Source organism: Prevotella sp. C561 (assembly GCF_000224595.1).
In the GTDB taxonomy this organism is placed as follows: domain Bacteria; phylum Bacteroidota; class Bacteroidia; order Bacteroidales; family Bacteroidaceae; genus Prevotella; species Prevotella jejuni.
The window spans coordinates 1-57,671 of the sequence record NZ_JH114140.1 but is presented as its reverse complement, the minus strand read 5'-3'; the positions used below and the strand labels follow the sequence as shown (position 1 = coordinate 57,671).

Sequence of the window (57,671 nt, the reverse complement as noted above, 5' to 3'; positions counted from 1 at the left end):
TCCTCACCACCGCCAATATATTGCTGCTTACCCTCAGAGAGTGCAATCTCACGTGCAATCCACTTGAAACCAGTGTAGCAATCACGCATCTCTACGTGCTGTTTCTCTGCAATCTTACGAATAACCTCTGTTGTAACAATGGTCTTTACGATAAAGTCTGTTGGCTTCATCTTGCCCACAGCCTGACGATTAGTGATAATATACCACAAGAAGATCAAGCAAGTCTGGTTACCATTAATCAGTACCCATTCGCCATCACTATTCTTACAAGCCATACCTACACGGTCAGCATCTGGGTCAGAAGCCATCAAGATATCGGCATCGAGAGCCTTCGCATCACGCAAACCGAGTGTCAAAGCTTCTGCTATCTCTGGGTTTGGACGGTCGACAGTAGGGAAGTTACCATCTTTCACCATCTGTTCCTTCACACAATGAACATTGTCAAAGCCCCATGAAGCCAACGCACGTGGAATAATTACGCGACCAGCACCATGTAGCGGAGTATAGACAATCTTAAGGTCATGCTGATTCTTAATGACCTGCGGGTCAATACTGATAGTCTTTACCTTATCAAGATAAATCTTATCAATCTCTTCGCCGATAATCTCTATCAGTGCTTTATTACCTTCAAACTTAACATCCTCGACCTTAACTTTGTTCACTTCATCAATGATTCCCTTGTCATGGGGCGCAAGTACCTGTGCACCATCCTCCCAGTAAGCCTTGTAACCATTGTATTCACGTGGGTTATGACTTGCTGTAATGTTCACACCAGCCTGTGCCTTCAAATGACGAATAGCAAAAGAGCACTCTGGAGTAGGGCGAAGATCGTCGAAGAGGTAGACCTTTATGCCATTAGCAGAGAAGATATTAGCAACAGTCTCAGCAAAGAGACGAGAGTTATTACGGCAGTCATGACAAACAACGACGCTAATCTGCTTCATATCCTTGAAATTAATCTTCAAGTAATTAGCAAAGCCTTGAGTTGCCATACCCACAGTATAGATATTCATACGATTAGAGCCAGCGCCCATAATACCACGAAGACCACCTGTACCGAACTCTAAGTCCTTATAGAATGACTCTATGAGGTCAGCCTTATCTTCGTTGTTAATCATAGCCTCAACGGCTGAACGAGTCTTGTCATCGAAAGCAGGAGCCAACCACTGCCGTGCTTTCTCTTCGCATTGAGCGATGAGTGTTTGGTTATTGTTCATAATTTAAGTATTTTCTCATTTATGACTTATATCTGCAAATGTACTCAATAATTCTGAGAAAGCCTCTTTTAGATAGAGTTTTTTTGTATTTTTGCACCTATAAGATTTGGAGTTTGCTAAGAACATCATGTTTATTAGCATTTCTCATATACTTACAATTAAATCTATTCTTAAACTTATTTGAAATGGAATTGAATTTTCAAGGTATTCTACTGGCCGTGTGCACGTTTCTTATCATCGGACTTTGTCATCCATTAGTCATAAAGACAGAGTATTATTTTGGTACAAAACCATGGTGGATCTGGCTCTTAGCGGGTCTTACTTGCTGTGTTTCTGCTCTTTTTATACAAAGTCTTTTCTGGTCAGCATTGCTCGGTGTGCTTGGAGCTTCCTTCCTTTGGGGCATTGGCGAACTCTTTTCTCAAGAGAAGCGTGTGGTCAAAGGTTGGTTTCCGATGAATCCTAAGCGTAAGGAACACTACGAGAAACTTAACAAGGACGACTCTATCTGTCCTGCTTGCAAGCATAAGAAATAAGCGTTCCTATTTATTTCTTTTCGTCGTGCAAAGGCTAATAACTGATGGGTGTTGGGTGTTGAATGTTGGGTGTTAATGGTTAGAGTAACTATTTTCCATTGTTTATAACCCATAAACCTACAGCATACTTTATCTCGTTAGACACCTACTTTCATTCGAGCAGAGGGGTAGAGAAGAGAGCTTTTCTTTACCCTTATGTCAACTTTTTTCACTCCTCTTGACTGTAGTACACGCCCTTTAAGGTGAAAGAAGAGGCCTAACAATCTTCAAGAACATGCCCTTCTTGGATATAGAAGACGCCCTTCTTGGGGCAAGAAAGGCGTCTTCTTCAATGCTAAACATAATACATTGATATCTTGATGGTTACAAACTTGATTACAGACTATATTACACTCCTATTTTGAAGGTACTTTGCACTATATTATGTAATTATTTTTTATGTTTTTATTGATTCTTTCGTTGTAGGGTGTTATAGCGATTTCGATAACATGGAAAGGTGGCCCCTCCCCCATCCTCTCGCCCATAGAATGTGGTGTAATTACCATGTTACACCAGAGAAGATACTAATAGAAGGGAGAGCCTACTCCATCATAGAGATTTTATAATCTATCCTTTGAATAAGACATTATACTCACCAAAGCCATAATATCAATTAAACAAACCCACACTAAAACCTACATTATATAGATTAGGATGCCCAGCGGAGTTAGCAGAAGTAAAGTCGCCGAACGCTTTCACAAACCACATAGCACGTGATTTCTTAATAGTTAGGGGGAACTGATACATCACCTGCAAGCGTCCATGAAATAGGTTGGCATCATAATAAGGTAGGTCTTTCAGCAAGACACGCTGTGCCAAGATAGAAGAGTCATCTGCTAATTGCAGATCGGCACGTGTAGAAACACTATATCCAAGTGTCAGATCTGCCGTAAGATGCTGTTTGAACAATGAGATACCATTCTCCAACTGAAAATTAATACGGCTATAATCAGATGATGACAACGGTAGAAGATGACGATTGCTTGCCTTGTGCGTATCTATTGAAAAGCCAGTATAACCTTTGAGGGAGGCCGTTGCCTGCTGAAGAAGACGTGAGGGAGCATCGTTGAGGAAGTTGGCACGATAGCGGAAAGCGCAATCGAACGTACGCACCTGATAGCGTTTACGAAACTCCAACTGTTTCTCGTATGTGTAAGACGTTGTCCCTATCTGTGGGTCATTCTTGATAATCAACTGTTGACGATACTCATCTGCATAGCCTTGTTGCCAATCCATACGGACGTCAACTTGGTGTAACACGCTCCCAGTAAGCAATCTGTTTTGCGACTGTACATTATATAAATAGGTGAAGTATCTGCCCGGTTCGTATTTATACGTACCGTATGCATACTCCTCTCCACGACTAATACCAAAGCTATTCAGCGTATGGAAGCTATCAGACCGGTATCCGTAATCCATAGCTGCACCCACTTGGTGGTTCACCCACTCCCTATTAAAGCTCGAATAACCGCCTATTGTCCCCGTTGCATACTCCATTCCAGAGAAGAGATAATAGGTAAGTGTGGCATCACTCTGCACTGTTACTAATGGTCCCATCTTCTCTTTACGACGGTCGTAATAGCCCGATAAGCCCAGCGTATGCCCACCCATCGTGTAAGAAACAGACGGAGTCAAACGGTAATCAAGCAACTGCGAACGTGAACGAGGGTCACGAAAGCGGGAGAGATCGCCCAACTGATAGTTTAGTTGAAGGCCGAAACGCCATCCAGAGAAGTCTGTCGTACCTACAGAAGCTACCATATCAAAGTCTTGATGGTCGTAACTTCCTGCAATGTCACTACCCGACTGGTAGGGATTAGAGTTGTAAGGACGATACTGGTCGGCAAAGGCACGGTCCTTGGTACGGCCGAGGTTGAAGTCTACCTTACCATAACTATATAGATATCGACCCAATCGTTGATAGCGTTCGGTAAAGAACTGCATGTTATTCATTGCTCCCCCCTCCTGCACACGATGGTAGTCGCCACCACGATGGTTGAACCCTATGGAGGCAAATCCACGATTAGGCGAATCGTCAAGAGAGAGTCCAGCGGCATTACTTGTGTTATGCCAGAGTTGTGTAAGGTTCTTATAGCGATATTCAGGCTCGCCCACAAGAGAGTCAGAAGGCGTCTGTGCCATCGTTGGGAGCGTAAACATCAATAAGAAAAGCCTTCCCCAGCCTCTCCGAAGAGAGGATTGTACAAAGGCTGAAAAGGTGGAGAAGGAATATGAAGTATTCATAAGCGATGATAATTAATATGTATGTGTGTGCAACAACAATAGTTTGTAAAACCGATAAAAGTCTCTGAAAGAATTGAATACGCAAAGGGCTTACGACATTTCAACCCCTTCAGACACGATTCAAACTACCTTAGAAAGTCCTTGGTGCTATCGTTGTTGACACTTGAAAATCGTTAGAACTATTGTTTGTATCCATGAGTATGCTTTGTCCAGCAGCTGTTGTAGAAGTCACCTTACGGTAGACGACCTCACCCGACAGACCTGCTGTGGCATTAATACTTATATAACCCGCATCAATATCACCATAAAGACGCTTCTCGCCAACGTCCGTCCCTGTTGCCTTATGACGAAGGAAATCAACGCCATCAATGATATATCGCTTAGGTAGAAGACCATACTGACTGCGTTTTCACCTTGTTTTATATACTATTTCATGGTCGTAACCTCTCCAAACATTCATTATTTTCATGAGAGTAGATGGTAAACACGGCATAAGGCGTTGGGCAGTAATCAGCAGAACTTATAGTAAAAAGCAAACGTCCATAGTAGCGTTTATCATTCTACTATGGACGTATATTATAACCATAAACCATGAATACACTTCTCGTCTATGGCATGAAAGGCACTAAAACGATTACTTTACGGTCACACGACGCTCACGAATCAACTTAATCTGACGCAATAAATCGTTGTAATGAAGGAGGTTGATGCCTTCACTCTGTGCTGCTTGCGCCTTACAGAACTGCTCAACAGTATCCAATTGCTGCATAATGTAGAGCATTATGTCAGAGTTGCTTGCACGGTCAGCAGCACTTGCCTTATCTTTCGGGACAGGGTTCAAGAGTGTATTCAACTGGTCTACATAGTTGCGCTCAAGCAATCGGCGTGTACGTACCTGCATATCATTAAGACCATTTAGTGGCTTCCAAACGACATGGAACAGGTCATTCAGATAGTCTTTGAACTGATAAGCACCTGCCTCACGCTGGTCCTTATAGATCTTATCCATGATAGTTCCGTTCATCATCACCTTTAGTATGCGGTCTTGATAAGTACTGATTTCGTCGACAAGGTCGGTACCTGCGATGTCTGTCATTGCTGAAGGATAGAGCCAAAGCGGTGCTTCAAACACCTGCCGGCCGATATAATCGACAGCATCACGGCCCTTCTTGGCTGGTGCAACCTCGTAAGGTTTCTTCCCAGGCATATTGTTGATATAGCGACCACCTATGTTCTTCAGTACGTGATTGGTGTAACGTCCATACTGTCCAACAACACTTCGCCACATTTCCATGCGGTCCTCATACTGGTCGTTAGGCTGACGTGTCCACTCAGGGAGCTTTGCTATGATACGTTTTAAGTTCTTAATACCATAGTCACTCGCCTTAACATTGTCATCACCAAGGTCCTCTGTCTGTGCACGTGGGTCTTCATTCTTACCCTCACCACCAAACCAAAGGCGTGGATTCTTCGCAAGGATGGCAGTAGTCTCAGTCATTAACTTCTCCTTCTCGTCCATCTCATCTTTGAACTCTGGCCGATACTGATAGCCCCAACGGATTGCCCACTTATCGTAATCATTCACACGTGGGAACAAGCCACGCTCTGAGACGCCATCTTCTGGTTGTGCAACGTAATTGAAACGAGCGTAGTCCATGATGCTGGCAGTGTGCCCGTGTTCCTCAACCCATTTCTTATCACGTAGCTTCTCTACTGGTGTAGCATGACTTGCACCCATGTTATGACGCAAACCGAGTGTGTGTCCTACCTCATGACTTGACACAAAGCGAATCAGTTCACCCATCAGTTTGTCGTCCATGTGCGCTGTCTGTGCTCGTTTATCCAATGGAGCGCACTGCGTAAAATACCACTTTGTCAAGAGATTCATCACGTTATGGTACCAACAAATATGACTTTCGATAATTTCACCACTACGTGGATCAACGATACGAGGGCCGTAGGCGTTCTCAATCTCAGCCGGAAGATAACGGAGAACATTGAAGCGAGCGTCGTCAACACTCATCGTTGGGTCGTCAGGCCACTCCCTTGCCTGTATAGCATGCTTAAAACCAGCAGCCTCAAAAGCAACATTCCAATCCTCAATACCCTTCATCAAGTATGGAACCCACTTCTTTGGAGTTGCTGGATCGATGTAGAATACGATGGGCTTAACGGGCTCTGAGAGTCTACCCTTTGCGTATGCCTTCTTATCTTTAGGCTCCAAACGGAATCGAGAGATAAACTGCTCGCGGTCTGTCTTTGTCTGGTCGTCACTGAAGATGGTATATCTATTTGTGAAGTAACCTACTCGATTGTCCCATACACGCTTGCGCATAGGTACTTTTGGAAGCAGGACAACACTGGTGTTAAGTCCGATTGTCATCGCACCCGTATAAGAAGCGGGTACAGTAGAAGGTGAGCTTGAATAAGTGCGGGTCGTAGCTATCTCCACATTAATAGGATAGACTTTCATCGTGTCAATGAACGTCCGGTCGGCCATTAACCCTCCTAACTTCAGCTGCTTAGAGTTGTCTGACGACACACTCAGCACTGCATTGTCTTTAATAAACAATGGTGTGACATCAATCAACTGCGCCTTTGTATCCTTGTTACGTCCAATCACCTTGAACGAAGCAACGATAGGGTCGGCAGTAGATGCCTTCAACGTACGCGAAATACTACTTTTCGGATCAGCTTCTTGCGTAAGTACGTATGCACGAAGCAACAATGTCTTGTCATCACGTTGCTCAAAATAAACCGTCTGTTGGTTTACTGCCTCTCCAGCAAACTTTCCAAAGTTCTGTGGAACGGCTGTAAAACGAGTCACAGCGAGCAAGTAACGACCGATAACAGAGTCTGGAACCTCAAAGTACCATTGGTCGTCAATATGCCTAACTGTAAAGAGTCCTTGCTGAACACTTCCTTTCTTCTTTACAAGTTGGTCGTAGGCAGAAGGTTTATCCTTCTCTTTCTCTGTTGCTTTCCCTTTCTTAACATCCTGTTTAGTAGTGTCTTTGTGCTGCGTGATAGTATCTTTTACGGCACGATAGACAAACCTGTTACTTGCCACACCTACTCCACTTCCGAGCATAAAGGCTAACAGACAGGCTGCTGCTTTTCTGTTGATTGACATAAATTTATTAGTAACTTTACATTATATTTACAATTAGCAATAATAAAGACAACCTTATTTTATTATGGTTGCTTTACGGATACGGACATCAGCCAATGGTCGGTCGTTGGCATCAACAGGCTGGCGTTGGATACGATCTACGACATCCAATCCGTCTAACACCTGTCCAAAGACTGTGTACTGTCCGTCTAAATGAGGTGAGCCACCCACTTCTTTATACATCTTTCGTACCTCTGGTGTCATCTGCACCGTACTGTCTGTATGTTCGTTAAGGCGCTTCTGTGCCCAGTCGAGCTGTCCGTCAGAGAACTTTATACCCCATACAATATAGAATTGTGAGGCAGATGACTCACGTTTAGGATTGACATCATCGCCCTCACGTGCCGCTGCGACAGCCCCACGACGGTGTAACAACTTAGGATAAACAATCTCTGCTGGGAGCGAATAAGTCTCTGGTGTGTCACCTAAAGCCTGTCCTGGCTTTGCGTTCTTAGACCCTAAGTCGCCCGTCTGTATCATAAAGTCTTTCACAACACGGTGGAATAACACACCGTTGTAAGCTCCACTACGTACCAACTTCAAGAAGTTGTCGCGATGACGTGGCGTTTCATTAAAAAGTTGGATACGAATGTTTCCACTGTCGGTCTCCAACAATACTTCATGACGTAAGGTGTCTGTCATAGACTGTGCTTGAACATTTGCAACGAACAAAGCCAGCAATAAGGATAATAGTAACTTCTTCATCTTTCTTAAATAAAGCGTAATTTATTCGCAAAGATAAACATTTAAGAACAAATATCCTAATTAAGAAGGAACAAAAAAACGCCCGATTGCCCACATATATCAAGTAAACAACGTACCTTTGCACCATGAATGCCAGCCGTAGATAACGTCTCTTGTGAATTATTTAAGTGAGAAGAAGAATTTATTTTCATGACAATAAATATTTTTTCTCACGTAAATAAATATTTATTGTCATGAAAAGAATTCGAAAGAGGAGGGTTATTAGTAGTAAAGAAAAGGAAGAGAGCATCCGTAATTACGGCTGAAATTCAACGAATTAACATCATTCTAAGATTTCAAAAACAGCAAATGACACAAACAAAGAGTATATTTCAACGTCCACTATGGGTGGCCGTCTTTGCGCTAACAGCTGCGATTGCATGGGGTTGGGCTTATCCCTTGATTAAATTAGGCTACTCAGAGTTTGCCATCACGGCAGATATGACAGGCTCGAAAATGCTCTTTGCAGGTATTCGTTTCTGTCTTTCTGGACTGATTATATTGGCGATTGCAAGCGCAAAGAAGCGTAATTTCAAAGTGAGAAAACCTATGCACTGGTGGTATATCCTTCTATTTTGCATGATGAATACCACCTTACATTACGCCTTCTTCTATTTCGGTCTTTCGCATAGTGAAGGCTCAAGAGCAGCCATTCTCAATTCGTTAAGTGTCTTTTCTGTCGTCATCTTCGCATGTATCTTCTTCAAGAGCGACCGCATGACAGTGAAGAAAGTCATTGGATGTATTGTCGGGTTTGCAGGTATCTTGTCGCTGAACTTAGGTGGAACAGAGAGTGGACAGTTCACTTGGATGGGTGACGGAATGATTATTCTTAACGCCCTTTGTGGTGCATCAGCATCACTACTTACACGTGGATTAGGCAAGCGTGTAGATGTCTTTGTCGGTACTGGATACAGCTTAGCGATAGGGGGTGCATTGCTGATTATCCCTGGTTTGCTTTTAGGTGGCGACCTTCCACAAAACACTCCATTAGGTATAATCTACCTACTCTTACTCATCACTATCAGTACATTAGGTTTCACACTCTACAACAAACTGCTCACCTGCAATCCTGTTGGTAAGGTAGCTATCTACAACTCACTCATCCCTATTGTCGGCGCCATCACCTCTTGTCTGTGTCTCGGCGAAACATTCCATTTCAAATACATGATGGCGGGTGTCTTAGCAGCGGGTGGAATATACATTATCAATAAGAGTTAGTAGACTAAGCATGCGTTTAGTACAATGAAACCATAGCCATAGATTTTACGAATACAAGGACATCTATGGCGTTCTTTGCCGATAAAAGCGTGATAAATCGATGAATAGTATATAATATTAAATCAATGTACAGACTTCGTACTAAAGTTCCCCTTTAATTGAATGCAAGCCTCACAGACACGCAGAAGGGCGTTAGTCAAGATATGACTAACGCCCTTCCGTATTGTAAAAATAAATATCTCTTATCGCTATCGACGACCATGATAGCCCATTCCATGCTTTTCATCGTGGGTAAAACGAGTTGTGAAATCAGGCTTATCCATCTCAATCGGATTTGCATTCAACCCCGGTTCACCCATCCACTCAACAATCTTATCCACCCATTGAGCAGCTCCTTGGCGTGTCGGATGAATACCATCTGCACGAGAAGCAACGACTGAACTACTATCAAAGAAGCGACCTTCACCCGTACAATCACGTATCAAGTCGACTATCGTTCTGTCTTTTATCTTCTTCCAAGGGAGTGGTCCAATCCATACGTATGGGATATTACCAACACGACTCAGGATAGTCTGAATTGCAGTTTCACGTCTACTATAATCTTTATAACCTAAGTCATTGGTACCTAAGCTGATAATAATATATGTAGGACGCACTCTCTCAATCTGATATTGAAGGTCGGCAGCAATCGCCCAGTCGCGTGTTGTGCTACCATACCACACTATTGAATGAAACTTAAAACCATTCTTCACGGCATAATCATTAAACCGAGAGCCCAGACCATCAGCCATAGAATCGCCAATAAGTAGGACTACTTGATCGCGACTCTCCGCTACCTGTGACACATGCGTTGTCGATGACGGCAAAGGCTCTACTGTCATCTCTCCTACCGAAGCAGGAGTTGACTGCGGCATAGCGGCCGCTGGCATTTCATCAGGCTCTACTGACTTAGCTGGTTCGACATCTTCAATGTTTATTCCATTCGTGTCCTGCGCTGAAACAGCAGGTGATAATAGGAAAAGAGATAATACAACTATACAACACTTTATTGTTCTCACAATTATTCATTTATGCGTTTAATGGCGTGGTCATGCCGCCATATCTCAACACTGTTAATAATATTCTGCCACAGAATGTAGCAGCCTGGCCCCACTGTAGACAATGGATTCAGGTAAGTATAGGCTATCCAGATAGCAAAAGCAGTGTTCTTCTGCCCCAAGGCCTGGCCCGCATTGATCGTACTACGGAAGAAATGACCGATATATCTACCAATGACAAATTGTATCAAGCAAAGTATTAATGCCAATACTGCTATCAACAAGAGGAAACTAACAGCCACCTCAGCATGGACAATATTCTTTACTGTTGTGCCAGAAACGATGAGCAATGAACAGCCCCACAGATAATAACTAAGGTTGTCAACACTGATTACCCATTGATAGAACCTGCATAAAGCGTGCCAATGTTTCGTTATATAGGCCAAAAGCATCGGTACAACCAACACTAAACAAACCTTATAGAGAATCATCACAAAGGCACTCCAGAAAGTTAATCCTGCCCCAGCATCAAGCAAGGGGAAGCAGACTGGTATCAACAAAGCACAGAGGAAATTGGAGAGGAAGGTGTAAGTCGTCATTTCCTCAAGGTCGCCTCCTAACTTCTGTGTGACCACCGCTGCCGCAGAGGCACAAGGACAAATGATACAAGTGAGGAGGGCTTCAAGCAGTATGAGCGTCTCACCCGTAACATGAAAAGTCAGAATAACGCCAATGACAACCGCCACCATCAACACTTGGGAGAGTGCTATCCAAAGATGCCAACCAACAGGAATTAGCTTGCGGAAATCTACCTTGCAGAAGGTAACGTACAAGACGAGGAACATAAACAATGGAAGAGCTGCGTCAAGGATAGGAGCAAAAACAGTTGCTGCGCTTTCCAAGGCAGGAATAAAGGCAAAAACAAGGTATAGAAAGCTACCTGTAACTATTGACACTGGTAGTGTCCAGTCCTTTATGAATTGAATAAGTCTCCTCATCTTTATCATCACGTCAAACCGACTCTATCGTCCTTTTCTGACAAAGAGTGGGTTGCAAAGTTACGAAAAAAGTCTGAAAATCAGCAATCTAATTGCAGAATCGTAAATATGATTAAGACAAATTCAACCTTTACTATTATGAATTACTACCTTTAAACGACTAATATAAAGACAAAAATCCCACCAACTTCGCAGTTGGTGGGATGCTATTCAAATATATATGAAGCAATAGAAAAGCGATTAGCTTTTATTATCTTTCATGTAGACCATTTACTGCTCCAGCGCTCTTCTTCGCATAGTCGTTCTCCTTAGCAGAACCGAAGGAAACCTTACTTGAAGCTCTCGTAAATGCATTCGCAGCCTTTGCGTTTGCTGGTCTCTGCCGTGCAAGGTCGAAGCGCATGACATCTGTTGTGTTTGTACTACGTGCTACACCATAGAAGGTGTCATACCCCTTTGTTTCATCATATCCTAAGTGGAAACCATCATTAGTAGCATTGATGTCAAGAATGAAGATAGTTCCTGTCTTTGAATACTTTATTTCGATGTTTCCATTATCCAAAACTTTCCAAGAGAATGATAATGTCTTTGTTTTACCCTGCGCATCAGTATCGACCTCAACACCATTACCTTGGAGCGAATTAGCAGAAGAATTATATTGGAAGAACTTCATGTTAGCTTTGAAACTATCACTCTTACGCTGCTGCGTTGCGTCTTCCGTATACTCAACTGTCATATTACCATCCCACTCGCCAGTTAACGTCTGTGCCTCAGAAATCAGTCCATTAACTTGTTTATTCTCCTGTTGACGATAGTTATTGTTCCAATTATAGTTATTGTTACTACCCACAGCATCCATGAAGGCATAGAACTCTGAGGTAGTTGCCTCTGGGTAATAATAATAGAACCAGTTGTAAGCTGTATAATAACTTGAGCCACTTGGGTATTCACGCAGATAGTTTCGTACCGCATCACTCACCAAATCATTATAATAATAGTTATCATCTCCCCATGGATCATTATCACAGCTTGCTAATGTCAAAGGCCCCGCAACTATTGCAAGTGCCAAGAATAACTTTGAAATCCGTCTCATACTCATATCTTATTAAATCCTTATTCTTTCTTTGTTTACTGGTGCAAAAATAGTGAATTTATAAGATGCTCTCTGCGTAAATATACTATTTGAAGATAGGGAAATCCCTATTATAAAAGATAAATCCTCCTTTTATCAATACGAATGAAGAAACTCTAATAATCTAATACAAATTTAATTGAATACTAAAAAACTACTAAACAATGAAGGAAGAAACAAATAATTTTAGTACATTTGCATCTTACTAATAAGTAAATTATATAAAGAGAAGATAAGAAACAGAAATGAGAACAGTTTATGAATTCTCTGTCAAAGACAGAAAAGGTAAGGCTTTTTCACTGAAAGAGTTTTCTAATGAAGTGCTATTGATTGTAAACACAGCTACGAAATGTGGTTTCACACCAACTTACGAGCAGTTGGAGGCACTCTACGAGAAGTACCATGCACAAGGATTTGAAGTACTTGATTTCCCTTGCAACCAGTTTGGACAGCAGGCACCAGGTACAGACGAAAGTATCCATGAGTTCTGCAAACTTACATACGGCACAAAATTTCCACGCTTCAAGAAGGTTAAGGTGAATGGTGAAGACGCTGACCCGCTCTTCAAGTTCCTAAAGGAACAGAAGGGTTTTGCAGGTTGGGACGAGTCACACGAACTCTACCCTGTCCTTGACAAGATGCTTTCTGAGGCTGATCCTAACTATAAGGAAAACCCAGACATTAAGTGGAATTTCACAAAGTTCCTTATTAATAAGAAGGGACAAGTTGTTGCCCGCTTTGAACCAACAGAGAGTTTTGAGAATATCGCAAAGCAGATTGAGGAATTACTATAGGATAGTGACTTGCCAATAGGTTCCTCTCTAAAAAGCATAAGGACTATTGGCAAGATAACATACAAACATAAGATAAAAGGCAGAGAGACTAATACTCTTTGCCTTTTATCTTTTTATTACGGTCAAAGACAGTACCTTTATAATCTATATAACATGATTCATACTGACGAACTTATAGGAAACTTGTTTATTCGTCAACATAGTCTACAAAAGAGTTTACTGTCGTTTCTGTCCATTAGTTCACTTTCTTGCAGGGAAGAAATAGCATGCGGAAAATGTTATTAAACCATTCAACATCAACAACTCATAGCCAAACTTGTAGCCAGTAGTGGCCGAAACAATTGTATCTAAAGCAAAACAAAGAAGTGGACTGGCTACAGCTATGTAAGGTGTCAACCTATCATTCACTGCTCGTTTTGTACATAAGCCAAACGCAAAGAGACCTAAGAGTGGACCGTAGGTATAAGAGGCTATCGTGTAAATAGCATCTATAAGACTCGTCGAGTTGACATAACGGAAGATAAGGATAAATAGTATAAACACTACAGACACCCCAAAATGTGCTTGTTTGCGCAGTTTCTCATCCTTGGGACGATTACAAATGTCTACACAATAGGTTGTTGTCAATGCCGTTAGGGCTGAATCAGCACTGGAGAAGCAGGCTGCAACAATACCAATCGTAAAGAGTATGACAACCAATGTACCTAATTGTCCACCTGCAACTGCTTGCAACATCAGATTATCTGGTACATCTGGTAGGGTCTGCCCTATGCTCTTGAAATACATCATCAACAGCACACCTAATGACAGAAAGAGTAAGTTGGCTGGTACAAAAGCAAATCCGTATGTACACATATCCTTCTGTGCTTCATGCAAAGTCTTACATGTAAGATTCTTCTGCATCATGTCTTGGTCCAGTCCTGTCATGACTATAACAATGAAGATACCGCTAAGGAACTGTTTCCAAAAGTTCTGTGTTGAAACCCAGTCATCAAATACAAAAATACGAGAGTGGCCGTCGCTGGCTATTGCCTGAACTGCCTCAGGAAGCGTCATCCCCAACGTCTCGACCACCTTATATATAATAAGGATAAGCGCAAGGAGCATACAAAGAGTCTGAAAGGTATCTGTCAAGACAAGAGTACGAATACCTCCCCTACGCGTATAGAGCCAAATCAATGCTACGAGTGCCACAACAGTGACGGGGAAAGGAATACCGTATGCATCGAGAACGAAACGTTGAAGTATCATACAAACAACATAGAACCGCACAGCAGCACCTGTCATCTTTGACAATAGGAAAAAAGATGCACCCGTCTTATAGCTATGTTTGCCTAAACGTGTTTGTAGATAAGAGTAGATAGTGGTCAGCTTTAATCGATAATAAACAGGAAGTAACAGAAATGCAACAGCAAAATAACCAAGGACAAAACCTAAACAAGTTTGCATATAGGTCATATCGCTCAACATTACCATTCCTGGGACACTAACGAAGGTGACCCCCGAAATACTCGCACCAATCATCCCAAAGGCCACAAGATACCAAGGTGACTGCCCGTTTGCACGGAAGAAAGCATCGTTATCAGCCTTATGTCCAGTTGTTCGACTTATTAACAATAAAATGCAAAAGTATGCAAGAATAGTAGTGATAATTATCATAATGGCAGCAAAATTACTAAAAATATCATCATTTCATGCATTAAGAAAATCATATTTTGTAACTTTGTTGTACATAACCTTTCATATTATAGTTATCTATCATTTAATTTCAATAGCGTATGACACGACAGAAAAGATTTATACTTGACGAGAAAGATATCCCGACACAGTGGTATAATATACAGGCAGACATGCCTAACAAACCCCTACCTCCGCTTCATCCTGTAACACATAAGCCTATGACAGCAGAGGACTTATCCGAGATATTCAATATGGAATGTGCTAAACAAGAGCTTGATTGTGAGCATCCTTGGATAGACATCCCCGAGGAAGTCTTGGATATGTATAAGTATTATCGCTCCACACCTCTCGTCCGTGCATACGCATTGGAGAAGGCTTTGGGCACACCAGCACATATCTATTTCAAGAATGAAAGCGTTAATCCACTTGGCTCACATAAGGTTAACTCGGCCATTCCACAGTGTTACTATTGTAAGAAAGAAGGTGTTACAAATGTGACAACAGAGACTGGTGCGGGACAATGGGGTGCTGCCTTATCATACGCAGCAAAGGTTTATGGACTTGAAGCAGCAGTCTATCAAGTAAAGATCTCTATGCAACAGAAACCCTATCGCTCACTGATTATGAAGACATTTGGGGCTATGGTCGAAGGTTCACCTTCTATGTCTACACGTGCAGGAAAGGATATTGTCACACGTGATCCGACTCATCCAGGCTCTTTAGGGACAGCTATCTCTGAGGCGATCGAGCTGGCGAGGACCACACCTAACTGTAAGTACACCTTAGGTTCAGTGCTCAATCACGTTGCATTGCACCAAACTATTATTGGCTTAGAGGCTGAGAAGCAAATGGAGATGGCTGGGGAATATCCCGACAAGGTTATTGCCTGCTTTGGTGGTGGTAGCAACTTCGGTGGTGTTGCATTCCCTTTCATGCGTCATAATATCCTTGAAGGAAAGCAAACAGAGTTTATTGCAGCTGAGCCAAACAGCTGTCCAAAGCTGACACGAGGTAAGTTCGAATACGACTTCGGTGATGAAGCAGGTTACACACCATTATTACCAATGTACACACTGGGACATGATTTCAAGCCAGCAAACATCCATGCAGGTGGTTTACGTTATCATGGTGCAGGCATCATCGTGAGCCAATTGCTCAAAGATGGGTATATGCACGGAATGGATATACCACAATTAGAAAGCTTTGAAGCAGGTATTCTCTTCTCTCGAACAGAAGGAATTATCCCCGCACCGGAGAGCTGTCACGCCATTGCGGCAGCCATTCGCGAGGCGAAGAAGGCAAAGGAAACAGGCAAGCAAGATGTTATCCTCTTCTGTCTCTCAGGGCATGGTCTCATTGATATGACGGCATACGACACCTATATCAATGGTGACTTGAGAAACTATACACTCTCAGACGAAGACATAGAAAAGAACCTTGGAACGGTTCCAAAGGTATAATAATAGGTTTATAAATGCCTTTCTTTGAGGACTATCAGTTCTCAAAGAAAGAATAAAAGATATCTACTTTAACTTACTATATAACAGTCTGGTATAAAGAAAGATTACAGGTGCTTCGTAGACAATACTACAAAGTGCCTGTAATCAGTTATCAGTAGATATTAAATCTTCTTTAGCTTGTCTGCTTGAAGTGCCGCACCAATCGCAGTACAATACTCTGAATTCTTCGGAATGATAAAGCGTACGTCGTATATCTTCTCCATTACAGGGAAAAGAAGTTCGCATTGTGGCAACAAGCTAAGATTACCAATGAGTACAAAGTCACGTATATCGCTATTCAAAGAACTCAATATTGTTGCTGATCCAATAGACTGTAACACCAGACCTATCAATCCTAAAGCAATATCTTCACGACTGGCATTAGCCTGTGCGTTGGCAAAGAGTGATGCAGTTGCATCCATTGGTAAACCAGGAAGAGGACTGGTAGATATGTCCTTAATCTGCAGATTGATACGAGAGATATCCCCTTTATTAGCCAAAGCGATAATTTCATTGATATTGTCAGTCTGTAGAAGAAGTCGTGAAAGGCCGCTCAATGTTCCCCCACCAATACCAATACCACCAATATGACGCACCTCACTGCCATCACAAAGTACAAGAGAAGTACCCGTACCCATTGAGACAACGATCATACGTTGTAGCTTTGATTCAAACTGAGCACCTAAGCCATCGGCCAAGAACTCATCAGCCTTAGCTGTTGGCAGACCATAGACAGGTTTATCAATATAGTGAGCACCAACACCCGTAAGCATAACATGCTCAACATCAGACAAATCTATTCTATTGTCATAAAGATACTTTCCAAATGCTCCATACAAGGATGTCACTGGGTCAGTAGCCTTAATACGCAAAGGTTTAATTACCTTTCCCTCTCTGATACCAACAATCTTTGTTGTTGAAATACCCACATCTATACCGATGGAAATCTTCATACACCTTATATAATTATACAGAAGTCTTATAAATACTACTTTTTTTAAGAATAATGATTGGGATATGATCGAAAAGAACTAAAGACCACTTATCCCCTTATAAAGACTTGTCACCAAATAAGCCTCCAAACTATTACCCCCCTTTTAACACCATTAAATCCAATGCTTCAGGTCAGTCTGAAATACAACTTATACTGTCGCAAAGGTACGAAAAACATTAGAGTTTCAGCTAAATACCGAGATATTTTACAAAAAAGACACAAAAATATTTCTCTATTAAGCTGAAAATGAGTATCTTTGCACTCCGTTATAATGAGAAAGTAAGAATTAAAACATCATTAAAGAACAAAACGAAATGACGAAAGCAGATATCATCAATGAGATAGCAACGTCTACTGGCATTGCCAAGAAAGACGTATCAGCTGTGGTTGAGTCTTTTATGGAGACAATTAAAGACAGTTTGTTGGAGAAGAAAGAAAATGTATATTTACGTGGTTTCGGTAGCTTTATCGTTAAGCACCGTGCTGAAAAGACTGCTCGTAACATCTCAAAGAACACGACTATCACTATCCCAGCTCACGATTTCCCAAGCTTCAAGCCAGCAAAGACCTTCATCGAGGATATGAAGAAATAAATCAAACATACATATAAATAACAATTAAAAACAATTAAAGCTATGCCAAACGGAAAGAAAAAAAGGGACACAAGATGGCTACGCACAAGCGTAAAAAGAGACTAAGAAAGAACAGACATAAGAGCAAGTAAGCCCCAAGGCTGAAAGACTCAATAACTGACTTTCATTAATATGGCGGGGCATGTCATCGCAAGAAACTTCTCTTCCCTGGAGGTGCGACGACAGGTTCCGCATTTTTATTTATCCTTATAAGTATCTTTTAGCGTCATTGTAGATAAGATAAGACGGCTAAATGATAGTTATATCAAACGAAGAAGATGACAAGCGAAGTAATTATTGATGCCCAATCGAAAGAGATCTCGATAGCACTTCTCGAAGACAAGCGTCTGGTAGAATACCAGCGTGAGCCAAGGGAGGCGAGCTTCTCGGTTGGAAACATCTACGTGGCAAAGGTTAAGAAACTGATGCCTGGGCTGAACGCCTGCTTTGTAGATGTAGGTTATGAGCGTGACGCCTTTCTTCATTATCTTGACTTAGGGAGCCAATTCAACTCCTATGCAAAGTATCTGAAACAGGTTCAGAGCGACCGCAAACGACTTTATCCCATTCAGAAAGCCACTCGTCTACCCGACTTGCAGAAGGACGGCACCGTTCAAAACACATTGCAAGTAGGCCAAGAGGTGATGGTGCAGATTGTTAAAGAACCCATTTCCACCAAAGGACCACGCTTAACAGGTGAAATATCATTCGCTGGTAGGTTCTTGGTGCTCATACCATTCGGGCATAAAGTTAGCGTATCCTCTAAAATCAAAAGCGGAGAAGAACGCGCACGTCTCAAGCAGCTTATTCAGAGTATTACGCCAAAGAATTTCGGTGTAATAGTCCGTACTGTGGCTGAAGGGAAACGTGTTGCAGAACTTGATGCTGAGATGAAGGTCCTTCTGAGCCGTTGGAATGAAGCTATCACGAAACTGCAAAAGACGCAGGAGCGTCCTCAGCTTGTTTTTGAGGAGACTGGTCGTGCTGTTGCAATGCTACGTGATCTCTTCAATCCTACCTACGAAAACATCTACGTCAACGATGACGAGATATGTACAGCCGTTCGACACTATGTCTCTCTAATAGCCCCTGAGAAGGCGGGCATCGTGAAGAAGTACACTGGTAAGGTACCTATTTTCGACAACTTTGACGTTACGAAGCAGATAAAGTCCAGCTTTGGTAAGACCATCAATTATGGTCATGGCTGTTACCTCATCATCGAACACACAGAGGCAATGCACGTTGTGGATGTGAATAGTGGGAACAGAACAAAGGAGAAAGCACAAGAACAGAATGCTCTCGACACTAACCTTGGTGCTGCTGATGAGTTAGCTCGCCAGCTCCGACTGCGTGATATGGGTGGAATTATTGTCGTTGACTTCATCGACATGAACCTTGCCGAGGACCGCCAGATGCTGTACGAGCGTATGTGTAAGAACATGCAGAAGGACCGTGCACGTCACAATATCCTTCCTCTGAGCAAGTTCGGACTAATGCAAATCACTCGACAGCGCGTTCGTCCAGTAATGGATGTCGATGTAGACGAGACTTGTCCAACATGTTTCGGCAGTGGGAAGATACGTTCAAGTATTCTCTTTACCGACCAGTTGGAACGTAAGATTGACCGATTAGTTAATAAGGTTGGAGTTAAGAAATTCTATTTACACGTTCATCCATACGTTGCAGCTTACATTAACAAAGGTTTTGTTTCATTGAAACGTAAGTGGCAACTGAAGTATGGACTGGGTGTTAACATCGTTCCTTCACAGAAACTTGCCTTTTTGCAGTATGAGTTCTATGATGCAAATCAGCAATTTATTGATATGAAGGAACAGAACGATAAATCCTAAACTAACTACTAAGTCGTTAGATAAAGAAAGGTTTTCAACATTAGACGTCCGTCACCTATTATATATAAGGTGGCGGATTTCTTTTATCCTCACGCTGTACTTTTCGCTCAATTGCCCTCGATGACTATACGTCCATCAGCTGTTAATAATCTCATCATACCGCTCTGTATTTGTTCATTACCCCACCCTTTCATCGTTAAATACGCCCATCTATCTTTGTGCAGTACGTTACTGCCCATTTAATACATTCTGTTTTATTCGCTCCCTCAGTTTTCATATGGTTCGAGTAATTTGTAGTATTTGAGTTATAAAGAACTTTGTAGAACCATGAAAAACTACGACAAAATTCACATAAAAGTCCGAGTACGAAAGCGAGGAGTATCTATAACATTCGAGCTTGTAACACTCACTGAACCAAACGTTTATGAAGAGCGAAGCAAAAGACGCCTTTCAAGGTCAAAGAAGGGCGTTAACAACACTCAAGAAGGGCGTGTTCTTGAATGTACTTAGGCGTCTTCTTAACCCTTGAAGGGCAAGTATTGGTTTCAAGGAGTGCGAAAAAGATTTACACCAAAGCCTCATCGTTTCATATTACCCAACCTTTCATCTACTTTTCCACCAATCATTCTTTTGTCGTCCCATTGCCTACCACCTCTATGTATTTAGACTCGTTACCTGCCATGCGGATGATACATATCTAAGAAGATTAGTCCTACCATAATCCACTTTACACGCAAATCACTTTTTATTTCAGTAGTTTGTCTGGGGTTATCCAACCTCTTGCCGAATAAAACAGTACTTGCCCTTGTTTGCATCAACCCCTTCTTATCCATCAAACTTTAGGGTTCTCTATGCCAACAGAAGACTCCCCGCAAGCCATTCTTCATTGTATCCTGTGAATGAGAAAGGCCCCCATAAAAGTCTTTCGAACAGTTGTAAACTCTTTTATTCCGCCTATCAGAAGATGAAAGAAAAAGCCCTCACCTATCTGAAAGCAGACAAGTAAGGGCATAGTTTATGTGAGATGATAAATGTTTTAAGCAGGAATTACCTTAAAGCGGATGCGGAAAGCGTGCTTCTCCTCATCCCAGTTTGTACCTAACATCTCAAAGCGTCCAATCTGTGCAGTAGAGCGAACGTGTTTACCGATACATAGACAAACATCGAAATCACCTATCCTTACCAACCGTAACATCTCTGAAGCATCCTCTGGAAGTTTGTCAACACTGACACTATCAGGGATGTTATTGCGGTCGATCATCTCGTATGTCACTGGTAAGTCTTCGGTTATCAGTCGGTTCATCTCAGCCTCTATCGCCTTTTCTTCCTTACGGTCAGGCTTATGATCAAGGATGAACGTCATCTTACTCTTCTTCCGTTCGATGTGCGCATTACTGCTCCGTTCTGTCCCAAACATCCTAATCATCACTTGATTTAACAGATGTTCGGCCGTATGAGCAGGCGGGAATTCTTCTTTGTTATGCGTATTGAAAGTATAGTCCATAGCCTACTTCTTTAGCACAAATTTATATATTCGACCGTAATTCCCCTCAACATCCACAGATACCTGCCCATTGCGCCGTAACGCAACCTGCTTTGTATAACCCGACAGCAAGTCGGTCATCTCAACAGTCTGTTCTGGTAGTCCGAGGAAGTCGAAGGCATGAGAAGGAATAGTAACATTGATGTTCACTCGAGCTGAGTCGAAGTTAGCAACGACTAATAGCACGTCATTATCAGCCTTACGCATGAAAACATACTGTTTATTAGGGTTGAAATGATGGCTCTGATTGTTGACATACATCAAATCAAAGGTCAATCCCTCTCGAACAGCTTTCTCACGATTACAGAAACGAAGGATTCCTTGATAGACAAGGGATAGTTTCTTCTCGTCTGTAGTCAATGCCTTGCGATTGAAAAAGCCTTTATAGATAGCCTCTGTTGACCAATAATCAAAGATAGTTGAGCGACCATCGCACCCAGAAAAACCTTCCTTATCCATGCCTCTCTCGCCGAACTCCTGTCCAGCATAGACCATAACAGGGTTCTGTTGGAGGAGAGCTGAAACAATCATACCAGGGATTGCCTTCCAAGGATTAGCCGCAAAGAAATCAGAAGCAATACGTTGTTCATCATGGTTCTCAAGGAAATAGAGCATGTGATCACGTATGTCATCAACCTTTTGCCACTCTTGTGTAATGGAAGAAGCAGGGCGCTCATCGCATATCACACCACGAACACAGTCGTACATACCCACTTTATCATACAAGTAGTCGAAGCCTGACGCCACATACAAACGATATTGATTAGGGTCATAGACCTCACCAATGAATATCATCGCCGGGTAGTGCTCCTTAACCTGTTGTGTTGCATGTGCCCAAAACTCGTGTGGAACCATCTCCGCCATGTCACATCGGAAACCATCAACACCCTTTGCAGCCCAGAAAAGTAGGATATCTGTCATCTTCTTCCATGTTGATGGGATTGGATGATAGTGATAACTCCTACCGCCAGCATCACAATAGTCTACGCCATAGTTCAGCTTTATGGTCTCATACCAGTCATTCTGCTGAGGATGAGAGTCGAAGCGGTCATTACCAGTACACTTTGCTGGGTACTCATGATAAGCCTCAGCGTTATGAGCATAGACATTCTCAACGACACCGGAGAGGTCGAGCTGCTCGCCTGGACAGTAATAGAAATTATTCTGAGGATCGAAGTGCTTCCCCGTATCATCACCTTCTCCAAGGTCCTCAACACCCTTTGGTTTAGCGATACTCTTATATTGTCGGGCAACATGATTGGGCACAAAGTCAATGATAACCTTCATCCCTTCTGCATGTGTACGAGCTATAAGTGCCTCAAACTCAGCCATACGTACATCTACATCGACCGCAATATCTGGGTCGATATCGTAATAGTCGGTAATAGCATACGGCGATCCGGCACGCCCCTTGACGACACGAGGGTTTTGCGTAGGTATGCCGAAGGCTGAATAGTCAGTACATGTAGCATGACGAATGACCCCTGTATACCACAGATGAGTGACTCCGAGGTCGTGAATGTGGCGTAACACATCCTTATCAAAGTCGCTCATTTTACCCGCACCGTTCTCTGTTAAGCTACCATACTCCCTCTTTGTAAGATTCTTATTACCAAAGGTTCGTGTGAAGACTTGGTAGATGACTAATTTAGTTCTCATAAACCTAAAAGATAAAGAAAAGCCCTCCAACGTCCCTCTCGCTATAAGGAAAGGGACGGAAGGGGGGCTATTACTTATTATATAAGGTGGGATTAAATACCGTGTGCATTAACGGTCTTGTCGATACGACCGAGCATACCTTGCAAAGCAGAGCCTGGTCCGCACTCAACAAACTCTGTAGCACCATCGGCAATCATGTTCTGTGCACTCTTTGTCCAGCGTACGCTTGAGGTAAGCTGAGCAATGAGGTTCTTCTGAATCTCAGCTGGGTCGGTGTGTGGCAATGCGTCTACATTCTGATAAACAGGGCACTTTGGTGCATTGAATGTAGTTGCCTCAATAGCTGCCTGCAACTCATCTTTAGCTGGCTGCATCAATGGAGAGTGGAAAGCACCACCTACCTTCAATGGCAATGCACGCTTAGCACCAGCAGCCTTCATCAGTTCGCAAGCCTCCTGGATACCCTCTGTTGAACCAGAGATAACCAACTGACCAGGACAATTGAAGTTTGCTGCAACACAAACCTTACCGTCCTTTGATACCTGCTCGCATATCTCCTCTACCTTTTCATCAGGTAGACCAATGATAGCAGCCATAGTTCCTGGATTTAACTCGCAAGCCTTCTGCATAGCATTAGCACGTGCGGCTACGAGCTTCAGACCGTCTTCAAAGCTTAACGCACCAGCTGCAACGAGTGCTGAAAACTCTCCCAAAGAGTGACCAGCAACCATATCTGGCTTGAACTCATCGCCTAAGCAAAGTGCAGAAATAACACTGTGAAGGAATACAGCAGGCTGAGTAACCTTAGTCTCCTTCAACTGCTCGTCAGTACCAGCAAACATTATCTCGGTTATCTTGAAGCCAAGAATCTCGTCAGCCTTATCGAAAAGTTCCTTTGCTAATGGGTTGTTCTCATAAAGATCCTTACCCATACCAACAAACTGAGACCCCTGTCCAGGGAATACAAATGCTTTCATATACTATTGAATTGTTTAATTATTAATGTTCTACAGGGTGCAAAGATACAGAAAATAAAGGAGATAGGAAAGAAACTAAGGGAAAAACACAACGTGTCGACCATTACCTTTACGCCGAAATAGACTGAACTGTCAATATATTTACCTCATTGAAAAGACATAACAAGGTGACGCCCGACTAATAAAGCAATGAAACCGAATGCAAGAGAAGCTATGATATATAGCGATGAAAGCATAAATCCGTCCCCTCCTTTTAGTAGTGTAGCATTCTCATTCATAAAGGTTGAGAACGTTGTGAAGCCACCGCAGAAGCCAGTAGTCAGTAAGAGACGAACGGCAGGACTAACTCCTCCATTGCTATTAGGCAACGAAGAGAATATACCTATTAGGAAACAGCCAAGAACATTGACTACCATTGTACCCAAAGGGAATGACCCTGCAATCGCCAACTGTACATACTTTGAGATTAGCATACGTAGACTGCCACCTACGAAACTGCCAACTCCAACTAAAAGAACATCCTTTATCATGACTGTATATGATTAATTCTATCGGTGATAATTAGAAGACTATATTGAAACCAAATCTAATACCATTCTTTGAAATGCCTGGAACGTTCGTATAAGTAAGTCGACGGACATAATCAACCTCCAAACATTTAAGGATATTATGTATTCCGAATACAAATTCCATGTATGGATCGTGTGTCATAACACGTGTGTCAGCAGGGAACTTGTATAAGTCTTGATCGTTAGCATTCTGTGGTAAATAAGGGTTGTTCTTATCTGTTAGATGTCCCCACATACCTTTGAAAGCTATATATTCACGCCATTTTAATTTCTTGATAAGCGGTAGACGATTGAATATCTTACCTTCTAAGTCCCATGCAAGATTAAATTGTGCATAGCGATCGTTAAGGAACTCGAGTCCTTTCATGAGGTTGAAGGTTCCTTGATGTTCGAAGTATGACGTGTTTACAGGAGGAGTGATGAGGAATTGGAAAGGTATTTTATTCCATTGCGCACCACCTTGTACACGTGTGTCAATGTGCCCCCAGCTTCCTAACCAGAATCTTTTGTATATCGAAACTTCTGTTAGATTACTGTCAAAGTTGCCTCCCAAGAAATGCTTAATACCCATTGTATGAGTGAGATTAAACTCGGGTGCATCAAGGTTAACAGCCATACGCTGTTGCTTCGAGTTGACGTATGATTGCCCCGGGCGGTAGGTAAGACTCAGTGTGACCTCACTCATGCGTACTTTATCAACCAGCGAACCATCCATCTTCTCGTAGACAAGCTTTCCTGTAGGCATGTTACTCTCTGTACGAAGTTCTAAACTTGTTGCCAAACCATAATCTGTCTCCCACGTAAAGGTGAGCTTCTGACGATTAAAGAAATACATTTGTTCCACCTCAACAGGACGGAAAGTCATGAAGATATTATCCTTATTGTGTTTAAGATACTTGTCAGAAGGAGACTCAACATCCTTATTTGACTCAAAGGAAATAGTCCGTATAGGGAATTCTATCGGTTGGTACTCTGGTTTATTGAATGAGTATGTAACCTTGGCATCGTAGTATTGCTCGTGAGACTTTGTCCCATAAGCATAATAACCCTCAAAGAACCAATGCGGATTGAACTTAGCTGTGGTACGAGCGGAGGCTCTCAGACGTATACCATCCACAAAGTTCTTTGATAGAAAGGTGTTTACAGGACCGATGTCTACCTTACTTGGCTTCGTTTCCGAGCCTGTTTCAATGAAGTTCTCAATTAAGGCTTTCGACGCAAACATAATCCACTTGAAGTGTTTAGTGCTTGCCATACGTTTGACAAAGGCATCCATACCAGCCTCACTCTTTGTCAGTTGCGTTGTTCGATGTGCTGCCCAAAAGTCATTATCACGCAATTTAGCGTTCGCATCATACGTTACCTTCGCCTTACCCTTAAATAGTTTATCATCAATAGGAGTAAAGGCATAGTTTGTCAGACCCGTTGTTCGGATAACAATAGCATGTTGTAAGAAATCAGTAATCTTAAGTTCAGCAACCATATTATCCGTAGTTAAGGCCCATTCCCCATTGCTTAACTTAGTGTACTCCTGCTCAAACTTCATCGCATCAACGAAGTTCACGCCCGTATTAGCAGGTAGTTGCATATCGCATCTCTTAACATGAAGGGAGCTATCGTTTAAGACGTAGAGTTCACCTCGGAACCCGAAGTCTTGTTGATTGGCTGGCATAAACTGCAAACGGATACACTTGTCTTGATTAACATAGACCGTATCATCTATATAGAAATGGTAGAATGAGATGGCAGTAGAGCCTATTGGCGATGGAAAACGCTTCTGAAGGAGATCAATCTGGTCGTCATAAAGGTTGATATCTTTAAAGAGATCCTTCACAATCGTGTTCATTGCCTCACCAGTCTGTATCAGTTTTGATATTCCCTTAGTAGACTGTCCCAACACAATGTCCTTCATGTCCTTTGGATCCTTGCGATAGATATGCTGCGTAAGGGTCTCATCAACAGAGATAGGGAGAATTAGCTTCTTATTATAAGGGCATGTCTCCACCTGGCTAAGGAGCCAAGGAGCCTTCTTGAAAAAAAGAACTTTCAAGGTCATCAGGAGTAAGGTTATTTAGCGCCATTGTCACCTTCTGGTATTTATCATACTGATAGAAGTCATGATTCTCCAAGTCACTTTGCTTCTTGGCAGCGATGACCCGTTTCATTAACTCTACTGCTGGATTATCTTTACGAGAATACTTATGGCGCCGTTTAGCCTTCACCACGATTCCTTGTAACTGCTTTGAATCTGCAATAAGCGTCACATGTAAGACCTTGGAGGTATTTGCTGTAATCTTAATATTACGTGGTTTATAACCGACAGCAGTTACTGTTAGTTGCTCGCCAACCTTTCGTTCAATCGAGAAATGTCCATCAGCATCACTTGATGCACCAATCTTTAGACTACGATAGATGGCATTCGCATACGGAATACTATCCCCTGTCTGCCAGTCAACAACGTAACATTGCAGTAAGGTGCTATCCACCACAGCTGGTTTAGTAGCCTCTTTTGCCAGTGAATCCATCATTTGAAACAAAGAGTCAGTGGCTATCACCATCGAATCCGATGCCGTCAATAAAGAATCCTTACCTAATATCAAAGAATCAACAGGTACATTATTAAACCGTGAAGTATAAGACCAAGACCTAAACCCACTTGCTTGTGCAGAGAATGACACGCACAAGAGGAGAAGAACGAGTATCACACTCTTCTTCACCACATGACTATCAACCTTTGACACACGCATGCCAATAGGGCTATGTTTATCCTTATTAAGTTTCAAATAACTATTCATTTCTTCTTTAGTTTTAGGACTATACGGGAACTGCTAAGTGCAGCCTTCCAGCAAGTATAACGTCCATTCCATCAAAGGGATGGGTAGAACATACGACAAATAGGGGTTTACTATTAATCAATCTCCTCATCAGCTTCATATCCACCCATCTCACGAATGGCATTCTTAAGCATTGTGTACTGTTCAAAGAGGTTATTGACAGCCTCTTCTCCACGTGTATAATCATGCATAGGGCTCTTGAGGAAGAAGCTCAAGAAGCGCTGAATACCATACCTACCAGCACGTGCTGCGAGGTCAGAGAGCAAGGTCAAGTCGAGAAGCAACGGTGCTGCAAGGATGGAATCACGGCAGAGAAAGTTTATCTTAATCTGCATTGGATAACCCATCCAGCCAAAGATGTCTATATTATCCCATCCTTCCTTATCGTCATTACGAGGTGGATAGTAGTTGATTCGCACCTTATGATAGATATTACCATAAAGGTCAGGCTGCTCATCAGCCTTACAGATGGTCTCAAGTGTCGACAACTTACTTACTTCCTTGGTATGGAAGTTAGCTGGTTCATCAAGTACTAAGCCGTCACGATTGCCCAAGATATTCGTAGAGAACCAACCTGCAAGACCGAGGTTACGTGTCTTGATAATAGGTGCGAAGCCCGACTTTACCAAAGTCTGACCTGTCTTGAAGTCCTTACCAGCTATAGGCATGTGCGTCTTCTCGGCTAACTCCCACATAGCAGGTATGTCAACCGTCGTATTAGGAGCACCCATGATAAACGGACAGCCCTCTGTCAAGGCGGCATAAGCATAACACATAGAAGGAGCTACATGCTCTCTATCATTTGACTTCATAGCCGACTCCAATTGCGCAAGCGTCTTGTGATAGGCTTCGTCGTATGGAACATATATCTCTGTTGAAGCAGCCCAGATAACAACAACACGCTCACAACCATGCTGACGCTTAAAGTCTTGGATGTCTTTCTGCAACTCCACCACCATTTCCCAGCGTGTCTTGCAATCTTTCACATTGTCACCATCTAATCGTTTAGCGTAGTTTCGATCGAACGCTGCTTTCAAAGGCTTGATAGCCATCAGTTCTTCACGCACAGGTTCAATATCCTTTGCTTTCAACACCTCGGCATATACCGCTGCCTGATAGGCATTTTGTGGATAGACATCCCATGTTCCAAAGACGATGTCATCTAACTTTGCCAATGGAACGATGTCTTTGTAATGAAGATATTTCTTATCGTCTCCACGTCCAACACGTATTTTGTCGTATTGAGTCATGGAGCCAATAGGCTTCGTAAGTCCCTTACGTGCCATCAAGACTCCTGTCATAAATGTCGTAGCAACAGCCCCACAACCAACGACCATTATACCTAATTTGCCTTCTGCAGGCCTAACTATATTCTGTTCCATTATTCTTCTTTCAATTTTATTATAACGTTTCAAAGTGGCATATATTGTTTTAATATAGGCTCTACTTCGTATAAATCCTTTATAATATAATCTGCTTCACACGTTGTTAGCTCTTCTGTCACCCATCCTTCGCCCTTTAGCCAAATCGTGTGGCAGCCTATCTCGTGCGCTGGTAGGATGTCTTTGGAATAACTATCACCAATGACAACGACATTCTCAGCCTCTACGTCCAGTGCCTTTACAGCTGATCTAAATATCTGTGGGTCAGGTTTTCTAACTCCTACAACGGCACTCTCTGTCACTGCATCAAATAAAGAGGCTAACCCAAATTCATCGAGTACAACCGACATATTGCCATAGAAGTTTGTTACCAAACCTATTCTGTATTTCTTCCTTAGCTCGGTCAGCACACTCCTACTTATTGACAAGTTAGCTTTCACCCTTTCGTAGACATCCTTCACAAGGGTTCTTTGCATCCTTTCGGCCTCTTCCTCATCCACTGCTATCCATCCACTACGAACTAAGTAATCAAATTCTATGCGTATCTTCGTTGTCAACATGGACAGAAAAGTATCAGTCGATTGTATGATAGCTTGCTTTCCTAAGGTACGCTCTGCATGTACATAAGCCTCACGAAACTGTCCTTCCGTTACAGGGATTGCGTTTCTTTCGTAGGCATGCCACAGGAACTTACCCCAGTGACAACCTACAGTATCGAGCGTTCCTCCAAAGTCGAAGAGTAGTGTTAATGGTTCTCTCGCACCACACTGAGCTGTGGCAAACACCTCTGCTTTCGATGATATCTTATTTAAATCTTTGTTCATTCTGAATGGTTTAAGTAATATTAGATGCTAACAGATTGATTATCAGTTATCGAACTAACCTACTCCAAGTATTCCTCCAACGTCTTCTAATATTCTAATTCATAGATGAGGACCATGATTGACTATAGCTCTGTCATGAGATGTCTACACAGGTCTTCATGCCGTTTGTGCATATAGATATATAACAAACTGTACAGGCTTACCTCTATCAACAGGTAGATCCATGGACAATTCAACAGACAAGTGATATAAATAAGGATAGCCCGACTGTTAAAACTCATGATGTTCGTGAAAGGCATTAGCGGTCTACTACCTGCTAAGAAACGGTCTTTTAGGTCTTGCGGCACCTTATCTATACTTCCATACTTCTCTTTCAAGGCTTTATGAAACTGCTGAAAAGCAGGCGTTCTACGCTCCTGACTCCTACAATAACGCTGATAGTTACTATGGAAAGCACGGTCCCAAAAGACTCCCTTCTTGCCTTTTAGACGCTCAACAATGGCATGTTCATTCTCGTAGGAGTCGAGCTCTGAGCCTTCTCTCCCCTTCAAGAAATAAAGGTGAATCTGCCGATAGTAGTCGCTCAACGAACTTTGTGACGAATGACATAACAGTCCTGCCACTGCTGCTAAGCCTAATCCCCAAAGTCCCCACACCATTGATGTGCCTGGAACAAACTGATGCCAGAGTCGGAGGACAATAGCGAGATAAATGGAGAAGAACCACACATCACCTGCAAAACCGTCTAAACACCGTCCTTGCATAGACTGTTGTCGAGTGAGCCGAGCCAACTGTCCGTCTGTTGAATCGCAAAAGTTAGCTAACATAAGGAGTATGATTCCCAACACATTATGTAGGGTGTCTGTGAAGAAAAACATCACTCCAGCACCTATACCAAGGAAGATTGAAAGAATGGTAATACTATTAGGACTCACACCCAAGCGATACCAGAATAAGGCAAAGGCTAAACCAATAGGACGAGTAAAGTAGATGTCAAGCCATTCCTCCGTATCCATAGACTTAAAGGAGGCTCGGAGAAGGCTCATAAAATTTGTCTTATTGCCCTTTCCCTCAAGTAGATAAGGACTACTGACACGCTCGGCTACATGGGCATCTTCCTCCTTTTGCTGAACAGAGGTTCTATTATTATGTTGTTCTTTTGTCATTGTTTCATACTATTTTATAGGTGAATTTAGATGGAGAACTATTGTAGTTCAACTAAATCTCACCATTCGCTTCATCCTCACTCTTGCCATTGTCGGCTGACGTTTGAGGATGCCTTGCTGTCATTCTTATAAGTTCAACGATTGCTTCTGCCGCCTCGTCTCTGCATCTTGAGAAACTTGGAAAGTCGTTAAAGTCGATGATAACATAACTACCGTCCGCTTTCACAATCGCATCTCCCCCATAGATAGGTGTCTGTAAGGGACGAGATAACGTCTCAGCATCGGTTTGTAAGTTTACTGAAGAAAATGGATAATATTGCGGTTTACCGTTTTTTGCTTCATGACCAAACTTTGTCTCTGCATCAGCACCAGAATAATAATAACGGAAGAAACCGACTCCTTCCACTCCATAGAACTTCACTATATCACCCTGTACATGAGCTTCTATCACCACATCAGTGATACCACGGAGGGCAAACTCGGCCTTCTTTCTATCCAATTCGACTTTATCTCGACAGAAGCAAACATCGTCTTTATGCTGAGCAGCCTCATCGGCTCGTTTTATCCAGTATCCTTCGCTCCCTTCATCAGGTGGGTAAGGGAGATTGTTTGCCTTCATCAACTTGACAACATGGCTCCGCCTACAAGCCCGAACAGCGGCTGAAGGATTGAGAACACACACTCCTCTCGCTTCCATCCGCTCTATCCAATCCAACACACGTGGGCTACGGGCCATAGAGACAACTTGGCCATACGCATCCGACAGGACTAACGACAATGCATGTGCTGACTGCTTTGACGTGTCAAGACCTTCGATTATCGCTTCCTCACTCAGCATCTCAGCATCTCTACAAAAGTCTCCTACCGCCTTCAAAATAGCTAAATCTTTCTCCTCGGAATTAGGCGAATAGCAGGCTGCCCGTTGTATCAGTAAGGTTTTCCCATTACTGTGAGAGGACGAAATCTCTACCTCTTCATTGGCTTTTCTGACATCTTCTGCATGGTCGATGTCAAACACCTTGGTAAGTGGATAGGCTTCCATCCGAAAACCAGAAGCAACTAAAGCACGCTGAAAATTGCGCATTCTGCTCTCACCTCTCTCTATACAGGCTTCAAGAATGGCAAGTGAAGGGGGCGTCAACCCATATATACCTGCTGAAATATAGCGAGAATTAGGCTGCTTTGTGTCATAATAACCAGTAATACGCATGGTATTGTCAACACCGACATAAAGTGGTTTTTCATCGTCTATATAATCAGTAACACCCATCAAAGCGTCTATGCCATGCGCTATCTTACATTGAAAGGACAAGACATAATCATGGAACTCACGCTCGTCAAAGATAGTGTCGACTGTTGTTAGTATAAATGGCTCATCATAAAGGAGATGGCGTAACTCATAAAAGCTATGCATCGAACTGGCAGTAGACATTACAACGAACTGCAGCGGAACATACTTACCATTCAATCCTTTGTCTTGGATTGTCTTCAAATGGCTTTTCACACCAGCCATCTGCTCATTACAAATGACACTAATCTCCGTGGCGTTGTTCTCCATGAAAATCCTTATCAGTCTGTCTATGAGCTGTTCTCCCCTCACCCTCACCAACGGTTTGGGTTCGGTGATACCTTCTTGAGCCAGCCTTGAACCGTCGCCAGCTGCAATAATCGCGAATTTCATCTCTGCAAAGATACATAATTTTAAGGAGATAAGCCACTTTCCATGTAACGTTTTTCTATCTGAACGGCACACTATCAAGGCTTTTAAGCGTATTTGATTACTAACTTTAATGAAATGAAACGACAATCTACCAAACTTAGATAACAATCACCCCTTTGTCGTCAGTCCTATTAACTCGCGATATGCTAAGCGGCGGAAAGTAGAGAGAAGATTAGAAGGAAAGAAGGATTAATGTTAGTGTTATAAACAACAACATGACTTTGATGTAAATCTTTTTCGTACGTCTCGAAAACAGTACATGCCCTTCTCGCTTCAAGAAGACGCCTTTCTTGCCTCAAGAACATGCCCTTCTTGGGGGGTTGAAGAGGCCTTTCATGGCCCAAGAAGGGCGTCTTCTTCAACACAGTTCATAACCATCTGGCACCATGAGGGTTACAAACTCGATTACGCTAACATGTTATCTCATGATAAAAAGACCGTTACACACTCTTTTTGTAATACTTTTTCATAATACTTCATCAGCGATTTCAGCCCAACAGTAAAACCTTAGATTGCCCCCCTTTCAAGCACTTATTCCTTTCTCAAAAACAGACAGGAAATAGCATTTAGCCCCCGTCCTAACATCTAAAAATTTAAGTTTTGGAAATTATTGAAACTCAAAGGGAAAACATAAAAAGCAGCGTAAAACAAAGATAACACGGCAAAATAAAAATAGATGAAATGTCGTTTTAGGTACAAACAATCACTAAAATGGTAGAAAACTAAGCCCCAAAAGGGGATTTATGGGCCTCTTCTGTTAATTTTATGTTAAAGAGCAAGGAATATATACAGAATATTTGCTTGTTTAGATATTACTTTCTATCTTTGCGTAGAGATAATTAGAGGATGATAACAACAACATAACACAACTTGTGCTAACTTAAAGATATAAATCCTCTATACATGTTCACCAGTCCTATTCGGCATAGAATAGACTCGTAAAGAATGAGAGAGGTTATAAAGAACTATTTCACTAAGGACATTAACAGATATACATAGCTACTTAGTTGCACTACCACGTAAGGATAATTCATGCAAGTAAGAGTACGAAATACATAGGTTAGTTTTTTAAGGTGAAGGATAACAAAATTGTCACAAGTCTCAGTTTATATGTTAGTAGGGACTTCGAAGACACTCAGTAAGTCTTGATTTCACGTCGGTGGGGTCAGGACTTTTTTATTTAAAAGATTTTGTTTTATCCGTGAAAGTGCCTATATTTGTATCCATATATGTTTAAGAACAGATACAAGCGGCTTGGCTGTCTGATATTATTCGGCTTCTTCGTGGGGAGAACAATGGCACAACAGCAACTGACCTTTAGGTTGGAACGTGTCAACGACTCGCTTTCATGGCTTTGCTTATATCCTAAGACGGAAAGTGAAAAAGCACTGAAAAAACAGGAGAAGAATAAAAGTAACAGGACAGCCGTTGCTAAATGGCGGCTTCCCTACCCTGTCTATCAACTATCAACAGGCGACGTAAATGGGGACGGAACAGACGAAGCAATGGTAGGAGTTACCAAACCGACACGCTTCTATCCACAGGCTGCACGCCGACTCTTTATCTTCAAGCAGGTAAATGGGAAGATACGCCCTATGTGGATGGGCTCTCAACTGGGTGGCATACTATGCGATTTTCGCTTTGTCAAACCTTACGTCCGAACATTACAAGCAACCACTGATGGCAAGTATGTTGTCGCAGACTATGTTTGGGATGACTTTGGCCTTTCTTTCGTACGCTTTTTAACCAGCGCCACCAGCCACGAAGAAGCTATTGAGCGATTTACTTCGGATGGATAAAGATAAAATATAACTATCATAAACAAAGCAAGATGAAACACAATTCCTATCACACTCTTTTGCAAAATGACGCATTTAAGACTGTAGCCATTGCATTGCTACTCTTGTTATTATCGCCTACTACATGGGCACAAAACGGCAATACAGAGGCCTATACAGGGGATGCTTATATCGAGCATACCCAAGAGAAGAAGACTCCGCTTATCCTTCAGGGTGCTGGAAAAATCAATATTGAGAAGCTGAAAGGTAAGATTGACACACAGATGGACCTCTCTAAGCTCAATCTGGCAGAGCTGCGTGCTATCCGAAACGCCTTTGCTGCAAGGCAGGGATACGCTTTCAAGGATGCAACCTTACGTGCATTATATAATACAACAACATGGTATAACGATGCACTTTGGGATGTTTCTGAAAAAGAAGAGACCACTGGTAAGAAGTTCTCACCACGCTATACGAAAGAACAACTTGCCTTTACAGAGCGTATCCGAGCACGTGAAGCAGAATTACGAAAGCTCAACTTCAAACCAGCGGACAGTAAGGACGTGGTGAATATGGATAATCTTATCAACCCATTCCAGCTGAAAGAGTTTGATTCTAAGCTTTATAATATGCTGGGAAGGAATGGTTTTGCTATCGTTCCTGCCGAACACAATCAGCTGTTCCACGTATATGAGAAGAACGACTATGCTGATTTCCCAAGCTTCGTAACCACCGACCTCTATCTACAACTTTTCCATCTCTATTTTGATTGTGTGTTGCGTGATGTGGAAGAGAAGCACTTAGACTCCCTGATGATTATCTTCTCGTCTCAAATGGAAGCAGAGATGAAAACACTTACAAGTAGTCAGGACGCTGAAGTTAAGGCGGCTGCAGAATTTGGCCAAGCATGGTTTGCCGTCGCATCTTGGCTCTTTAGTCATGATAAAGCACCTGCTTCAGCAGCTAAACTGAATGTTCCTGAGGCTTATAAGAAAATGGTCATGGAGGAAATAACAAAGGCTTTCGATGCTGAAAATGGGTATTCTGATATGTTAGAGTACTTTCCTTCTGAGGAAATGTTTGGTTATTCGCTCTTTCGCCCACGTGGTCATTACACCCGCTCGAAGGTTTGCAGCCGTTACTTCCGTGGTATGATGTGGCTGCAGACTGCCCATTTCGGTACAAACAAACCATCAAAGATGAAGCAGATAGCACTCATTGCTAATGTCTTCAACCAACAGCCAAAACTAAGAGCTATATATAATAAGGTGAGTGAACCTATCACTTACCTCATGGGAACACCTGATAACGTTACGCTCATACAGGTTGCTAATCGAATTAAAGAGATGGGACTCCCCATAGAGCAACTGCTATCTTCAAGAAAAGATATGGCCAACCTAACGAAAGACATTGAAGAAATAGCGAAGAGACAGATGCGGATTGAACTGAAGAAAACACGTGGTAGTAAATATGTAGTGGACATTATGCCACAACGTTACCAGCCTGATGCAGAGGCACTGATAGCTACTACGGACCAGGATAGCCCTGTCTCGCTCCGTCCATGCCCTAAGGGCCTCGACTGGATGGCTGTGATGGGATTGCCAGGTGCCGAGCGTATCCTCATAGACGAGCTGAAGGAAACGCAGAGATGGACAGGTTTTCCCAAAGCATTGACCACAGCTCGTAAAAGAGCTGCTACTACTCAGTGGGAGGCTTGTGTAGCTAATCAATGGATGTACACGCTTCAGTCGTTAGGTGACACCGCTCAGTCGCTTCCTTATTTCATGCAGTCTCCACAGTGGCAGAAGAAGAACTTAAACACAGCACTTGCCTCTTGGGCTGAATTAAAGCATGATGCTATCCTCTACGCAAAGCAGCCTATGTTGGCAGAGTGTGGTGATGGAGGACCAGAACCACCTGTCGTGAAGGGGTATGTAGAGCCTAACGTGAAGTTCTGGGAGAAAGCTATTGCACTTGTAACAAGAATGGATAAAGTTCTCACAACTTATAATTTACAGACAGAAAAGGCAAAGGCTGTATATGAACGAATAAAGGAAATGGCTGAATTCTGCCGTGATATCAGTAAGAAAGAACTGAATGGTGGAAAGATAACTGACGAGGAATACAACCAGATTGAGATTATCGGTTCGACGGTGGAGAACATCTCTTTGGAGCTTGTCAGTGAGGATAACGAGATGTTGCAAGGCTGGTCGGATGTGGTGAGCACTGACAAGAAGGTCGCTGTCGTGGCTGATGTTTTCACCGCTTCAGGCGAGAATGTTGCCATAGACAACAAGTGTGTACTTTACGAGGGTGTTGGTCCGGCTTACGAAATATACGTAGTAGTTGAGATAGATGGCTCGCTCTATCTTACACGCGGCGCTGTACTCTCCTATCGTGAGTTCACTCGTTTGTTGTCAGACCCACGCATGACGGACGAAGAATGGCAAGAGGAATTAAAGAAATCACCAACAGGTGGAACGCCATCATGGATGAATGAGATCATTGCTCCAGCCAAAGGAATGAGTGCAGATGACGAAGAGACCTTCTATAGTTCGGGTTGTTAAAGCTTTCACATGCCTTTTAGTCCCTATCCTACTATCTTTTAGTGGGATAGGAGATGGCGTATTTACGAAGAAAAGACTTGCTTCGAAAGGTGCAGAAGATAGTCTACGCATTATCATTACAGGTGACCTTCTATTGGATAGAGGGGTAAGGCAGAAGATTGACATGGTGGGTGTAGATGCTCTCTTCTCCCCTTCTATCGACTCGTTGTTCCATGCTTCAGACTATGTCATTGCCAATTTAGAATGCCCAGTGACCAAGATTAGGGAACGGGTGTTCAAGCGCTTCATCTTTAGAGGTGAACCTGAATGGTTGCCAACACTACGGCGTCATGGGATAACTCACCTCAACTTAGCCAATAACCATAGTATTGACCAAGGAAGAAATGGACTTTTAGACACACAAGAGCAGATAAGAAAGGCTGGAGTGATACCTATTGGTGCAGGTAGGAATATGGCAGAAGCATCCGAGCCTGTACTCATCTCTACAAAGCCACGCCATGTCTGGGTGGTTTCCTCATTACGCTTACCATTAGAGAACTTTCCCTATCTACCTCAGAAACCATGTGTTAGTCAGGAGAGTATGGATAGTCTTATTATGCGTGTTGAACGCTTACGGGCGGCTGACAAAGGTTGTTATATCCTCCTTATACTACATTGGGGATGGGAACATCACTTTAATGCCACACCACAACAGCGTGAGAACGCACGCAGACTGATAGAGGCTGGGGCCGACGCCATCGTTGGTCATCATAGTCACACGCTCCAAACAATAGAGAACTATCGTGGGAAACCAATTTATTATGGCATTGGTAACTTCATCTTTGACCAACGAAAACCAATGAATTCACGGGCTTGTATTGTGGAGCTAACCATCACTGTAAATAAGAGTAAGGCAAAGACTTTACCCATAGAAATAAAGAACTGTGTACCCTACCTTGGTAAATAGCTCTTTCAAAATGACCCTTATTTCTCACTTTTGACTAACTTTTCAGCGAAAAAGTTTGGAAGTTTACGTTTTAGTATATACTTTTGCAGCAGGTCTGAAGGTATGACCTTGCACAAAGTTATACCTCAAAGCAAAATGAAAAAGTAAACACAATATGAAGCGACAAGGACAAGCACTATCTTTAAAGAATCTAACAAAGAGCAATGTGTGGGACATTCAGGAAAACGATGTCTTCCGCCTTTGGGCACAAGCAGAGCGCGACTCTGATCTAAGAGACAATGAGCGACACTACATAGACGTTATCAAGAGTGCCTTTACCATTGAAGAAGTGAAAGTAGACAAGCCCGAGGTCATCAAGAAATATGAGGAGCGTGGATGCCAAGTAGGCCAAGTCAGACTTGATGAAGGTACTACTGTGAAATGGGCTTTGAGGAAGAAACCAATTCAGAGGATTACTGACTTAACTTGGGAGAATATCCATCATATATCAGCTCAGAAGCTTATAGAGGTGCTTGAGCGTAATTTCGGTGGTGGCTGGGAAAGCCTTCCACAGAGTGTACAGGACATTATCTTAAGTGGATTCGACATAAGTACAACAACCCTTCCTACAGCTCGTTTGAAGAAACCAGGTGGCCTTTATGAGAAGAAGGTAGCTGATGGCTTTGAAGTACTTGAGATTTCTAAAGGTTCATGGACAGAGGCTATATTTGCTAAAGAAAAGCCTGTCACCATGGTAAAACCTGCAAGACTCTCATCATTAGAAGACTCGGATGATGACAACCTCTTAAAGGACTTGGACGAAGAAGACGACGAGCTACCAGAAGAGGACAAGCGTCAAGATGACGACGATGACGAGGACTTCGATGATGACAAGCTCACCGAAGAGAGTTATCGTACTACTTTTGACACCAACCCAGAGGAGCTTGAGATGCAAGCTGACGAGGTTGGCGAGGATGCAGACTACTAAACAAGCATTGTAAAGATATAAGGTGATTAAGCATATCACCATAAGAAAAGACCCAATCATCTGAGGTGATTGAGTCTTTTCTTACTTTCTAACTTTCTTCTTGTTCTCGTTCTTTTTCTTAATTCGCCTTTTTGACGCTTATTAAAAGCTACGAAAGCGAATCGAAGCATTTAGTGCTTCTTAGCTTTCTGAGCCAAAGCTTGACGACGAGCGTTCTGAATCTCGAGGAAACGAGCATCCATACTGCTGTCGAACTCTTGGTTCTTAATAATTAGCCTGTCCATAATGTATCGTTATCTTAAATACTTAATCGGATGCAAAGATACGTTTTCTAAGCTATCATAACAAATTTACACGGCTTTTTTTTGAGCATGTTTTAGTTACTTTTTGACTATTGTCAATACTATTGATTTACGTCAAATATACATCGAAATTACGCCTAACACTATGAAAAAAGAGCGTTATGTCAAATAAGTTTCGTACCTTTGTACCGTATTATCAAAGTGAAATAAATATTAACAGCAGGGCCAAAGGGGTCCCGCACAACGAAGAAAGGAAAGTATTATGTTAACATTTGGTATTGTTACTATCATTGCTGCCGTTATTGCAGAAGCACTGATTGTTTCAAAGAAAATCAATCTTGATTAGTAAAAATCAAGTAAACAAAAGACCAGAAAATCAATCGTTACACTGTTGATAACAGTCAATGGTAGACAAATAAGAAAGAGAAGCCGATACACCACATGATGTATCGGCTTTTTCTTTGGCTTTTATAATTCGTCTTCTAATTGTTAGTTTTCTTCTATAAAACTGTGTATTGCATAATGATGAACCATTGGCTGTATTAGTACGAGACATCATCACAAATCGAGTTAAATACCTATAAGACACGTGCTAAGCCTCAACAAAATATATGCAAACCCTTGGCACCATCTGCGTTGGACGCTAACACGGAATGTGATAACGATCAACACACACCTTATTACGAAGAGATAAGACCTTTACAAACGCTCTATACTAAAGGATATTAAGGTCGGCAAGTGCCTTCTGAGCAATAACATCGAACTCTTCCCCTAACTCACAAAAGCTTAAAACACAGTTATAGGCAGCATGTTTCAGCGGTAAATTATTCCCTTCCAACGTCGTATGAGCCTGATCAAGGAACTCATTAATACCACGCTCGTTAGGTTCCATGCCACGAGCAAACAATCGAGCAAGTAACTGATAACCACATAGTTGATACATATCACGGTCTGAAGCTATCCATTTGTAGGCTATGGCAGGAGCAAAGTCAAGGTGTTGTAGCAGATTAAAAGCCAACATCTCAGCCATTTCCTGCGTACGAAGACGTTCCATCCAGACCTCAACAAGGTCTTCATCCATCCTCTCTGCAGGCATGATAAGCGTCGCAAGCACCTGACACTCACGTATCTCTTCTTTCCAAAGTTCAATGGCAAGATCATAATCCTTGCCATACTCCGCTGCCATCTTTTGTAAGTCAGGGATTGGCACACCCCAGTTTATCTTGTAGGCGACCCCCTTCTCACGCATAGAGTGCGACGCCACACCATTCATCATGAGCCGAAACGACTGCTTAATCTCTTTTAGTTTCTCGTGTATTTGTTCGTTCATTATGACTTAATCTTTAGTTCTTAATCTTACTGATGTAGCCTTCTTTGCTACAAGAAGTCAAGGCAGTAAGGCATACCGCTTACCCCACTAAGCTCAACATCAAGTAACAATCGGTCTCAGAAATACCATACTTCTTCAATGTATCCGTATCATTACGGAACTCATCCAGTAACTGCTCCGTATCATTCCCACTCTTTCTCATCCATTCACGGAACAGTTCAACAGCACGTTTCATATCCCCTTTTGCCCATTGACAATAACCCGCATTCAAGTAATCCTCATTGGCTGGCGATGTTGAGAGCAATGACTCATATAATTGAGCAGCCTTATCAAGGCTTTTATCCGTCAACATAGCCCACGCAAGAATGCGTTTCACATTCATATCATTAGGGTATTGATAATCCAATCGGAATAACTCTTCGCGCACTTCACTTGTCCGTCCTAACTTCAGTAAGGCTACACATCGATTCATTGTATAGTTCTTATTATTAGGCTCTAAGGCCAATAACAGTGCATAAACCTCCTCTGCTGTATGATAATCTTCGCTTTCAAGGGCTGCTCTTGCCTTCCCTTTCAATGCCCATTGATTATCAGGTTCGATTTTTAAAGCCTTATCAAAGAACGGATAAGCATACTCAGCCTTACCCAGACTGATATTGGTATAACCCATCAAGATGGCATATCGTGGGTCATCACTTTGGAACGTAGTAAGGAGATCGGCAAGTTCTGTCATCTGCTGATGCTTGTATAAGTGCATAGCCAACCGCAGCTTAACCTCATCAAGACCAGTCCCTATAAACGACTTATACGTAAAGAAGAATGTATCTCCTACGAAATCGCCCTTCCCACTGTCCTCAAATGGATTAATAAAGTTATTCGCTGTAGGATAAAGACGGAAGAAACGATACAAGTCTTGAAGGTAAGTACGACGAATACTAATGGCATCCTCTGTATCATCACTCTCAGCCAACGGACCCAACATAGCGTCAGAGCCTATCGCTTCCTTTATATTAGAAGGTAGCTGATTGATGATTTGTTCTAAGGCAAAAGCAAGTGAATATCGGTCTGACTCACAGAAGTTACTCCTATTCATAAGTGTCTCCAAGAACTTCGTATCGCCTAATTTCTGTATAACAGGGCGCAAAGCTGGATGGTCAAGATAGAAAGGAGTAAACCAGTTCACCATATCATAAAAGAAAGGGAACTGCTTCATCTGTCTGAACCCACCGAAATAGATATCAGAACCCTGCTTCTGCATATCCATCATCTTACGTACCTTCTCCTCCAACTGTTCCATCCTCTTCTCGTCAGCATCTTGATGAAGAATACTCTCCAAGGCATCTTCTTCCTTCTCCATAATGCCGAGTCGACCTATAGTCAGGTTAGAGTTGCGCATGATATCAGGCATGATATCACGTTGAATCTTGTCATTGTCCTTCTCAGCATCGCTGCTATAGAAGAATTGTATCTGTAAGGTCAATAACTCTTTGGCAACGGCTTGACTTGAGCAAAGCTCATGTATGATTGCATCCTGCTCTGGGAAGATATCCATACCCTCAAAGATAGAGAGCACCCAACCTACCAATGCACGCTGTTTCACGTGCTGGTCGGAGGCAGCTTGATACACCTTAACGAGCGTTTTGAACTTATTAATATCAAACTGGTTCATGGCACTAAGACTGATAGCACTAACGACAACCTGCTGATCTGCCGATACTACGGTTGGAGAAAGCAGTAAATCAGTATAGAAAGAACTATCGTTGTCCGTCCATTGGCAGGATGTCCATAGAGCATTAAAAAGTCTATTGATAAACGAATGATGGCGCTCATAGAGTTCTTTACTCTTCTCCTCTCTCGTTTCTTCTGGCTGAAGTGAGAGCAAGGCAACATCCGAGACAAATGACTCTAACACTGTTCGCACGAAGTCATGACTCGTATTAAGATGGTCGGCTACCCTAAACGAGTTAGCATAAGCACTGACATTCTTACATCGCCAACTAATTTCAAGGTCGGCGGTGACTCTATACAATCGTTGCAGTAATGTCTTGTAGAGTGACTCTCGATGGCTATCAGGGAATCCCTTTCCCATATAGTCCACCATTAACTGATAATCAGACTTAATGGAGTCGAACTCACCATGCCCTATTAGCGATGGTCGTTGGCTGTATAGCTGTTCCAATACATCAATGGCATTACTCAACCTCTTGTCCATTAAACAGCCTATCGCCTTACTAAGAATCTCCTCTACATTCACTGCCTTGTCTCCTTATTTGATTACGTTTCAGTTCTTATTAATAATCTTACCGCCATTCAGATAGTTGCGTGCCATGAGTAAATCGACTTTACGTGGTGGTCCTATCTTCGTATATTTAATATCAGGTATTGAGCGCACAACAGCCTCATCCACCTTCATATACTTCTGTATCAAGGCAGAATAATACTTCACACCATTCTTATTAATCAGCTCAACTGCTTTATCATAAGCTGAGGCGAAAGCAGCCTCCTCCTCTTGTCGACGCACCTTATCCATCACTGCCACAACACCAAGGTGTACTCCTGCATCTTGCGAATTAAAGAGTGCATTATTATCACCCGCTAAAGCCTTCGTTATTTGTGGTTCGGCAAACCAATAAGCATCTATCTCATGATTCTGCAACATGGCCAGTCTGACCAAAACATCATTTACCTGCACACGGAATACTTGGTATTTTGGTTTAGCTTTCTTTACCACCATATCCGTTAAAAGGTCTGTTCCAGAGTAGCGAGTCATAGCGACAATCTTATCACTAAGGTCGGATAGCTTCTTCAGTTTTGACTCTTTATCAGCAATGAGTTGCCAATTAAGATTTGTATCTGTCAGATAGTGCATTAGAACCTTACTCCTGTGCTTCAACCGTTCAGCACGAACAAGGTCGGTGAAAGCCGCCTGCACGGTCCCTCCTATCATTGCTGTATCACAATCCATCTGTGCATTAAACCGGCAAAGTCTAATGTCCACCTTAGCTGTATCGTATAATAAGCTATCTTTCAAGAGGTAAGCTGGAAGACAATCCATCGTTGGCATCACAGCTATCTTATAAGCTTTTTGATAAGCTTCACGCTCTGCCTGCATCTTAGCCTGACGCTCTGCCTGCAGTTCCTTATCGCTCTTACCACAACTGACAACCGTAAGGGCGACTAATAGGAGAAGATAATTAATACATTTCATATAGCTGCAAAAGTAAGAATAAATTTTGTAACTAAGAAAAAACTTATTACTTTTGTCTTACTTATGGGAAAGGATAAGATAGCTTATGTCTGCAGTTCTTGTGGACAGGAAAGTGCAAAATGGATTGGTAAGTGTCCTAACTGCGGGCAGTGGAACACTTTCAAAGAGATTCGTATCGCTGCTGATACGGGGTCACAAGCTGCTCGTAACGCAGCGACAACACTCCGAAAAGCTGCCTCTGGTGGCGCTACTTCGGCATTAACCAACAAACCACAACGGCTACGTGACGTCTCATCTCACGACGATCCACGCATTGACATGCACGATAACGAGTTAAATCGTGTGTTAGGAGGTGGCTTGGTGCCTGGGAGTATAGTTCTATTAGGTGGTGAACCGGGTATTGGTAAGAGTACCCTGACCCTACAGACAATCCTTCATCTGACGCAACGTGTACTCTATGTCAGTGGTGAGGAGAGTCCTCATCAGATAAAGATGCGTGCCGAAAGAATATCCAAAGACATTGCAGAGAATATCATCATTTTGTCTGAAACATCCTTAGAACACATCTTCGAACATATACGTGACGTCCAACCAGAGCTTGTCGTCGTGGATTCCATACAAACGATATCGACAGAGGATGTCGACAGTAGTCCTGGTAGTGTCACCCAAGTGCGTGAGTGTGCATCTGCTCTTTTGCGCTTCGCAAAGACAAGTGGGGTTCCAGTCATCCTCATTGGGCATATCAATAAGGAAGGTAGTATTGCCGGACCAAAGATTTTAGAGCATATTGTTGACACCGTTATCCAGTTTGAAGGAGACCAACATTACATGTACCGTATCCTTCGCAGTATCAAGAACCGCTTTGGTTCGACCTCTGAACTTGGTATTTATGAGATGGAACAGCAAGGGTTACGTGAGGTTAGTAATCCTTCCGAGCTATTACTCACCGAAGATCATGAAGGCTTATCGGGTGTGGCTATCTCAAGCACGATTGAGGGAGCGCGTCCTTTCCTTGTCGAAACGCAAGCGCTTGTGTCGTCGGCTGCTTACGGAACGCCGCAACGTTCAGCCACAGGCTTCGACCAACGTCGACTAAACATGCTTCTTGCTGTATTAGAGAAACGTGTCGGCTTTAAGCTTATGCAGAAGGATGTGTTCTTGAATATAGCTGGTGGACTGCGTGTGACAGACATGGCCATGGACCTAAGTGTTATTGCAGCTGTCCTCTCTTCAAATGTTGACACACCTATAGAGCAGGGCTGGTGTATGTGTGGTGAAGTAGGATTGAGTGGTGAGGTGCGCCCTATCAGTCGTATTGAACAGCGTATCGCTGAAGCTGAAAAGTTAGGTTTTAGTCATATCATCATCCCTAAGTATAACCTTTCAGGACTTACAGGCAAGTATAAAATACAACTTCATCCTGTAAGAAAGGTTGAAGAAGCACTACGAGCATTGTTTGGGTAAAGCGATAAGTATGTCCATTGACAGTTCTCTGTGGAAGGAATAACATGCCCAACGAGTATGGACTCGGAATGAACAGATAATTGTCTGCCGACGAAGGAAGCACTGGTTTCATGGAAGAATAGGAGCTAACATGATAATGAAGAATTGCTATATCATGCGGAACATTGCTGGATTAGCTATAACAACATGACGTTCTAAATATGTTTCTGAACGCAAAGAGGAATCTACTGGGCCTCAACTATTTGGGTATCCACCAACGATACAACCCAAGCGGGGCATCAACACATGATGTGATAAACACCTGTACAGCAGAAGAAGAATTGTAAGAAAGAGAGTCAATGACACTGTAATAAGAGAAGGGAACACTCCTATTGTAAACCTTTTTCCTGCCTCTTAGAACCAACACATGCCCATCAAGGTTTAAGAAGACGCCCTCCTCCCTTCAAGAACATGCCCTTCTTGCGTGTAGAAGACGCCCTTCTTGAAGCTTATTAGGCGTCTTCTTCATCGCAGGTTATAACTCTCTGATTCCTTGTAGGTTATAGACTCCGTTTTCACACATGCTTTTCTGTTTCATTCATAACCTTACAGATGAATTTTGTCATAGTTTTTCAAGATCACTGATAACACTCGAATAAAGGCAGAATCACCTAATAACAGAATAGACAATGACATAATGATTTCATAGAGAACGTGCCGTAAGAAAAACAAGAATAGGCTAATACACAAACGATGAAAGGTATAAAAAGACGAATAAAACGGACTGTCTACATTGAAAGCACACACTGACGTACCATCAAACAAGTGGTGGGTCGCTTAAGAGAAAGAAGATTAATAGGCCCCAAAGCAACCTCGACTAACACCATAAAACATAATAACACTATACTTGAAAAGTAAGACGAAATCATAAAATCTTACTTTCTTCTGACAAACACTTAGCTCTATCGGCTTAAAAACCATAGAAACGAAGAAAGGCAGTAGACAACGGTCTGTTACGTTGGCTACTGCCTTTAATATTTTCTTAATATACTATCTTGCTAAAACTTAGCCATCTTGATAGCATCAATTGCACATTCATCGCCCTTGTTTCCAAGCTTACCACCACTTCTATCCTTGGCCTGCTGCAGGTCGTCAGTGGTCAGAAGACCATAGATAACAGGGATATTCTGTGATGCGTTAAGGCGAGCAATGCCGTATGTCACACCTTGACAGATATAATCAAAGTGAGGTGTCTCACCACGAATGACGCTACCAAGGATGATAACTGCGTCAAATCCGTCGTTCTTAGTCATCATCTGTGCACCATAAACGAGCTCGAAACTACCTGGGACAGTCTTGATGTGGATATTCTCTGGGATTGCTCCATGCTTCTCAAGCGTCTTAACAGCACCGTCAAGTAAGGCACCTGTTATCTCAGGATTCCACTCCGCAACAACGATACCAAAGCACATGTTACTTGCATCTGGTACGCTCTGTGCATCATAGTCAGATAAATGATGAAGTTCTGTTGCCATGTCTAATTAGTTAGAAGCACGCTCAATGTACTTGTCAATATCCTGATAGAGAGGAGAGTTGACGTAAGTCTTCTTGATATTCTTATAGATTTCAAGTGCCTCAGCCTTCTTACCTTCGCTCTCAAGAAGGACACCTGCCTTGCGTAAAGCCAAAGGAGCAATACTGAGGTTAACGTTATCAGCAGCCTCAGAGTCAGCCATCTTAGCAGCTTTCTTGAAGCATTCTACAGCCTTATCGTTCTGATTGTTGTTAGCATAGATGTCGCCAAGAGCCATCTGAGAGGCTGGACTAATCATCTCGTCATCGCTGGTACTAAACTTCTCAGCGTTCTCCAATGCCTTTGCCCAGTTTGGTTTAGCCTGATGAGCATAGCAAAGAGCAACATAAAGGTTAGCGAGATTGCCTGCATCTGTCCCACTGTAGTCACTTTGTATCTTCTGGAAACCAGCAAGAGCTTGGTCGTATTGCTGACCATTAAAGAGAGTCTGGCTCTTAGCCAACTCTGTGCTTGCCTCGTCCTCACGTGGTCCAGAGACAAAGTTCTTGTAAAGGAAGAAACCAGCTACGACCACAACGATAGCTATAACAGCAATAATAATAGGCTTCTTGTACTTCAAGAAGGCAACTTCTGATTGGATTAGGGCATCTTCATGTGTACCCTGTTCTTTGTTGTTTACCATTTTTATGTTATGATGTTTTTTATTTATTCTATTTTAGAAGGTGCTTATTATAGCGGGACAAAATTACTCAAAAAGTCGCACATATTGAAATTTATCAACGACTTTTTTCTTTTATTGAATAGAAATGAGTTAACTTTGCAGAGAATGGAAAGGAATAACATAGCGAATAAAGGTTTATCTATATTAACACAACAACAATGATTCTTCACGCAGAAGACCCTATAAACCTCTTGTTCGGACAGACTACAAAAGGGCTAATAAGCTAAAGTACTTAACATTCAAAGCAATAAGACAGGACAATGCAATTAGAGAAACTATCCATTATAAACTATAAGAATATACAGACGGCAACGTTAGATCTGTCGCCTAAGCTCAATTGTTTTATTGGTCACAATGGTGAGGGAAAAACAAATCTACTTGATGCTGTTTACTACCTCTCCTTTTGTAAGAGTGCTTTTAACCCTAAGGACTCTGAGGTGATGCGCCATGATGCAGACTACTTTGTACTGGAAGGTGACTATAGTACGGATGCTGGTGAGCACGAACAGGTGTATTGTGGTATGAAGCGTGGCTCAAAAAAGCATTTCAAACGAAATAAGAAAGAATATAAACGACTGTCACAACATATCGGACTCATCCCACTCATATTTGTTTCTCCTGCTGACGCAACACTCATCGAAGGAGGAAGTGAGGAGCGAAGGAGGTTGATGGATGTTGTTATCTCACAATATGACACCCCCTATATAGAATCGCTTAGCCGATACAACAAGGCGCTGCAACAACGTAATAGCCTACTCAAGCAAGAGGAAGAACCAGACCCTACCCTCTTAGAACTACTCGAGATGCAGATGGCGGAGCATGGTGAGGAGGTTTATAAGAAACGAGCTGCCTTCGTAGAGGAGCTTACCCCCGTATTTCAACATATCTATCAGACAATATGTAGTGAACGTGAACAGGTGTCGTTGGAGTATGTCTCACATTGTCAGCGTGGTAGTTTATTAGAGGTAATACAACGAGATCGGGCTAAGGACCGTATCATGGGTTACTCTCTCCATGGCACTCATAAGGATGACTTGATAATGAAACTTGGTGGTTATCCTATGAAAAAAGAAGGGAGTCAAGGCCAGAATAAAACCTACGTATTGGCATTAAAACTTGCACAATTCGATTTCCTACGACGTACAGCAGGGAATACAACACCATTACTGCTCCTTGATGACATCTTTGATAAGCTCGATAGTAGTCGTGTTGAACAGATAGTACGCCTTGTCTCAGGCGATGATTTCGGTCAGATATTCATAACAGATACAAACCGTGACCACTTAGATAAAATCCTACAAGGCAGTGGATTTAATTATAAACTATTCTCTGTCGAAGGAGGAGAAATCAACGAAAAGGAAGGATAGAAATATGTTTAGACGAAAAGTACAACCTTTAGACGACTTGCTCAACCAGTTCCTACGACAGGAAGGACTTGAGTCGCCCCTATTACAGAAACGCCTTATTGCAGCGTGGGATACGGTAGCTGGGGCGACTGTGGCACGTTATACCCAAGAGAAGTTTATCAAAAACCAAACCTTATTCGTAAAGATTATCAACCCTGCTTTACGTGCTAACCTATCTATGATGCAGTCCGACTTGACCAAGAAGCTTAATGCTACCGTAGGTTCAATGGTCATTTCCGAAGTGAGATTCTACTGAGTAGAACCTCTATCCATAAGCTAACAACAAGTTCACTTAGCCTTTGAACTAACAGAACAGTAAGTCGACAAAAACTTACTTAGCCTTTGATATAATAGAAAAGTAAGCTGACAAATATCTTACTTACCCTTTGAATATACAAAATAGTAAACCGAAAGCAATCTTACTTATCCTTTGATATAACAGGAAAGCAAGTCGACAAAAATCTTACTTATCCTTTGAATCTACAGAAACGTAAGCCGTTAGCTATCTTACTTATCCTTTGATATAACAGGAAAGCAAGTCGACAAAAAAATACTTAGCCTTTGGTATAACAGAAAAGTAAGTCGATAAAAAACTTACTTAGCTTTTGATATAATAGAAAAGTAAGTCAACAGCAATCTTACTTACCCTTTGAATCTACAGAATAGTAAGCCTGCAACTCCCTTATTTTGCCTTTGGAATAATAGAGCCGTTCATCATCACCCCAACACCTAACACCCATCACCCATCTTCCTAACACCCATCACCCATCCATCCTTGTAATTGATACAAATCAAGAAACGCCTAATAAGGTACAAATTATGCGTAAATTATTTGGTGTGTGCGCAAACAATGCGTACCTTTGCATCGTCAAAAGACAAATAATAGATTGTTTAGGTTAGTAGTAATAGATTTAGGTTTTTAGTTATTTAGTTTTAAGGTAGAACAAAAGAGATTGTTCAGAGGATACAAATAGGTTTTTAGTTTAGGTAAATAGAAAGATTGATTAAGGGTAACACTGATGCAAGATGATTGGGGATTGCCGTGAGGCATGAACCAAAAGTCAAGCATAAAACAGAGATTTCATACAAGAAATAGAAAAGAGCATGGTAGGTTTCCTATCATGCTCTTTAGTTGTATTGTCAAAATAAAAGGGCAGTCACCTGCCCTCTACTTATACTATTAATATTATACTTACCAACCTTAGATTCTCATACCTTTAAGAATTTCATTCATCTTCTGCTTTGTCTCAATACGTGTTGGAACCAAAGGAAGACGCAAGACATTCTCTATCATACCCATATCGTTTAAGAGAGCCTTACAACCTGCAGGGTTACCGTCAACAAAGAGAAGTTTATAAAGTTCGGTGAATTGGTGATGTATTTTACGTGCTGGCTCATACTCGCCTCTGAACTCTAAGCGAATCATACGAGAGAACTCCTTTGGAAGCGCATTACCTATAACTGATATCACTCCTACTGCACCACTCGCAATCATTGGGAAGGTCAATGCATCGTCACCACTGATTACCTCAAAATGCTTTGGTTTATTCTTGATAATCTCATCAACCTGCTCCAGATTGCCTGAAGCCTCCTTTATAGCTACAACATTAGGGAACTCAGATGCAATACGAACAGTTGTTTCTGCTGTCATATTAACCCCTACTCGCCCTGGTACATTATACAAGACAATAGGAAGCGGACTAACGTTTGCGATAGCCTTAAAATGCTGATACAATCCTTCTTGACTTGGCTTATTATAATAAGGACAGATACTTAAGATACCATCAATACCGCTCCAGTCAGTCGTCTTAATCTCTTCCACGACAGCTGCTGTATTGTTCCCACCGCAATATTTAAGGATTGGAACACGCCCATTAACGACCCGCTTGATAACAGCAGTCAGTTCGTTCTTTTCTTCAAGCGTCAAGCAAGGAGCTTCACCCGTAGTAGCAAGAATACAGAAGAAATCGGCACCATTATCTAAATGATAATTAACCAGATTTTCAAGTGCCTCATAATCAATGCTGTAATCTTCCTTGAAAGGAGTTATCAAAGCTATACCTAAACCATGAAATATATTCTGCATAGTAAATATTGTCTTTTAAGCGTCCCACGATAAAGACTCCTCGGAGAGTTAATGCGCAGTCCTATTCATATTAAAACGCTGAAGGTGCGTCTATCAATATCGTTGCAAATATAGCAAATAATTATCAATAATCAAAGACTTTTACTCTTTATCTTATAAGCCTACACCAATCATTTATCGTGAACCTATCCAAAGGAATATCATACCAAGGAGAACAAAACACATGTCAATGGCTTTTGCCTTTAGATTTCTCTCTCTGAACAATACAGCTCCACACACGAATGAGACGAGTACAGAACCTCGACGAACCATTGAGACAATAGATATCATTGCTCCTGGCAGTGATAGTGCATAGAAATAGGCGAAGTCTGCCATTGACAAGAAGATAGAAATAAGCAGAATAGACCATCTCCAAGAGAAATGTACACGCTGCGCTCTCTTCTTATGATTATTAATAAGGTAAATCAACAGCACCAGTCCCATCATTACACACTGATAAATATTATACCAGCTTTGCGCCATCATACGATCAAGTCCGACGCCTCCTTCCTCAGGACTGGCCATAAGGTATTTGTCTAACAATCCACTACATGTACCCATCAATGCTGCTAAGACAAGAAAGAATATCCATTTGTTATGCTTAAAATCAATGCCTTCCTTCTTACCACTTCTTGCCAATAAGAAGAGTGAGACGATAGCAAGACAGACACCTACCCACTGCCATCCATTCAGCCGTTCACCAAAGACAAGCATCGCACCAACAAGTGTCATCACTGGGCGAGTGGCATTGATAGGACCGACTATCGTCAAAGGTAATTGAGCAATAGCAAAGTAGCCAAAGACCCAAGAAAGGAGTACTATCACGCTCTTCAGTATTATCCATCGGTGCATCTCCCAACCACCAGCGCCAACATGAAGGATACTTGAATCAAGAATGTGGGTATATTGAGATAATAATATCAATGGTAAGAAAATCGCCGAACAAAAGAGTGTGTTGAGGAATAGTACGGGTATGACATCATTTCCACGAAGAGAATACTTCTTCGACGTGTCATATAACCCCAACAAAGTAGCAGATACAAACGCTAAGAGAATCCACATAAATATAATACTAATACTTTATATCCCAAAGGAAGAGGGCATTACCTGGCATACTTTCGCCTGCATCGTTTCTTGTTCCCTCATCAACAATCTTCTTGAAATCGTCTAATGACAAACGACCTCTTCCTACATCAACCAACGTACCCACCACTGCACGCACCATATTACGTAAGAATCGGTTAGCTGTTATTACAAAACACCAATTTGTAACATTATCACCTGTTGTCAATGCAAACTCGTTATTAACAGGAAACCACCGTGCTTCTGTCAGCCGACAAATTGTTGTCTTTACGTCAGCCCCTGCTTTACAGAAACACTTAAAGTCTTTCTCGCCTATCAGATAGGCTGCAGCTTCGTTCATCTTATCAAAGTTTAAAGGATAACGCAGCTCACAAGAATACTGACGCGAGAATGGTTGTTTCCCTGTATGGACATAGTAATGATAGGTACGTGACGTCGCAGAGAAACGAGCATGAAGGTCTTCATCGACAGCTTCTATCTTACTTACGGATATATCACGTGGCAAGAGACGATTCACTTTATAGACAAGCTGTCCACAGTCAAAAGCCTGCTCTGTGTCAAAGTGGGCGACCATCATTCTTCCATGTACGCCTGCGTCTGTACGACCTGCCCCTGTTATAGATATCACACTTCGAAGTATTGTAGATAAAGCTTTCTCCAACACTTCTTGTACTGACACTCCATTGGGTTGTATTTGCCAGCCATGATAGGCTGTACCATCGTAGGAAAGGGTGATAAAATATCGTTGCATAACTATTTGCAAAGGTACAAATAATTACTTAAACTCAATCTTTCCTGCCAAGAAACTCCACATAATCCATATTGCCATTAGCATGAAATAATAGATAAAAAGCTGTAAGATGGTTATATGGATATTCTCAATACTGGTGTAAGGGAGGCTTGCAAGCCAATGAAGGGAGGTATTCATATACTCTGTTATAATACTAATAAACTTACTTACATAATATGCGATAGATGGCAAAGGGATAAGTATTAACAGACAGAATGTTGCAGGGATGATAACCATCGTACATGGAACTGCAACAAGACTACTAATTGCGAAAACTGTAGACACCCTTCCAAAATAATATGCAATCACAGGAGCTGTACCTAATTGGGCTGCGCATGACACAGCAATCATCCCCCACACCCACCTGACAGGCGACAGTAGCTTTCCTTTCCCTAAAGGGATTAGCTCGTATATAAGTGGATAAAACAGTAGAATGGACCATACAGAAATAAATGACAACTGAAAACTTATATCGAAAAGTTGGTAAGGATTGATAATAAGCAATATGATTGCGGTCAATGCCAAGGTGTTAACCGACAAACGAGCTCTATTCAATAGCGTTACAAAAGAGTATATCGTTAACATGACAGCAGAACGAATTACGGACGAAGACATCCCAACTAATATAACATAACCCCAAAGGATTAACAGGATAAGAATTTCACATACCGCCCTCCTAAATAATCGAGGAAACAATCGTTCACACTTACCCAGTAAGAAAACCAGCAATCCGTATAGTATTGTCAGATGTAAACCAGACAATGCCAGGACGTGACTTGCACCTGTTAATGAATAATCCTCTTTAACATCCTTATCTATCAACGATTTATCTCCAAGCGTCATTGCTGATACAATAGCTAAATGAGTGCGATCGAAATTGCGCTCTAAAAGTCTCATAAGTCTTAGTCTGTAGATTCCAGCAGCTAAAGATGTACGCTGAAGAAAACTCATTTGACGAAGACTAACTTTCGCTCTCTGCCATTGATTATACAATATAAACGTTTCTGCTAAATATCCATGTTGTTTTAACCATCGGGCATAATCAAACGTTGCATCTGAGAAATTCATTGGTTTCTCAAGGTAAGCTGTAGCCTCTATCCCATCTCCTATCTGTAGTGTTCTATAGCGATTGGTTATCGTGTCACGAAGAATAGAAGCTCTAACCATGATAGGTCTATCTTTTGTCATAGCCATTAAGTCTACTTGCACCACCTTTCCATGAACAATGGGATTACTCAATAGAACCGCCTTAAAGGTTATCGGCGTATCAGGTAACCGTATCTCTGATGATTGCCGCTTCAAAGAAACAAGTGTCCCACCTATTAGAAAGACAGCTGAAAGCAATAGCAGACTTTGAATATATTTCATCTTCCATGTGAAATAAGTAATGATAATCATACAAACCATCATTACCCACCACACAACAGGTGTAATATATTCTTCTAACATATCTCCAACAGCAATCCCCAAGGCCAAAGGCATGAGTAATTTTACTGAAGGATACATCAATAGATCTATTTTCTTCTTCACAGCATTAAGCCTTTCATGTATTACCTGCAAATGTATGAAAAAGTTCTGATAAACACCAACATTACACGTCCTTATCTTGCAAGATTTACAAAATATCAGTACCTTTGCCACATGATATTCTACTTTTCTGGTACAGGTAACAGCAAATGGGCTGCAAAGACATTAGCATCAGAAACTGATGATAAACTTGTTTCAATCCCAGAGGTAATCAACAAAGATTGTTCTTTTACTTTGGAAAAAGGTGAACAAGTAGGTTTCATCTTTCCTATACATGGTTGGAGAGTTCCAAGTATAGTAAAAGAATTTCTAACTAAATTAACAATAAAGACTGAAGGAGGAGATACTCCACTCGTTAAACATTATTGTTTTTGCTTGGTTACAGCTGGAGATTCTATCGGCAAAGCTATGGAACGCTTTCTGCAACAACTAAAGAGTACAACAGTGGGTGACTCACTTTCACTGGAAGCTGTGTGTTCTTTGATTATGCCAGAGTCATACGTTGGCTTACCGGGTATGGATGTTGATAAGAAAGAGAAGGAATTAGAAAAGAAGGAACTTGCATCAAAGCAGTTAAAAGAGTTCTCTAAGATAATCAAACAACGTTCCCCTTTGGGAAATAAACAGATATGGGGTTGGGAACAACTAAAGCGAGGTCCTATTCCATCCTTCTTCTCCGGACCTGTAGGAGGGTTCTTTGAACGTTTCCTTATCACAGACAAACCCTTTCATGTAGACAGTCGTCGATGCGTGAAGTGTGGTATTTGTGCTAATGTCTGTCCCATCAATGACATCAAAGGGGGCTTAGGTTATGAACCTGAATGGCTACATAATGGGAAATGCTTGACTTGCTTCTCATGTTATCATCATTGTCCACACCATGCTATTGACTTTGGTAAACGTACACAGAAGAAGGGACAATATTTCTATAATAAGCTAAGTAAATAGAGTTAAACAAAGATATGATTAGAACATTCAAACATCTGACTATTTTCGTATGTCTTATGCTTTGCTCCCTTACCACTTGGGCAGCAAAAGCAGTTTCAATCCCTGTACAAGTAAGACAGGCTGATGGTTCTGTTATTACAGTCATCTTGCGTGGTGACGAACATATCAACTGGTACACGACCCTTGATGGTGTACTGCTTGTACAAGGTGCAGATAACAACTACTATATCGGTAAAGTAGAGAAGAGTGGCAACCTTATTGCTACAAAACAACTTGCACATGAAGCATTGACTCGCTCACAAGCTGAGCGTAACTTGATTGCTAAGCAAGACAAGGAAAAGTTCTTCGCTTACGTTAATAAGATTGCAGAAGAATCTGAAAACGCATACAATAACTCTCCTCTTACACGAGGACCAATCATAGATTCTGGCTACGGTGGTGTTCCTTATTTCCCTCACACAGGTAGTCCAAAGGCCCTTGTCATCCTTGCAGAGTTCCAAGACGTACCATTTACTATCCAAGATACAAAAAGAATATTCACAAACTATTTGACGAATGAGGACCATTTCACAGAAACTCGTTATGGTCAGAATCAGAACTACAAGGGTGTTCGTGGTTATTTCAAAGATTGTAGTTATGGACAGTTTACACCTAAATTTGACGTTATAGGACCTGTCAAATTACCTAAGCCACAGGCCGTATATGGCGAAGGGATACATGATAGAATGGACTTATTGCTTCCTGATGTATGTGAAGCTGTTGATGATTCAGTCAACTTTGCGGATTATGATGCAAACAATGACGGAATGGTTGATTTGGTTTATGTTATTTATGCAGGTTATTCTGCCAATTATAGTGGAAATAAAGAGACTGATATATGGCCAAAATCTAGTACTGTTAATATCTCCAATACGTATGATGGAAAAAGCATTCATCGCTATGGTGTGAGCAATGAACTTGCTGGTGATGAAAACAAGACAAAAGGCAAGGAGAAGATTAATGGTATAGGCTTATTCTGTCACGAGTTCTCTCATACACTTGGACTCCCAGATATCTATGCTATTGATAAAAAAGCAAAGAACCAAAATGACCAAGGTATGGAGTTCTGGGACCTCATGGATGGTGGAACAGAAGTACGTGGTGGACGTGTACCAGCATCTTATCTTGCATGGGAACGTGAAGTTATGGGTTGGATGAAGATAGATGAACTTAAAAATGATAGCTCAATCAAGAACCTAAAAAGCATCGACAATGGTGGAAAGGCATACAAGATTGTCAATCCTAATGACTCTAATGAGTATATCGTATTGCAGAGTATACAGAAAGGACCATGGTATCAAGGTTGGAGAGATGGGACCTATGGTAAGGGCTTACTTGCCTATCGCATATCATATTTGTCTAACAAGGTAAATGTCTTTGATTTCCCTAATAATGTAAAGGGTAAACCACGAGTCATCCCTATCCCTGCAGACGGTAAAATATTAGCAGCGGATAGTGCTAAAGGTTCAATAACTACATACACACAACAGCTCAATGGCGACCTTTACCCTTACAATAGAATAGATTATATAAGTGGCTTTAAGATGTTTGATGGTTCAATATTAGAGAAATCTATCGTGAATATTAAAGAGAATGATGGAGGTGATTCAAATAATAACTATGTAAACTTTGAGTTTAAAAATGGTCTTGTTCCTACTGGCATTCAGCCACCTTCAATCATTGAAAGAATTATTTCTGACAACCGCATCTATACCCTTGACGGCAGATATGTAGGTACTGACGCCTCTATCCTACCGCATGGCATCTACATTCAGAACAACAAGAAGTTTGTAAAATTATACTAACTTCAGAACATACATAAAGCCGCCTCTTTATGGGAACGACCCATTCAGAGGCGGCTTTCTTTATCTTTCAAAATAGCATAGACACTTATCAGTTGATAGATAGGAAGTAAACAAAGTATCAGGACATACTGTTTCAAAGTTACTCTCCTCTATTACTTCCAAAATCTATCATGGCTTCTTTCGAGCAATGCAGACATAAAGTCTACTAAAATTAGAGATGGATTATCACACTAAAAAACAAGAATAAGTTTTATTTTAGTTTGCTGTCACTTTTAACATTTCGTGTATCGACACTGTTAATCAATAAGTTAAGTGACGGAGACAGATGACAGAAATGACAGGAAAATTGGTTTTCAAAAAATCACCTTACCGTATGTACACCAAAAGAGGTACAAAGATTACTCATGTGAAGTAGCTTTTATTCGGTTCTTCCGTTAAATGTGTAGATTGTTAATAGAATGAGATTAATCCACATACATGGTAAGCTTACCTCCAATAAGATTATTTTATAAGGGGGGGGGTAAACTATATGATAAATGTAATTAGGTGTGATGTCTATCTGTCGTCTACAAACAATTTATTCCTATTAGCCTAATTAGGCTATTTAGTCCAATTGGGCTAATTAGGCTAATAACTTATTATTCTGTTATAATTTTTCACATCATAATTTTGAATACATGCTCTTTTGG

39 protein-coding genes and 3 pseudogenes (1 of these 42 running past the window's edge) are annotated in these 57,671 nt (G+C 41.8%); 15 read left to right on the top strand and 27 right to left on the bottom strand.

Annotated features, from left to right (window positions below; genetic code table 11):
* Window positions 1–1,217, bottom strand: the 5' portion of a protein-coding gene (locus tag HMPREF0666_RS01765) for a phospho-sugar mutase (RefSeq protein WP_009010574.1). The gene continues 529 nt to the left of window position 1, outside the view; only the first 1,217 of its 1,746 coding nucleotides appear in the window; the start codon lies at window positions 1,215–1,217; its stop codon lies beyond the left edge, outside the window.
* Between the two features lie 185 nt (window positions 1,218–1,402).
* Here HMPREF0666_RS01765 and HMPREF0666_RS01760 point away from each other — a divergent pair, with 185 nt between their 5' ends.
* Window positions 1,403–1,753: a DUF4491 family protein gene (locus HMPREF0666_RS01760; RefSeq protein WP_009010572.1), complete on the top strand. Its 351-nt coding sequence runs from the start codon at window positions 1,403–1,405 to the stop codon at window positions 1,751–1,753.
* Window positions 1,754–2,401: 648 nt separating this feature from the next.
* Here HMPREF0666_RS01760 and HMPREF0666_RS01755 read toward each other — a convergent pair.
* From HMPREF0666_RS01755 to HMPREF0666_RS01745, 4 genes and pseudogenes are all read right to left on the bottom strand, one after another.
* Window positions 2,402–4,036, bottom strand: coding sequence for a DUF6850 family outer membrane beta-barrel protein (locus tag HMPREF0666_RS01755; RefSeq protein WP_009010571.1), 1,635 nt, complete (start codon window positions 4,034–4,036; stop codon window positions 2,402–2,404).
* Between the two features lie 130 nt (window positions 4,037–4,166).
* Window positions 4,167–4,424, bottom strand: a pseudogene (locus tag HMPREF0666_RS16360) (DUF4876 domain-containing protein); the annotation flags it as partial.
* 246 nt (window positions 4,425–4,670) lie between these two features.
* Window positions 4,671–7,169, bottom strand: a complete 2,499-nt coding sequence (locus HMPREF0666_RS01750; RefSeq protein ID WP_009010570.1) for a zinc-dependent metalloprotease — start codon at window positions 7,167–7,169, stop codon at window positions 4,671–4,673.
* Window positions 7,170–7,223: 54 nt separating this feature from the next.
* Complete coding sequence (locus tag HMPREF0666_RS01745; protein ID WP_009010569.1) at window positions 7,224–7,913, bottom strand: peptidylprolyl isomerase; 690 nt, start codon at window positions 7,911–7,913, stop codon at window positions 7,224–7,226.
* Window positions 7,914–8,261: 348 nt separating this feature from the next.
* Here HMPREF0666_RS01745 and HMPREF0666_RS01740 point away from each other — a divergent pair, with 348 nt between their 5' ends.
* Window positions 8,262–9,173: a DMT family transporter gene (locus tag HMPREF0666_RS01740; protein WP_009010567.1), complete on the top strand. Its 912-nt coding sequence runs from the start codon at window positions 8,262–8,264 to the stop codon at window positions 9,171–9,173.
* 248 nt (window positions 9,174–9,421) lie between these two features.
* Here the strand turns inward: HMPREF0666_RS01740 and HMPREF0666_RS01735 are convergent, their stop codons facing one another.
* From HMPREF0666_RS01735 to HMPREF0666_RS01725, 3 genes are all read right to left on the bottom strand, one after another.
* Window positions 9,422–10,231, bottom strand: a complete 810-nt coding sequence (locus HMPREF0666_RS01735) for an SGNH/GDSL hydrolase family protein (protein WP_009010566.1) — start codon at window positions 10,229–10,231, stop codon at window positions 9,422–9,424.
* 2 nt (window positions 10,232–10,233) lie between these two features.
* A complete protein-coding gene (locus HMPREF0666_RS01730) occupies window positions 10,234–11,208 on the bottom strand; it encodes a transporter (protein ID WP_042855919.1) in 975 nt (324 codons plus the stop codon).
* 250 nt (window positions 11,209–11,458) lie between these two features.
* Entirely contained in the window at window positions 11,459–12,301 is an 843-nt protein-coding gene (locus tag HMPREF0666_RS01725; protein WP_009010564.1) for a hypothetical protein, read from the bottom strand.
* 284 nt (window positions 12,302–12,585) lie between these two features.
* Between HMPREF0666_RS01725 and HMPREF0666_RS01720 the strand changes: the two genes are divergently transcribed.
* The gene (locus HMPREF0666_RS01720; RefSeq protein ID WP_009010563.1) at window positions 12,586–13,134 is read left to right on the top strand and encodes a glutathione peroxidase; all 549 of its coding nucleotides are present in this window, start codon (window positions 12,586–12,588) and stop codon (window positions 13,132–13,134) included.
* 240 nt (window positions 13,135–13,374) lie between these two features.
* Here the strand turns inward: HMPREF0666_RS01720 and HMPREF0666_RS01715 are convergent, their stop codons facing one another.
* A complete protein-coding gene (locus tag HMPREF0666_RS01715) occupies window positions 13,375–14,793 on the bottom strand; it encodes a sodium:solute symporter (RefSeq protein WP_009010562.1) in 1,419 nt (472 codons plus the stop codon).
* 119 nt (window positions 14,794–14,912) lie between these two features.
* Between HMPREF0666_RS01715 and HMPREF0666_RS01710 the strand changes: the two genes are divergently transcribed.
* The gene (locus tag HMPREF0666_RS01710; RefSeq protein WP_009010561.1) at window positions 14,913–16,274 is read left to right on the top strand and encodes a TrpB-like pyridoxal phosphate-dependent enzyme; all 1,362 of its coding nucleotides are present in this window, start codon (window positions 14,913–14,915) and stop codon (window positions 16,272–16,274) included.
* A gap of 161 nt (window positions 16,275–16,435) precedes the next feature.
* Here HMPREF0666_RS01710 and coaW read toward each other — a convergent pair whose 3' ends face one another.
* Window positions 16,436–17,266, bottom strand: a complete 831-nt coding sequence (gene coaW, locus HMPREF0666_RS01705; protein ID WP_009010560.1) for a type II pantothenate kinase — start codon at window positions 17,264–17,266, stop codon at window positions 16,436–16,438.
* A gap of 337 nt (window positions 17,267–17,603) precedes the next feature.
* Between coaW and HMPREF0666_RS01700 the strand changes: the two genes are divergently transcribed.
* Window positions 17,604–17,900: an HU family DNA-binding protein gene (locus tag HMPREF0666_RS01700; protein ID WP_303395897.1), complete on the top strand. Its 297-nt coding sequence runs from the start codon at window positions 17,604–17,606 to the stop codon at window positions 17,898–17,900.
* Between the two features lie 317 nt (window positions 17,901–18,217).
* Window positions 18,218–19,789, top strand: coding sequence for an Rne/Rng family ribonuclease (locus tag HMPREF0666_RS01695; RefSeq protein WP_009010559.1), 1,572 nt, complete (start codon window positions 18,218–18,220; stop codon window positions 19,787–19,789).
* Window positions 19,790–20,825: 1,036 nt separating this feature from the next.
* On the opposite strand, the pseudogene HMPREF0666_RS01685 reads toward HMPREF0666_RS01695, so the two are convergent.
* The 8 genes and pseudogenes from HMPREF0666_RS01685 to HMPREF0666_RS01650 all read right to left on the bottom strand — a co-directional run bounded on the left by HMPREF0666_RS01685 (window position 20,826) and on the right by HMPREF0666_RS01650 (window position 32,424).
* A pseudogene (locus HMPREF0666_RS01685) lies at window positions 20,826–22,991 on the bottom strand (alpha-amylase family glycosyl hydrolase).
* A 92-nt stretch (window positions 22,992–23,083) separates the two neighbouring features.
* Complete coding sequence (fabD, locus tag HMPREF0666_RS01680) at window positions 23,084–23,968, bottom strand: ACP S-malonyltransferase (RefSeq protein ID WP_009010554.1); 885 nt, start codon at window positions 23,966–23,968, stop codon at window positions 23,084–23,086.
* Between the two features lie 146 nt (window positions 23,969–24,114).
* Window positions 24,115–24,498: a fluoride efflux transporter CrcB gene (gene crcB / locus HMPREF0666_RS16355; RefSeq protein ID WP_009010553.1), complete on the bottom strand. Its 384-nt coding sequence runs from the start codon at window positions 24,496–24,498 to the stop codon at window positions 24,115–24,117.
* 31 nt (window positions 24,499–24,529) lie between these two features.
* Window positions 24,530–27,095 (bottom strand): annotated as a pseudogene (locus HMPREF0666_RS01670) (DUF5686 family protein).
* A gap of 350 nt (window positions 27,096–27,445) precedes the next feature.
* Complete coding sequence (locus HMPREF0666_RS01665; protein WP_009010550.1) at window positions 27,446–28,753, bottom strand: inositol-3-phosphate synthase; 1,308 nt, start codon at window positions 28,751–28,753, stop codon at window positions 27,446–27,448.
* A gap of 29 nt (window positions 28,754–28,782) precedes the next feature.
* Window positions 28,783–29,577 (bottom strand): HAD family hydrolase, encoded by a 795-nt coding sequence (locus HMPREF0666_RS01660; protein WP_009010549.1) that lies wholly within the window; start codon window positions 29,575–29,577, stop codon window positions 28,783–28,785.
* 122 nt (window positions 29,578–29,699) lie between these two features.
* Window positions 29,700–30,743, bottom strand: a complete 1,044-nt coding sequence (locus HMPREF0666_RS01655) for a CDP-alcohol phosphatidyltransferase family protein (RefSeq protein WP_009010548.1) — start codon at window positions 30,741–30,743, stop codon at window positions 29,700–29,702.
* A 52-nt stretch (window positions 30,744–30,795) separates the two neighbouring features.
* Window positions 30,796–32,424, bottom strand: coding sequence for a sugar phosphate nucleotidyltransferase (locus HMPREF0666_RS01650; RefSeq protein ID WP_050803221.1), 1,629 nt, complete (start codon window positions 32,422–32,424; stop codon window positions 30,796–30,798).
* Window positions 32,425–33,692: 1,268 nt separating this feature from the next.
* Between HMPREF0666_RS01650 and HMPREF0666_RS01645 the strand changes: the two genes are divergently transcribed.
* From HMPREF0666_RS01645 to HMPREF0666_RS01630, 4 genes are all read left to right on the top strand, one after another.
* On the top strand, window positions 33,693–34,262 hold the full coding sequence (locus HMPREF0666_RS01645) for a hypothetical protein (RefSeq protein WP_009010546.1): 570 nt from the start codon (window positions 33,693–33,695) through the stop codon (window positions 34,260–34,262).
* A gap of 32 nt (window positions 34,263–34,294) precedes the next feature.
* Window positions 34,295–36,808, top strand: a complete 2,514-nt coding sequence (locus HMPREF0666_RS01640; protein ID WP_009010545.1) for a DUF3160 domain-containing protein — start codon at window positions 34,295–34,297, stop codon at window positions 36,806–36,808.
* On the top strand, window positions 36,774–37,754 hold the full coding sequence (locus tag HMPREF0666_RS01635; protein ID WP_009010544.1) for a CapA family protein: 981 nt from the start codon (window positions 36,774–36,776) through the stop codon (window positions 37,752–37,754). Before HMPREF0666_RS01640 ends, HMPREF0666_RS01635 begins: the two co-directional genes overlap by 35 nt.
* 154 nt (window positions 37,755–37,908) lie before the next feature.
* Window positions 37,909–38,721, top strand: coding sequence for a hypothetical protein (locus tag HMPREF0666_RS01630; RefSeq protein ID WP_009010543.1), 813 nt, complete (start codon window positions 37,909–37,911; stop codon window positions 38,719–38,721).
* A 1,017-nt stretch (window positions 38,722–39,738) separates the two neighbouring features.
* Here HMPREF0666_RS01630 and HMPREF0666_RS01620 read toward each other — a convergent pair.
* From HMPREF0666_RS01620 to HMPREF0666_RS01610, 3 genes are all read right to left on the bottom strand, one after another.
* A complete protein-coding gene (locus HMPREF0666_RS01620) occupies window positions 39,739–40,353 on the bottom strand; it encodes a DNA alkylation repair protein (protein WP_009010541.1) in 615 nt (204 codons plus the stop codon).
* 79 nt (window positions 40,354–40,432) lie between these two features.
* A complete protein-coding gene (locus HMPREF0666_RS01615; RefSeq protein ID WP_009010540.1) occupies window positions 40,433–42,607 on the bottom strand; it encodes a tetratricopeptide repeat protein in 2,175 nt (724 codons plus the stop codon).
* A gap of 27 nt (window positions 42,608–42,634) precedes the next feature.
* On the bottom strand, window positions 42,635–43,561 hold the full coding sequence (locus HMPREF0666_RS01610; protein WP_009010539.1) for an ABC transporter substrate-binding protein: 927 nt from the start codon (window positions 43,559–43,561) through the stop codon (window positions 42,635–42,637).
* Window positions 43,562–43,624: 63 nt separating this feature from the next.
* Between HMPREF0666_RS01610 and radA the strand changes: the two genes are divergently transcribed.
* On the top strand, window positions 43,625–45,025 hold the full coding sequence (gene radA / locus HMPREF0666_RS01605) for a DNA repair protein RadA (protein ID WP_009010538.1): 1,401 nt from the start codon (window positions 43,625–43,627) through the stop codon (window positions 45,023–45,025).
* Between the two features lie 1,037 nt (window positions 45,026–46,062).
* On the opposite strand, the gene ribH is transcribed toward radA, so the two are convergent.
* A complete protein-coding gene (gene ribH / locus HMPREF0666_RS01600; protein WP_009010537.1) occupies window positions 46,063–46,539 on the bottom strand; it encodes a 6,7-dimethyl-8-ribityllumazine synthase in 477 nt (158 codons plus the stop codon).
* Between the two features lie 6 nt (window positions 46,540–46,545).
* On the bottom strand, window positions 46,546–47,220 hold the full coding sequence (locus tag HMPREF0666_RS01595; RefSeq protein WP_009010536.1) for a tol-pal system YbgF family protein: 675 nt from the start codon (window positions 47,218–47,220) through the stop codon (window positions 46,546–46,548).
* 299 nt (window positions 47,221–47,519) lie between these two features.
* Here HMPREF0666_RS01595 and HMPREF0666_RS01590 point away from each other — a divergent pair, with 299 nt between their 5' ends.
* Together HMPREF0666_RS01590 and HMPREF0666_RS01585 are read left to right on the top strand one after the other, a co-directional pair.
* Window positions 47,520–48,626, top strand: a complete 1,107-nt coding sequence (locus HMPREF0666_RS01590) for a DNA replication/repair protein RecF (RefSeq protein ID WP_009010535.1) — start codon at window positions 47,520–47,522, stop codon at window positions 48,624–48,626.
* Window positions 48,627–48,630: 4 nt separating this feature from the next.
* Complete coding sequence (locus HMPREF0666_RS01585) at window positions 48,631–48,921, top strand: DciA family protein (RefSeq protein WP_009010534.1); 291 nt, start codon at window positions 48,631–48,633, stop codon at window positions 48,919–48,921.
* 945 nt (window positions 48,922–49,866) lie between these two features.
* On the opposite strand, the gene dapA is transcribed toward HMPREF0666_RS01585, so the two are convergent.
* The 4 genes from dapA to HMPREF0666_RS01565 form a co-directional block, all read right to left on the bottom strand.
* The gene (gene dapA / locus HMPREF0666_RS01580; RefSeq protein WP_009010533.1) at window positions 49,867–50,751 is read right to left on the bottom strand and encodes a 4-hydroxy-tetrahydrodipicolinate synthase; all 885 of its coding nucleotides are present in this window, start codon (window positions 50,749–50,751) and stop codon (window positions 49,867–49,869) included.
* A gap of 174 nt (window positions 50,752–50,925) precedes the next feature.
* Window positions 50,926–51,852: a DMT family transporter gene (locus HMPREF0666_RS01575; RefSeq protein ID WP_009010532.1), complete on the bottom strand. Its 927-nt coding sequence runs from the start codon at window positions 51,850–51,852 to the stop codon at window positions 50,926–50,928.
* A gap of 10 nt (window positions 51,853–51,862) precedes the next feature.
* The gene (truA, locus tag HMPREF0666_RS01570; RefSeq protein WP_009010531.1) at window positions 51,863–52,624 is read right to left on the bottom strand and encodes a tRNA pseudouridine(38-40) synthase TruA; all 762 of its coding nucleotides are present in this window, start codon (window positions 52,622–52,624) and stop codon (window positions 51,863–51,865) included.
* Between the two features lie 24 nt (window positions 52,625–52,648).
* Window positions 52,649–54,193 carry a ComEC/Rec2 family competence protein gene (locus HMPREF0666_RS01565; protein ID WP_042855913.1) on the bottom strand — a complete coding sequence of 515 codons (1,545 nt, stop codon included), beginning with the start codon at window positions 54,191–54,193 and terminating at the stop codon, window positions 52,649–52,651.
* Between the two features lie 111 nt (window positions 54,194–54,304).
* Here HMPREF0666_RS01565 and HMPREF0666_RS01560 point away from each other — a divergent pair, with 111 nt between their 5' ends.
* Together HMPREF0666_RS01560 and HMPREF0666_RS01555 are read left to right on the top strand one after the other, a co-directional pair.
* Complete coding sequence (locus tag HMPREF0666_RS01560; protein ID WP_042855885.1) at window positions 54,305–55,138, top strand: EFR1 family ferrodoxin; 834 nt, start codon at window positions 54,305–54,307, stop codon at window positions 55,136–55,138.
* Between the two features lie 14 nt (window positions 55,139–55,152).
* Window positions 55,153–56,982, top strand: a complete 1,830-nt coding sequence (locus tag HMPREF0666_RS01555) for a M6 family metalloprotease domain-containing protein (RefSeq protein ID WP_009010528.1) — start codon at window positions 55,153–55,155, stop codon at window positions 56,980–56,982.
* Window positions 56,983–57,671 lie beyond the last annotated feature (689 nt).

Coding starts and splice junctions, on each gene's coding strand:
- HMPREF0666_RS01635 (WP_009010544.1), top strand. CDS start 36,774: ATGACGAAGAGACCTTCTATAGTTCGGGTTGTTAAAGCTTTCACATGC.
- truA (WP_009010531.1), bottom strand. CDS start 52,624: ATGCAACGATATTTTATCACCCTTTCCTACGATGGTACAGCCTATCAT.
- dapA (WP_009010533.1), bottom strand. CDS start 50,751: ATGCAGAATATATTTCATGGTTTAGGTATAGCTTTGATAACTCCTTTC.
- HMPREF0666_RS01760 (WP_009010572.1), top strand. CDS start 1,403: ATGGAATTGAATTTTCAAGGTATTCTACTGGCCGTGTGCACGTTTCTT.
- HMPREF0666_RS01645 (WP_009010546.1), top strand. CDS start 33,693: ATGTTTAAGAACAGATACAAGCGGCTTGGCTGTCTGATATTATTCGGC.
- HMPREF0666_RS01650 (WP_050803221.1), bottom strand. CDS start 32,424: ATGAAATTCGCGATTATTGCAGCTGGCGACGGTTCAAGGCTGGCTCAA.
- HMPREF0666_RS01745 (WP_009010569.1), bottom strand. CDS start 7,913: ATGAAGAAGTTACTATTATCCTTATTGCTGGCTTTGTTCGTTGCAAAT.
- HMPREF0666_RS01720 (WP_009010563.1), top strand. CDS start 12,586: ATGAGAACAGTTTATGAATTCTCTGTCAAAGACAGAAAAGGTAAGGCT.
- HMPREF0666_RS01710 (WP_009010561.1), top strand. CDS start 14,913: ATGACACGACAGAAAAGATTTATACTTGACGAGAAAGATATCCCGACA.
- HMPREF0666_RS01620 (WP_009010541.1), bottom strand. CDS start 40,353: ATGAACGAACAAATACACGAGAAACTAAAAGAGATTAAGCAGTCGTTT.
- HMPREF0666_RS01740 (WP_009010567.1), top strand. CDS start 8,262: ATGACACAAACAAAGAGTATATTTCAACGTCCACTATGGGTGGCCGTC.
- HMPREF0666_RS01755 (WP_009010571.1), bottom strand. CDS start 4,036: ATGAATACTTCATATTCCTTCTCCACCTTTTCAGCCTTTGTACAATCC.
- HMPREF0666_RS01610 (WP_009010539.1), bottom strand. CDS start 43,561: ATGAAATGTATTAATTATCTTCTCCTATTAGTCGCCCTTACGGTTGTC.
- fabD (WP_009010554.1), bottom strand. CDS start 23,968: ATGAAAGCATTTGTATTCCCTGGACAGGGGTCTCAGTTTGTTGGTATG.
- HMPREF0666_RS01655 (WP_009010548.1), bottom strand. CDS start 30,743: ATGACAAAAGAACAACATAATAATAGAACCTCTGTTCAGCAAAAGGAG.
- HMPREF0666_RS01585 (WP_009010534.1), top strand. CDS start 48,631: ATGTTTAGACGAAAAGTACAACCTTTAGACGACTTGCTCAACCAGTTC.
- ribH (WP_009010537.1), bottom strand. CDS start 46,539: ATGGCAACAGAACTTCATCATTTATCTGACTATGATGCACAGAGCGTA.
- coaW (WP_009010560.1), bottom strand. CDS start 17,266: ATGAAGATTTCCATCGGTATAGATGTGGGTATTTCAACAACAAAGATT.
- HMPREF0666_RS01665 (WP_009010550.1), bottom strand. CDS start 28,753: ATGGAACAGAATATAGTTAGGCCTGCAGAAGGCAAATTAGGTATAATG.
- HMPREF0666_RS01660 (WP_009010549.1), bottom strand. CDS start 29,577: ATGAACAAAGATTTAAATAAGATATCATCGAAAGCAGAGGTGTTTGCC.
- HMPREF0666_RS01730 (WP_042855919.1), bottom strand. CDS start 11,208: ATGAGGAGACTTATTCAATTCATAAAGGACTGGACACTACCAGTGTCA.
- HMPREF0666_RS01695 (WP_009010559.1), top strand. CDS start 18,218: ATGACAAGCGAAGTAATTATTGATGCCCAATCGAAAGAGATCTCGATA.
- HMPREF0666_RS01725 (WP_009010564.1), bottom strand. CDS start 12,301: ATGAGACGGATTTCAAAGTTATTCTTGGCACTTGCAATAGTTGCGGGG.
- HMPREF0666_RS01630 (WP_009010543.1), top strand. CDS start 37,909: ATGAAGCGACAAGGACAAGCACTATCTTTAAAGAATCTAACAAAGAGC.
- HMPREF0666_RS01575 (WP_009010532.1), bottom strand. CDS start 51,852: ATGTGGATTCTCTTAGCGTTTGTATCTGCTACTTTGTTGGGGTTATAT.
- HMPREF0666_RS01715 (WP_009010562.1), bottom strand. CDS start 14,793: ATGATAATTATCACTACTATTCTTGCATACTTTTGCATTTTATTGTTA.
- HMPREF0666_RS01640 (WP_009010545.1), top strand. CDS start 34,295: ATGAAACACAATTCCTATCACACTCTTTTGCAAAATGACGCATTTAAG.
- HMPREF0666_RS01590 (WP_009010535.1), top strand. CDS start 47,520: ATGCAATTAGAGAAACTATCCATTATAAACTATAAGAATATACAGACG.
- HMPREF0666_RS01750 (WP_009010570.1), bottom strand. CDS start 7,169: ATGTCAATCAACAGAAAAGCAGCAGCCTGTCTGTTAGCCTTTATGCTC.
- crcB (WP_009010553.1), bottom strand. CDS start 24,498: ATGATAAAGGATGTTCTTTTAGTTGGAGTTGGCAGTTTCGTAGGTGGC.
- radA (WP_009010538.1), top strand. CDS start 43,625: ATGGGAAAGGATAAGATAGCTTATGTCTGCAGTTCTTGTGGACAGGAA.
- HMPREF0666_RS01555 (WP_009010528.1), top strand. CDS start 55,153: ATGATTAGAACATTCAAACATCTGACTATTTTCGTATGTCTTATGCTT.
- HMPREF0666_RS01595 (WP_009010536.1), bottom strand. CDS start 47,220: ATGGTAAACAACAAAGAACAGGGTACACATGAAGATGCCCTAATCCAA.
- HMPREF0666_RS01560 (WP_042855885.1), top strand. CDS start 54,305: ATGATATTCTACTTTTCTGGTACAGGTAACAGCAAATGGGCTGCAAAG.